We start from the raw sequence: 57,671 nt of genomic DNA on the forward strand, positions 1-57,671 counted from the left end.
GCGGCGGAAATCTCCGACAAGTCGTCGTAACCGCCAGCGCCACATGTCTTTTCGAAACAGTCCGGCCGGAAGCGTCGATGGGCCGTGAATAGCCTCGAGCAAGTATTCCAAAACCCCTCCCTAATTGTTTTGTCTCGAAATACCGCGTGGCATACGTTTTCCGCGTCGCGACCGCCGACCAGGACGTTGCCTTGCAGTTCGGCGCTCTCGAGGTCACCGCGTGCGAGAATTTCTTCGCGGGGAAGGCATCAGGGGCGAACGAGGACAAGCCCGAGCTTACTTGACTGCTCGACCAGGCCCGCAAGGTTGAGGTGTCGGTGGTGTGTAAGCTCGACCAGCCGGTCGGGTCGCTGGAACAACTTGTTCTGGCGCTGGAGGACCTCGGCAGGCGCGGCGTGGGGTTCCGGTGCCTCGGCCCGGCGATCCGGGTTGAAGGCCGCGTCGGCGCGTGACCGGAAGGGCGGCAGGCGCAAGGTCCTACCGTCCTACCCGACGACGATCTGGTTGAAGGTGCGCGTCATGCTGCGTGTTCTGCTGATTTCCGTGGCGTCGTTCGCCAAGGTGCTCGGCGTCGGGCGCGCGCCACCCTCTACCGGCACCTTCATGAGGCCCCCATGCGACGCTGGAGGACGCACGAGCACTATTGTCCGTCGCCGTATCGATTCAGACCCTCACTTGGCCCAGTTCATCGCGCGACGACAGCGCGGCTAAGGCGCCGCCTGCGGCGTCGTGTCGGCGGCTTCCGGGGATTCCTGCGATTGCCGCGCCCCGCGTCGACGCTGGCGCGAGGTCGTCGCCCGCCCATCGAGGATGTCGGCCATCTCGTCGGCGACGCGATCCGCCGCCATCCGCAGAGCTTCGTCGATATGAATATAGCGCTGGGTCACGCCCCGCGAGGCATGTCCCAACAGCGCGGCGATGGTCAGTTCGGAAAAACCGAGGTCGCCGGCGAGACTCGCGAATGTGTGGCGCAGCGTGTGCGGCGTGACGTCGACGAGGCGAGCACGATCGCAGATGCGGTCGAGCACTCGGACGACCCCGATGAAATGTCCCTCCCCCCAGTCGGCAGGAAAGAAGAACGGCGACTTTGTTTCCGGCCGAGCGAGGAGCAGGTCGATGGCGGCCTGTCCGATCACACGGGTCTGCGCGCCGCTCTTCGTGTCGGGAAATCGGATCGCGCCCTCTTCCTCGTCGAGCCAGCAGCGCTCGACTCCGAGTCCTTCCATGCGGCGGAAGCCTGTCATCAAAAGGAAGCGGATGGCGGCCAGTGCGGTCGGATGCTCGCCGTCCTCGGCGGCGGCGCGTAGCGTCTTGCCGAGACGCTCGATCTCGGCGCGGCTTAGCCGCCGTTCACGGGGCGCGCTGGCGAGCCGGCGAACGCCCTTGGCGGGATTGCTCGGGATTTTGCCGACGCGCACCGCATGTTCGAAGATCGCGTGCAGCGTCGACAGTGTTCGGGCGGCCACCCCTTCGCCCCCGGTGGTCGCGCCGCCGCGGCTGCCCTTGCGCGCCTTCGCGGTCTTCCCGGCGGCGATATCGGCCTGGGCGGCTTCGATATCTCCGAGCTTCAGCGCGCCGACCTGTCGTCGTCCGAGCAAGGGCTTGATGTGGGAGTCGATCCGGCTGCGGTCCATCGCCAAGGTGGAAGATTTGATCGGCCGCCGGCGCCGGCCGAGGATGCGGCCGGCTTCGGCCTCGGCGAGATACCAGTCACAGACCTCTGCGACGGTGATGCGTCCTTCGGCCTCCGCTTCTGCGGCGAAAGGGTCGAGTCCCTTGGACACCGCGACCAGTTTTTCGTGCGCGAGATCGCGGGCTTCCTCGACGGTCATCAAACCGAACCGGCCGATGACCGCGCGGCGCGGCCTGCCGTCGGGTGTGCGGTAATGGATGACGAAACTCTTGAGGCCCGACGGCATGACCTGGACACCGAAGCCGCGCAGCTCCCGATCCCAAACGAAATGCTCCCGAACCTTGACCCCAACCTTCGAAGGTTTAGGAGCCTTGAGAGCGTCGACGATCCGTTTTGTGAGCTTTTCGAAAGCCATATCAATCACCTGCTACAAATCTGCTTAGAATGATCGGATCATACCCCTGATCGGAGCCGATTCCAAGCAGTTCGGAGCAAGTCGGAGGCCCCTCGGGCGTAGACACGGCGGCCTAGCGTTCATACAATTGATTGTTTTATCGTTATATTTCGTAGACGGGCGAAGCGCGTCGTGGTGCAGCGAAGGCTCCGGGGCACCTTGCCAAGGTTGGGGTCGAGGGTTCGAATCCCTTCGCCCGCTCCAGTGAACTGGATAGTTTGTCCAAGATTTCAAGGACATACCTATCATTACAGTGCCTGACGCGGTGCTGTTGAGCGAAAATGTCCAACATTTCGTCCAACACCGCTCGCGCTCCATGCCTGAATTCCTCACCCGTCGTGGCTCCGTCTGGCACTTCGTCCGCCGCGTTCCCGCCGAGTTCGCGGCGCTCGATCGCCGTGGCATTATCCGTCATTCCACCCGCATCCGGATCGCCGACGACCGGGTCGGTCGACGAGCCGCCCGCGTCGCCGAAAGGCTGAACGCGGCGCTGGAACAGCACTGGAAGGCGCTGGCCGCGAACGGCGCGACATCCGGCTCGTCCCGCTACGACGAGGCCCGTCGCCGCGCCCGCGAGCTCGGCTTCGACTATGTGCCCAATGACCAACTGATCGTCTTGCCGATCGAGCGAATCCTCGAACGGCTGGAAGCGCTGGTCACAAAGGGAATGATGCAGGACGCAGGCGCCCGCGCCGCACTGCTCGGGACGGAAAAGCCGACGGCCTTCCGGCTGTCGCGGCTCTTCGAGGAATATGAGGCGGCAACCAAGGACGAGACTCGCGATATGTCGCCGGACCAGATGCGAATCTGGCGCAACAGCCGCATGCGCGCCGTCGCGCAATTCGTGCAGGTGGTCGGCGACAAGCCGGTGACGGAGGTCACGGAGAACGACGGCATCGCCTATGCCGAATGGTGGCGCGAGCGGGTGCTGGAAGACGACATCGTAGCAAAGAGCGCAAACAAGGATATCGGGCAACTGAGCCGCATGCTCAAGGATATGAGCACCCGGCGCAGGCTCAACCTTCCCGATATTTTCAAAGGGTTGCGGCTGCGCGGCGAGGTCGAGAAGTCGCGCCAGCCCTTCGATCCCGCCTTCATTCAGGATCGGCTGATCTCGGGCGGCGGGCTGGCCGAACTGAACGAGGACGCAAAGCTCGTGCTCTATGTGATGATGGAGACCGGCCTGCGTCCGTCGGAGGTCGTCAATCTGCGCGACGGCACGATCTTTCTCGACGCGCCCATTCCCTATGTGCGCGTTGCGGCCGATGGCCGCCGTCTCAAGACCGAGGATTCCGCCCGTGACATTCCGCTGGTCGGCGTCGCGCTGGCGGCGCTGCGCCTGCGACCGCAAGGCTTCCCGAAATACCGCGACAAGGCGACGGCGCTGTCGGCTACCGTCAACAAATATCTGACCGAGAACGGCCTGCGCCCGACGAAAGACCACACCGTCTATTCGCTGCGCCACAGCTTCAAGGATCGGCTCGTGGCGATCGAGGCGCCGGACAGCCTGATCGACAGCCTGATGGGCCATAAGACCTACAAGCCCAAATATGGTCGTGGCCCGTCGCTGGAACTCAAGCTCAAATTCCTGTCGCAAATCGCCTTCGAAGCGCCCGCCCGGCTGCTGTAATCGGCCAGAAGACGGCGGGCGCGTTCTTTCACGCCATCCTTGCGCTTCAATTCCAGCAGTTCGGCTTCGACGCGTTCGAAGAGTCCGATGTGAACGTCACCCTCGGTCTCGATGAGCCACGCGATCAGCACGAGCGCTCGCTCCATCCGCTCGGAAAGCGGCGGTTCCGCATCGGGGGGGTGAGATTGTTGGTCAGCCATGCGCAGATCGTCGTTCGGTTGCTCACACATTGAGCGGTATCCGCGACATTCGGGCAATGGGTAAGGCTGGGAGTGGTTGGAAAGGTTCCGGGCGAAAAGGGAGGCCGTTGCAACGAAACGGCGGACGAGGCCGGCGCGCCAGCGCAGGCCGGAGACGCGCCCCCTCGTCTCCGGCGTCTCAGCGCATCACGGATTGGGCGTCGGCTGCTTTGTCTGCCGCGTCTTCCTGGACGGCGTTCCGCGCCGTGTGGTCACGGGCGTGGCTGCCGGCGGCGACGCATCCCCCGTCACGGCCCCCGTCACGGCGACCTCGAGAACGGTTTCCGGCTCGCTAAGCAACAGGCGGCTCTGGTCATTGCCATCGAGGTCACGCCACAAAAGCCGCGTGGCATAAGCTTTGGCGGGCGTGAAGCCCTCGGCGGGCACGAAGGTCTCGACGCGGAAATGCACGGCGGGGTTGGTCGCCACCTTGTCGATGGGAAGCATGCGGAAGCCTTTCGCGTCGGCGAAGGCCTGCGGGGTCTCCTCGATCAGGATGCTGTCGCGGTTGACCATCACCACGCGGCTCTTGAAGTCCCGCGACGTCTGGAAGCGCGGATTGGCGTTCGGGTCGTAAGGCTCGATGAAAGCGATATGCTCGCGGGGAATGAGCCGTCTGCCGATAATGACGAAATTGGCCATGAAATCCTCCTTGCTGTTGTTGTTTTCGAGGATCGACAGTGAGCCAGGCGGACGCGAGGGCGCAATGTGAAGGGTTGGTAACGGCAGGCAATGGCCGGAAGGCCGGGGTGCGCCCGCATCATGCCCGACGGCAAAAAAGGAGCCTTCTTCCCTTCAAGGGCGGCTGCCGCGAAGGCGGCGAATACACCAGCATTATCCCGCCAGAGAAACGTGCCGGAACGCATCCGAGCGCGTCGGAACCATTTGCAATTAAGAATGAAATTCATTGACCGGGCGATGATCGCTCCGGCAGTTTCGCGGTTTCCTCGGCAGGGCTGAGCAGAAAAGGCGACGAAATCAAGAGCCGCGAAAGAACTTTTTTGCAGTGCGATAGCGTCATGTTCCGTCGGTTCTCCGAGACAACACGAACTCGAGGAGAGACGACATGCAACCCACTCCACCCCCACCGCACGAATTGTCCGGCGATCTGCTGCGCGGCGCCGACAGGATCGCGGAATTCCTGTTCGGCGACGCCAGCGAACGCCGCAAGGTCTACCATCTCGCCGAAACGTCACGCCTGCCGGTGTTCCGCCTCGGCTCGATGCTGTGCGCGAGACGCTCAGTCTTGCTCGAATGGATCAGGCATCAGGAAAATCGTGGCTGGACTCGGCCAAGGGCGTGAACTGAGAGGCGAACCATCTGGAGCCACGAATCGGGGATTCCCAACAACAGGTCTGGCAGCTATCTTATGCCATCCCTCAGGTTTTATCCTTTCAGGCTTTCATGTATGCGTTCGCCCTCTTAGCCCCCCCCCGCGTAGCGCCGTTCGCTTATCAGCGCGCATCCTGGGGCGATTGCTGGCCCTTTTGTGCGTGGTTGTCCTCATCGCGCCTTCGTCTGCCAAAGCAGCTTGCAGTAGCCCCGCCGTTTCGCAGACAAGCGACCCCGTGCTGCGCTTCAAGACAACGTCCGGCGCTGGTAATCTCTTCGCCTCGAACTTCACGACCTTTCAGGAAGGCGACCTTGCCTATGACAACACACAGAACAAACTTGTTCTGTGTAACGGCACGTCGTGGGACGCCGTTGGCTCTTCCGCCGCCGCAGGCTCAACCGGCTATGTGCAGTTCAACGGTTCAGGCAGTTTCACCGGTGACAGCAATTTTTATTGGGACAACACGAATAAGCGGCTGGGAATTGGCACCACAAGTCCGTCACAATCGCTAGATGTCACTCAATCGAGCAGCGCCACTTACGCCAGCTCATCAGCGTCAGTTGGTTATCCCTACACGTCGTCTGATCCTGTGATCCGCATAAGAAATTCAAATTCGACACTTGGATCAGCCGCTTATATCGGTCTTTCAAGTATATCTGGCGGCTCAACAAATGCCTTTACATACATTGCTTCTTTTGCCGAAAGTTCAGGCTCATCGTCTGGGGCAATCGCTTTCGGATCACGAACCGGAGGCACGGCTTATTCAGAATATATGCGTATCGACAGCATCGGCAACGTCGGGATCGGCACGACTTCGCCCACGCAAGCGCTTCATGTCGACGGGAATGCCCGTTTGTCTCGAACGGCGGCGCAGACGCGCTTTGAAATCGCAAGAGATGCCGGTCAATTCGGTCTCATTTCCTTAAATACAGGAACTTCCGAAAGATGGACGTTCGGGGTGAACGATACCGCTGAGTCTGGTTCGAATGCGGGCTCCAATTTTTTTATCGATAGGAAGGCTGATGATGCCAGCTCCATAGCACGTGCGTTTACTATCCTTCGGGATACGGGCTACGTCGGCATCGGGCAAGTAACGCCGGATCGCCAGTTGCATGCGCAGCTCGACAGCGCCGCGACGAGTACCGTCACTTATCTCGAACGCCTGACCAGCACGAGCACCGGCACGCCGGCGGCGGGCATCGGCGCAGGGTTGGAGTTTGAGGTTGAAACGGCGGCCTCCAACAACGAAGTCGGCGCGACGATTGAAGCGGTGACGACCGACGTGACTGCCGCTTCCGAAGATTTTGACCTTGTGTTCAAAACCATGAGGGCAGGTGCTGCGGCAAGCGAGCAATTCCGCGTTCGCAGCACTGGCAAGATCAAGGTCGGCGGCGGTTCAACCCCAACGGTTGGCACATGTGGCACCACGCCCAGCATCACCGGCAACGACACGCGAGGGGTGGTGACTTTCGGAACGGGAAGCCCTACCGCCTGCACTATCACCTTCAGCGCTGCCTTCGGCTCGGCCCCCTATTGCACCATCACGGCCTATGGCGGCGATGCGGGCAAACGCTACTGGATAACATCGACCAGCACGACAACACTGGTGATCGGCATCGAAGCCGCCGCCACCGCCTCGCAGAAGTTCCATTACACTTGCATCGAATAAGACTGAAAGCAAACTTTAAACTGATATAAGTCATATACTTATTGAAATTAATGCGGTATTAATATCGAATTGCTATCGTTACATGTATAATACTATAGCTATCAAGGTAGCAGGAGTCTAAATTATGCGTTTTATTTCCATATCTGCCTTGATCTTTTGCAGCATAATCGCGGCTTCCTCTGCCTTTGCAGCAAGTAATACAACAATTTTTCCGCCTGTTAAATGGGGCACGGACCAGTGGCCCGCCACCGGAGACCCCGAGTGCGCCATCACCTACGAGGCCGGGAAGTCCTCCACCATTTGCCGCACGGGGCAGCAGGTCATGAAGCTTGCCTTGCCAGATTGCGCGGTAGGGCAAGTTGTAACTTATACGGCGTCGGGTTTTGAATGCTCAACAGCTCCGGCGATCACTTTAAGCTGCCCTACAGGAAAGGTTCTTACCGGCATCGACAACAACAATCCCGTCTGTACGGATATGACAGCAGGCGGTGCATCATGCCAAACCCCCAATGGGGAAATGCTTAACGGACAGACATGGTATGAAGAAGCTCCTTGCTTCAACGGGTTTACACAAGCTTATGTATGGCAATGCCTCAATGGGAATGCAATTCAAGGAGGGCCAGTTACAACGGGCGGACAATGCAACACTAATTAATTGAACCGATATGGCACAATTGGAAAGCGGATGCACATGCCGCGCCCCCTTTGTTATCGCGAAAACGTTGGAGCATCGTCCGCGCATGGCGATTCAATAAAACGGTGCAGATTCCCATATCTGAAGCGGAGCGCTGAGCGGCGGGAGCGGATCATGGCGCGGTCGATGGTTCTTCACGAGAAGGTGATGAAGGCGATTCGGGGCGGGATGTCTCGCCGACAGGCTGGCGCACGGTTCGATATCGGACCGGCAACCGCCGCAAGGTCTACCATCTCGCCGAAACGTCACGCCTGCCGGTATTCCGCCTCGGCTCGATGCTGTGCGCGAGGCGCTCGGTCTTGCTCGAATGGATCAGGCATCAGGAAAATCGTGGCTGGATACGCCCGAAGCCATAGCCCGATGAGGGCGACGGCTGCGCAGCCTCCGATGTCGAACTCTCGGAAAGAATGTCAGGCGTTGGCCGCCGTTTTCTTCCTGGGCCGTCCGGCAATCGGTTTCTTCGCTACGACGGGCGCTTTGACACCCGGCTTGCGGCCGAGGCCGAGCGACTTGGCGAGGGCCGAGCGCTGCGCGGCATAGGCGGGCGCGACGAGCGGATAGTCCTTCTTCAGGTCGAAGGTGGCACGGTATTCGTCCGGCGCGAGCTTGTGCTCGGCCTGCAAATGTCGCTTGAGCGATTTGAACTTGTCACCGCAGCAGAGGCAGGTGATGGCGTCGTCGGCGACTGATTTCCTGATCGGCACGGCGGGCTGGCGCTTCTCCGCTCCCTCGCCCGCAGGCGGCGCGGCGAACGCATCTCCGTTCCCGCCGAAGGCTTTCTTCACGGTTTCGATCACCGAAGGCAGATCGGCTGGAGCGACACTATTGTTGGACAGGTACGAGGACAGGATTTGCGCGACAAGCGCCTTGTCGTCGGCATCGGCCATTGCTTTGTCCCTCGGCTATCGATTCGATGCCGATAGGACGTGATATTTGTCGGGAAAGCAATCAGTCCAGGCAGGAAAGCAGTATTTTTTCGAACGCCGCCGGCGTGCTGATCATGCCTTTTGAAAAAGGGGATAAGAGGATAGCGACGTCAAAAGTCACCATTTGGAAATTTTGTTCCTAATGCAGGCGACGATTATTCGCGCTTTCGATCCAGTCGGCGGCCGCATGCCAGATACCCTTGACCAAAGGCGATACATAAAGGAAGCGGCTATATTCTCCTTCACCTGCGGCCATCATACGCAGTTCTTCGACGAGCGTTTCCGCAGAGTTTGCTGTATCTTCCAGAGCATCCCTGAGCGGCCCGCTTTTTTTGTTGGTCATGTCTCTCTCCCTAATGCAAACGATCTCCAGAGAAGGATTCTCTGGAGATCGGGGAGCTTGAAACCGTACAGGACGGTGCAGCGTATTTACGCTCACGCGCTGTTGTATTCCGCCGCCTCCCCAACCGGTTGGTCGAGAGGCACATCGGATTTTCGAGCTGATGTGAACGGCTCGCCTGTAGAGGTTTCAAGACCTCCGAAACAGTCTTTTTCACTGCTTTGGCTGAAATATATAAAATATGCACTGTAATGGCAATAACGCACTGGCTTCATTGCAGCGCAATTAACTGTTTAATAAAACGTATCAGATAATTTTGTCGCAGAATATTCGACGGCTACCCATGCTCTTTGAGGTATATGTTTATGAAGGCAGCTTCAAACGACGATGCACAGCACTTCAGGCCGAGGGCTTTCGAGGTTATTCAGAATTACACCATGGAACTCGCGAAGCTGAAAAACGTGCCGCTTCATCCAAAAAGATGTGGGAACATAGCCAGTGTGATCATCGACGGACTGACCCCCGCGCAATTCCGATGCATGGGAAAAGCCGAGGGCGTTGTCATTCCCCGCGTAATTCACCTGAGCCTCGATAGCGGCCTCGACTATGATTACGCCTGGATCGTCGTACATTCATCAATTACCACTGTCGGGCTCGGCGCGTCTGTTGAAATGAAAGACAGGCTGGTCGAAACCTTCTACGACAGAGTGAGCGGCCATCGTGCGGCCGATCCTCAACGCCCAATGTTGCGCTGGCCGACAACGGAGGCGCTCAAGGATGTCCTGTTGGAACGCATCGGGCATTTGCCCGCGTCGTGCAGCCCTGACGATCTGTTGAAGGCTCTCCTGTATCCCACAATGGTCGAGCCGATCACAGGGCCGATGATGTATTGTGAAGCGTGAAAGACGGCCCGCCGTGTATGCGGGCTTATTCGGTGCGCGGAACGCTCGTCAGGCGGCGTTCGAGGTGAGCTTGCAAAACCCTGTCTCGGACATGCGCATAGAAGTTTGGCGGCAACATTCCATAGACAAAGCGCGAGAGCGCCTTACCCGAGACGGCAGGCCGTAGGTCGGCCCCCGGCCATAAGAAATCGTTGGTTTCCGTCACGACAATCCATGACCGCAGATCATCGAGGCCAAGGTGCTTCTTGATCGAGGCGGGAATCTCGATCGCCTCACCGGGGTCAGAGGGCGGACTGTGCGTGATCGGCAGCACGGTCACGACTTCGCGGCCTTCGATGATCTGCTTTGCTGCGATGATCGCGCAGGGCCGAGCCTTCGCGCCTTCCTCAGCCCCGTCGCTATGCTCCCGCGCCCAGAGATACGAATAGCCGATCACGAGTCCCGGCACCGGCGTCGGGAGGCTCATGGCGTCCAGTCTTTGAGGAGATCATTGAGCCCGTCGAACTCCGACGGCACCGCACTCTTGGCGATAGCTTTCAGCGTGTCGTTATCGAGGTCTTCGACCCGCCGCGCCACGCGCCCTTTCGTCAACACTTCAAACAACGCCGCCGACATCAGCACCGTGTGAGCGCGGGCGTTCTTGGTGATGACGACCGGCGCGTGTTGGGCTGCGTCCTGGTAACGCCCGACATTCTGCTGGAATTCGGTCGAGGTGACTTTCATGGCAATTCCTCCTCTATCTATTATAGATAAAGTAGATAATGATTGCAAGAGCGAAATTTCCACTCAAATTTGCAGAAACAGATAAAGATTCTAGCCTTGAACGTTCGTTGCTAACCCAAGATACCGGCATGCCCGCGATCAGGGCCGCACCCGTGCGTTTGCCTTTGAGGCGACGGAATTCTTACGGGGACGCCGAGCGAGCCTTGGCATCTTCCAGCAGCGAACTCCCCGACAGACGGGGCGGACTCATATCGTCAATGTCGTAAAATATGTAAATAAATAGATAAATAAAGCCTTCGTAAATGATCGCAATATATACTGCGGGAATATTTTACGAGAGCCCTTTTCAGGGGCCGGAATTTTGAGGGAATCTCGCTATTGTGCCCTATTGTGGATGTGCGGGATATATTTGAAGACGGGTTATTACCATGGCAGATATTTTGCCACGCTATTTTCTACGCGTTCTCGAAGGCCGCATGGCCTCCGCCGGGCGGAGGCTGTGACGCATGAATTACGGCGCCGCCCTCACCCGTCCCAAAAGCCAGGAGCAGATCGCTGTAACGACTTTCGCGCAGGCGATTTTCGCAGCGATGGACGCACGCGGCATTCCTTCGCCCCTGCCGGCCGATACGCTCGGCACCGTCATGAACGAGAGGATGAAGGCGATATCCCCGGAACAGTTGGCGTCGATCAGGCCGGGTGACAGCAACCTGACGGCCATCGTGAGCCGCAGCATGGATACGGCGTTGAGCGGCTTCTCCGACGCGCAGAAGAAAGCCATGCAGCCGAGCCGCGACCCGCAGAATGGTGGAGACCGAGCGGGCGCCAACGCCGATTTCTTCAAACAGGACGCGTTCGGCCGCATCGGCTGGGACAGGAAGATCGGCGCAGTCGGTGGCGCCTACGCCGCGAACAACGGCGGTTCGTCCTATGGCTATGCCGGTATGGTTTCGCGCTGGGATCCATCGACCGGCGGCGCGGGACTGAATGAAAAGAACTTCCCTGAAACGCCCTTCCAGCATGCGGGCCTCGACCTCGGCACGACGAGGTCACTGTTCGCCAAGGGCTTCAACCAACAGCAAATCCTCGCGGCGGCCAATGACACGAAAGCGCTCGGCTTCAGCCCGCACGACAAGGCGGCGGTGGAAGATCATGCAACCATCCGGAAGCTTGCCCACAACCCGGATGAAATCAACAACCACTTGCGCGGTCTGGATGCCTCGTTGCGAAACAACAAGGAATACCAGGGTTTGGTGGATCAACTTCATCATGCCAAAACAGAGGAGGAGCGCCGCCGCATCAGGGAGCAATTAAAGAAGATCGAACAGAAAGCTGCCGATGAAAATCATGTCACACATGATAAGCATGACACGAAGAACCCTCATAAGGTTCATGAGGCGGTTGGTAGGCGTGAGAAAGAGCTATATAAAAAGTGGCGCCATGAAGAGAAGCTCACTCTTCAACAAAATAAAGCCGAAACACAACAAGGTACAAACGAGCATCATGCGCGGAGGGCGGCGGATACAAAGGTTGAGAAAAATGAAGCACTCCTCGCTGCGCTCCAAAAGCAGCAGCAAGAGCAACACGCCGACGCCCCAGAAAGCACGCCGCCCACTCCGCAAAACAAGCAAGCCTCAGCGCAACCACCTGCACAAGGGAAACCGACACACAGCGCGGCGCTCAGGAAACCTACAAACCCTACAGTCTAGAAGGTCAGCCGCTGTTGCAGGCTGAGGGGTCACGCCGAACCTTGCAGGCGGTGGCCAAAGTAATTTTTGGAAGCATGCCGGGACAAACCTTGGAAATTTCAACAGCGCATTTCCCGGCCTCATCCGCCGCAGCGCCACGCGCCTGCTCCGCCTCCGTCCTCGCCTTCGAGGCTTCCGTCCTCGCCTTCGAGGCAGCCCTCTCCGCCCGCGTGGCGGCTATGTCCTTCTGCAACTGCTCGATACGGGCGCTATCCGCATAAGCAGGCGAAGCCGCCATCAGGGGGTAGGATGCGCCGCTTGCAGCAGCGAGAAATGTCATCGCTGCGGCGGCAACTGTTGATCGAGTGGTCGGTTGCATATAGCCCTCCATCCAGCATTGATCTCAGACTTCGTTACGGCCAAGTAATTAGTTTATATTTACTTGGTCGTTATTTGAGCGTTATATTTTATCGCATTTTTTACTTACTACTATCATATATGGATTCCACAAAAACGCCAAGATGTAAGTAAAACTCGCGTTAACCAAAAAAGACACCACAAAATCGACGTTAAGTCGATCTCTGATGCACCGATCAATCATTTTCTTGAAAGTAATGCGAATACTACATCGTTATTTGCAAGTAACGATTGTAATTACTTTGCCGTAACAGCTTTTTAGTGTCGGAAATACCCCTGAGGCATTCCGGGCGAACGCAGTGAGACCCGGAATCCAGTGTGGTCTGTAAAGCGAAACTGGTTCCCGGATAAATGCCTGCGGAAATTTCCGGGATGCCTTGTTCGCTTTGGTTATGCTGCAACATTATTGCTCATAATGTTGCGCTCCCTCTTGGAAGGACGGCGGATGTACGATATCGTCCTGACGAACATTGACGCTGGCCACGATCCGACGACCCTTGCATCGAAAGGGGAGAGCGAGAGAGGAGAACGGGAAGAGGGGCAAGCCTCTGATCTTTTGAGAGAAAGCTTCCCCTGCAACATTATGAGCAAAAAAGTCTCCTCCCGAACGCGGGAAAATTCGCCCTCGCCGCGCTGGCGGCGGGCGGCGCCTGTCTCCGCTTCCTGCGACGCCGCCGAGCTCTACGCGCAGGACGGCTCGCGCAAATATCTGAATGCCGACGAGAGACGGCGCGTGCTGGCGGCGCTGGACGCGCTGCCGGTCGATCAGGCGCTGTTCGTGCGCACGCTTTTGTGGAGCGGCGCCCGCGTCAGCGAAGTCCTCGCACTCACCGCCACATCATTTCAGATCGAGCGCGGCGTCGTCGCCATCCGCACCCTCAAGCGCCGCCGCCACGCCATGCGCGAGGTGCCCTTGCCCTTCCCGCTCCTCGCGGCGCTGGACGCCCGGTTCGGGCTGACGCAGGCAAACGCCGCCGGCGGGCTCCCGCTTCGGCCCGCGCCCTCGACCCCTCTTTGGGGTTGGTGCCGCCAGACCGCCTGGCGCATCGTCAGGCGGGTCATGGATCAGGCAGGCATTTCCGGTCGCGCAGGGACGCCCCGAGGCCTCCGCCACGCCTTCGGCATCGCCGCCGTGCAGGCGGACGTGCCGCTCGATCTCGTGTCACGCTGGATGGGCCATTCCCGCCTCGCCACCACGGCGATCTACACGGCGGCCTCCGGCCCCGAGGAACGCGCCCTCGCAGAGAGGTTTTGGCAGATGGCGGCGTGAGGGTCGTCGCCGTTAGCGCGTCGACGGCGTCACATGAAATTCGACACCCGCCTGCTTTTGCAGGTAGCTGATAATGCTGAAGAGATTTCGCGCTTGCGGATTGCCACGCGGACCGAGCATGCGGATCAGGCTCTTCGGGGGTGTGGCCGTCGCTTCGCCTAGTTTCTCGAAACCCACAGTCGCCTTGATGTAATCGCGTAGAATTGACTTCCCTGCGTCCACATCCCCGGAAAGCATCGCCTCGATGCCTTCGCGCAGCAGCCCTTCGGCGAAGGCGGGTTCCGCTGCTACGCGACGCTGCACCAGTTCCTTGAAGCTTTTCGATACTGCCATTCGATTATGGTAACATATACGTTACCAATGCGCAAGGCTCATTATGGGGCGCTTTCTTTCCCTATCCACCGAACGCTGCCGGGCGTTTCCGGCGTCACGTCCGATCGGACGGTTCCCACCTCGCCATCACGGCGATCTACACCGCCGCCTCCGGCCCCGAGGAACGCGCCCTCGCGGAGAGGTTTTGGCAGATGGCGGCGTGATGGCGCTGTTAAAATTGGTTATTTAGCTAGTCTTTTCGTCTGATATAAATATATTGCTTTAAATTAGAGGTTATTAAGTGATTGTGAACCACTGTGCTTTAGATATAAATGATTAATAGCATAGATGATTTTATGCAAATGAAGAAAAGCGTAGCCGTTTTCATATTCATTATTTTCGCCGCCCTGTCGGGAAACGCCTCCGCATCAGCGACAAATACGCAAGTGTTTCCACCAAAACAAAGTAATGAAGTCTCTGACTGTCCTAGTGGACAGGAGGCCATACTTAGCTGGAAAAATGGTGCGGCCTATACTCACTGTCTCGACAAGGATGAAGTGCGACGTTTCGCTATCCCCGGAAAGCCTGAGGGACAAGACGTTTTATCAACCGCGCTACCCGGTTGCGCGGCTGGACAAGTCGTGACTCATACGGCCTCTGGGTTTGAATGTTCAAATCCAAACACTCCGAATGTTTGTCCTAACGGCAAAGTACTGACATATACTCAACAGGGTTTCATCTGCGTAGATACCGGCAACCAGACCGTTCCAACCTGCGCGCCGGGGCAATTTCTCACATATAATGGTACGAATTTTGCCTGCTCTGGCACCCAGCCACCTGCGATCACTTTGAGCTGCCCGACCGGTAAGGTTCTTACTGGCATCAACAACAATCAGCCTGTTTGCGCCGACGCAGCCGCAGGAGGCGGCGGAGGAAACGTCTGCTATCAGTGGTCGCCACCGGAGCTGTATACCCCTACTTGTAGCAATCCGGACTACCAAGATTGTGGTTCTACATGGCGTGACCCGCGTTTCGTCGGCCCTGTGAAATGCCCGGCCGGTTGCAGCGCAGGACAAGTCGTGATTGCAAACGGCTTTGGCGGGGAAGGCCCGCCAATATCTGCTGGCCCGGCGGACTTTATATGCAAAAACCCACCGGCAGCGACAAAAATCGACCAAAATAATCCACTTTTTGGAAAGCCATCATACAACTGGGGACTTGTGTATGACTCCTATTGGCACTGGTAATAGATGGTGCCAGAAAAAATGGCACACTTGTTGTAGCTAGGGAAGATCACGCTGAAGTATCCACCGAACTCTGCCGGGCGCTTCCGGCATCACGTTGGATCTGACGGTTGCCGCCTCACCATCACGGCCAGCCGGTGCGCCGAGCGCGCCTCCTGCTCGGCGATCCAGGCGGTCAAGACCGACCGGCGGGCGCAGAGCTTGCTCCCCAGCCTGAACACCGGCAGGCGCGACGTCTCGGCGAGGTGGTAGACCCTGCGCCGATGCTTCCTGTCGCCGAACAGGAAGTCCGCGATGTCCTCCGCGCCGCACAGCAGGTCGGAAGCGAGATTGTCCCCGGTCGTTCTTTCTTCCATCGGTTCGTCCTGCCCATTTGACGACGCATCCGCTTTCGCTTTCGCGAGGCCGGCGGCGCGCCGACTCCCGTCTGCCCCCGTCTACCCTTCAACCCTAAGAGGGAAACGGCCCGGCGCCATCGGCAGGGAATTGCAGAAAATTGCACGCTCGCAGCGGGACGGCGCGCCAGTCTCGGCGATCGTGTCGGCGACCGTTCCCATCGCGCCAGAGTCGTGGCAACCTGCGCGTCATTTCACGGCTGCTCCGGCCCGCCACAGGATCGCGAGGCGACGATGTCTCAGTCCATGTATGCGAGCGTCCAACGGCTTTTGGCCTTTCAGACGCCGCTCGAGTTTCTCGTGTCGCTGGAGGAAGCTCCCGAGCAATTGGCCGCCGACAATCTCGAAACGCTGCGTCTTTATAGCGAGAGCCCCTTGTGGCCCCGGCAGCGGGCGCGGATCGCCAATATCCTGCACGTTGCCACGTCTTGCGCCGAATGCGGGGTCGGCGCCGTGCGCGACGAGCTTCTCCGGGAGAAAATCCGGTCGTGGCAGGACTATGCCGAGCATCATGCGACGGCAGGCGGCGACGAGGCCTGTTGCGTTCTCGATCCCGGCGCCGACATCGAGCCTTTGGAGAAAGCCGGTATTTTCTCCGACCTCGCGTCGCATATCGTCGCGAGCATCGGAAATTTCGATGGCGTCGTCGCCGCGAGCCTTCACGGGGCGGCGGGCGTCGCGATGGCCACGGCTGAGGAGCCGCCGGAACCGGAATGGTCTGAACGGACGATCATCCATCTCGAAACAGCGCTGCAAACGATCACGCGAGACGTGGACGAGACAGCCTGGGCGTATTTCCGTGGCGCGCTCGGCGTCGCGTATCGCATGTCGGATGGCGGCGATCGGGACGAAAACATCGAGACCGCTATCGCCTGCTTCGAAGACGCGCTCAGCGTACAGACGCCCGAAGCGGATATGCACAACTGGGCGGTCTCCACTTACCAACTTGGAATCGCGCATCTGGCGCAGGCGGACGCGGCTGGGGCGAGTGGTCGAAAAGCCATGGCCTGCTTCGAGGACGTCTTGAATCGCCTCGAGCCTGCGCGTGAATGGCCGCTGTGGGCGGACGTGCAGATCGCGCTCGGCAGAGCCTGGCTGGAACATGACGAGGGGGAGCCCGAAGAGAATCTCGCAAAGGCTCTGGAGGCGTTCGATGCGCTGCGCGAGAACGCAATCACATTCGGCAAGCCGCTCGGGGAGGCCCACGCATACAAGGAAACGGGCGCCGCGCTCGAGAAAGCCGGCATCGCCGACACCGACCGATTGATCGCCTGCTATCGCAAAGCGCTCGACATCTACAGCCCCGACAACGACTGGGAGTCGTGGACATGGTGCAGCGGCAATCTCGCTCGTGCGCTGATCGATCGGGCATATGTCGACAAGACGGATGACATCGAAGAAGCGATTTTGCTCTTGCGCGGCGTTATCGCCCGTGGGCGCGAGCGAGAGATCGAGGTTTCGGGATTCATTCACGCCTTTCTCGGCAACGCCTATCTCCTGCGGAAGAAAGGGACGCCGGAGCGAAATCAGGACCGGGCCGTATCCTTCTACGAGAAGGCGGCGGCAAGCGAGGACGCCGGCTCCATACCGCGCATCTGGTGCGATCTGGCGTTCGCTTTCAGAAACCGGACGCGTGGCGACCGCGCCGCGAATATCGAGCGGTCGCTCCAGTGTTTCGAAACATCGGTCGGGATGCTGGCGGAAAGTGGCGATGATCCTGACCTGAGGGCGTCGCTACAGGCCGAACTGGCGCAGACCTATCTGCGCCGTCTCTACCATGACGACGGCGAAAACATCGCCTCGGCGGTCAATCACGCCTCCGAGGCGCTGGCGGCGGCTCCTCGCGGCGAACATTGGCGTGGCCGCGTCGCCGCGCTGCAAGCGCTCGGCGACGCCTATGAGAAGCTTCAGGCATTGGCCTATGGTGAGGTCGACAAGGCCGTGGAATATCTGGAGGAGGCTCTCCAGCTGTGCACGGAAAGAGGCGATCCGCACGAGGCGGCCTCGATCGCGTCGAAACTCGGGCATGCTTTTCTTACGCGCAAGGCCGGCGACGTGGACGCCAATGTCGAGGCGGCGATCAAGCATTATACGATGGCGTTGTCCCTCGGCGAGGACGACGACAACACCCGGCAAGCCCACTGGATGCAAGGCCTGGGACTCGCCTATCTCGGGCGGCGGCGCGGCGATCCGTCGGAAAACCGCAGGATCGCGCTGGCGCATATTCGGCACGCAGGCGAGATCGGACGGGATGAATTCAGTGCGAGCGATCTCGTTGCGCAGAATCTCGCCGAGGCCAGGGCGCTGATGGCGATGGGCCGCGAGCACTGGGGCGAAGCTCTGCATGTCATCGACCGGGCCTTCGATGCGTCGGACGATTGCTGGCGCGAGGCCGTGACGCCGATGGCGCGAGCGGAACTCATCGACGCCATCGTCGACGCCGGCGGCTGGGCGGCGCTCGCCTATGCGGCGCAGGGCGATTGTGTGACGGCGCTCGAGCGCCTGGAGGCGGTTCGCGGCGTCACGCTGCGGGAAATGCTCACCTTCGAACGAATGGCGTCGTCGGAGGCCGACGACGACAGACGGGCCGCGATCCGAAACGCCACAAAGCGCGTCGCCACCCTGCGCGCCGAGGCGACCAGCTTCCTGACGATGACGCGACCGTTCCTGACGGTCGCTGACGAATTGGCCGCCGCGCAGGAGGAATTGTCCGACGCGCTGCGCAAGGCGCAGGGGCGAGCCATGGCAGCGCTCGGCCCGGTTCTGGCGTCTCTGCCGGAGGGAAGCGTGCTCATCACGCCCGTCGCCACGGAGTTCGGCGGGATCGTGTTCGTTGTGCCATCGGGCGTCGCCGCGCCAGACCACCGGCACGTCATCGAGATGCCGGAGCTCACTTTCGCCAACGTGCGCGAACGACGACAAAAATGGAGCGCGGCATATGGCGAAGCGTGCAACCCGGCTCCGCTCGATATGAGCGCCCGGAACGAAGAGGAGGCATGGCGCGTCGCGGCGCTTTCGCTTCAGGAAATTACCGAGTGGCTGGGCGCGAAGGTCATGGCCCCCGTTCTCGAAAAGATCAGGGAACTCGAGGAAGCCCATCGACCGCCAGACGGGAGCGACAGGTCGGCGCATCTCGTGATCATGCCCACAGGCGACTTTGGCGCGCTGCCGTTTCATGCCGCCCTTTGCGCATTCGACGACGCGAAGCGTCCTCTCATAAGGGAGCACATTGTTTCCTACACGCCGAGCCTCCAGGCTTTGAAGGCGGCGGTCGAACGGGCGCAGCGTACGGAGCAGGACGCATCGGGCGGCGCGCTGGCGCTGGTCAATCCCGGTCACGACCTGCGGTTTGGCGAAACGATCGAGGCGCCTGCCCTGCATCGCCTGTTCCCCGACGGCATGATCCTGGTCGGGGACGAGGCATCGAAGGAGGCGTTTCTGGAGCATGCGGCGTCACGGCGGTATCTTCATCTCTCGTGCCACGGACGGTTCGACATCATGCACCCGGAGCAATCCGGGATGAAGCTTGCCTCGAGCGAATGGCTGACGCTTCCGGAGATCACCGGCGGCCTCGGGATCGACAGGTGTCGTTGGCTGATGCTGGCGGCGTGCGAAACGGCGATGACCGGTCTCTTCCATACGGTCGAAGAATCGGTTGGGCCGATCACGGCCTTTCTGATGGCGGGCGCGGCCTGCGTGACCGGCGCGCTGTGGGCGATGCCCGATGTCAGCGCCGCCCTCGTCGCGTCAAGAGGCTATGAAGAACATTTGCATCGACAACTGCCGCCCGCGCAGGCGGTGCGCGCCGCCGTTCTCTGGTTGATGGATTTGTCGCGTGACGACTTGCGCAGGATCATCGGGTCGGAGGATGGCGGCGCGGCATGGCGCTATCGTCTCGCCGACATCGACGACGCCCCCGGCGCGGGCGGTAGCGCGCCGGACGCCGAGCGCCCCTTCGCGTCGCCATTGTTCTGGGCTCCGTTTACAGTCTGGGGAATGTGAACCGTTGCGCCTCTCGGCATGGCGACCGGATAGTCGGAACGGATATGAATGGCGTGCTGCCCGGATACGAACATGAGAAGCGATGACGAGCCCCATAGCGGAATCATTCCGGACCAAGGCAAGAAGCTCACCTATCTCATTACGGTCAGAGGTGACCAACGTCCGGTGGCCCGCGACAAACAGCATGCGCTCGGCGATATAGTGAATCGGGATGGCTTGTCCTATCCGTCTCCCGTCGTGACGAACCAGGCGCGGCTCGCCGAGGCGCTCGGCCTCGACGCGACAGCCGTGACGCGCTGGGTCAAGGAGCAGTTGCGCATCCCGGTGCCCCACATCAAGGAAATATGCCGCATCTTCCAGATCGACGAGCAGGTTTTTCGGGAGCGGGATTTCGACGCGCTCAGGCAATACTGCGCCGGCAGTTCGTTGCGGTCTCCGACAGACTGGCGCGACACCTTTCTCGGAAAGATCGACGTTCGAGGAAGCATCATGCTCACGGACCCGTTTTCCGGGCAGATCGGCCGCACGCGCTATGCGGGGATCGGTGAGGACGATACCGACGAATTGCCCGCGACCGAAGTTCCCGCCGGTGCGCCGTTCTGGATGGACTTCGTCAGCCCTCGCGGCCGCGACGGCAAGCCGCTCTGGGCCGATTGGCCCATGCTGCTGTTCAACCACGATGTGCGCATTCATGGATTCAAATGCTTCCTGCCCGCCTACCGCGAGCATGAAGCGTTCCGGCAGGAGGTGTTTCCGGCAAAAGGAGCGCTTGTCTTGCCGCGCAGGCCCGTGCTCAAGCATCCGGTCGAGGATGCGGGCGAGTTCGAGATGATCTTGATCGTCGCGCAGGATCGATTTCCGGACGATGTCACCGGACGACTGTCCGACAAGCGGGCGCATGGCGCGGCGATCGAGGACGCCTTGCGGATTCTTTCGGAATGGATCGGTGATCGCATGAAGCGCGGAACAGCCGACATGGGAAAGGCGCGCTACCGCGTCGTATTACCAACCGCCCGATGAACTGACTCATTGGGAGTTCGGCGACTTGGTATAAAAAGCTCAGGCAGCGCAGCGTAAGAAGCGGAAGGCTCCCGAACGCAAGTTTCTTGCAGATTCCGGTCAACGCGTTTCCCGGGCTTCGCAATTACCTCCTCCTTGTCACAAAGGAGGTTGGCATGGCCCGCACCAAAGATGGATCGATCACGCTCGGCTCGTCCTATATCCCCGTCGGCGACGACTCGTCGCGCCGCCGCATCGACGATGTCGTCTCAAAGTACAATATACTCTTGCGCGCTGCGGAAGCTGGGCGGAAGAACGAGCCGCCGACGAACGACGCGCAGCTCGACGAGACGCAGCGCGAGCTGATCGACGAGAGCCAGGGTTTCGTCGCCGGCGCCACGCGGCGCGCCGGGGCCGAGATCACCGATCGCTGCAACGACATCCGCACGATGCTGCCTGCACCGCTCGACACGGCGCTGGAACAGTCGACCATCCGGCGCGAGGTCGCCGAAACGAAAGACCGCTACCGCGACGATCTTGCTTACGCCTTCCATGAGCAGGAACGAACCAGGCGCGACCTGCGCGCCTTCGAGGAAGAGAACGGACTGCCGCCGCACTCGGCGGTCTATAAGTCGGATGGCGCGATGTTCGCCTCGCTGCTGCTCGCGCTGACGCTTTGCGAGGGGCTGCTGAACGCCTTCCTGTTTCAGGAACTCCAGGATCGTGGACTGATCGGCGGCCTGATGCTGGCCCTGTCGGTCGGCCTCGCCAATGTGCTGATGGGGCTCGGCGCGGGCTTTCTCGGCTGGCGGCTCGCCACCCATGTGCGGCCGCCGCTTCGGCTGCTGGGCATCCTGACGACGGCCTTGTTCATGGCGGCAGCGCTGGCGCTGCATCTGGCGTTGGGCGACTTGCGTGAAGCGATCGGGCGCGAGGCGATCGGGCGCGACGCGGCGGCGCAGATCGACTTTCTGGTGATCCTCAAGCCCTGGCGCTGGTTCGCCTACACCACGATTCCGCCCTTCGTGCTGTTCGTCGTCGGGGTGGCGACCTTCCTGATCGCGGCGATGAAGGGGCGCGGCGGGACGTGGGGGATCGTTGCACCCTATTGGGGTCACGACGGTTTCGACCGCCGCTTTCAGGCAGCGGACGAAGCTTCGCACGACGCCATCGCCAATCTGAAGGACGCCATGCAGAACGCGTTCGACGGGGAGCGCGCCAAGCTGCGGGCGCGCCACGCTGCCGAGCGTGAGCGCCTGAACGATATCCGCCGTCTCGTCGCCGAAGCGCAAGGGGTGATGCGCACGCTCAGCGACTCCATCGACGCGGAGATCGGCCGCCTGCATATCTGGCTGCGCATGTATCGCGACCGCAATCGCGCCGTGCGCAACACGCCCGCGCCGAAATATTTCGAGACCTATCCGGCGTTCGAAGAGTGGCGAAAAACGCGCCTCGATCTCACCGAGCTCATGGCGCTCGCCGAACAGGCGGAAAGCACGCTCGCGGAAAATGGCCGGCGTCTCGCGGCGCTCGAAGAGAAGACGTTGCAGGAACAGGTCACGGTGATCGACGGCATGATCGACACGATCATGGCGACCGAGCGCGGCGCCGCCGGGCAGGTCGACAAGGACGAGGCGTCGCGCCGTCCGCGTTCGCCGAAATGAGCGGAGGATGGACATGCGTGCGCATCCCCGCTCCTCCCGCAGCGGCGGCCAAGGCCGAAACATCCGGCTCGGCGCCTTGTGGCTCGGCATCCTCGTCCTCGGCGGCGGCTTCGGCGCCGCCGCCTGGACGACGCTGAACCGCCCGCCCGACGCTTTCGAACTCTGCCAAAGCGGTCATATCGGCGTGAGCAGTATCATCCTTATCGACGCAACCGACATGCTCACGGAGATTCAGAAGCGTCGCGTGAAGGCGTCGATCGACGCCGAGCGTGACCGGCTGCCCTATGGCGGGAAGCTCACGATCGTGACGCTCAACGCCGCCGACCCCGGACAGCCGGTCGAGGTGATGTCGGCCTGCAATCCCGGCAAGGCGTCGGACAGCAATCCTCTGTTCGTGACCGCGAGCAAGGCCCAGAAACGCTGGGCGGAGACATTCGACCACCCGATCACGGCGGCGATCCGGGAGGCGGGCGCGAGCGCCCAATCGTCGGACAGTCCGCTCATCGCCACGATCGCAGCGCTGCCGACGCGACCCGATTTCGATGGGCGGACGCCGACGCGCCGCCTCGTGATCATCTCGGACATGCTGGAGCATGTGCGCGGCGGCTATTCGCATCTTGGCGGCGGCAATTTCTGGAAGAGCTATCGGGCCTCTTCCTTGCCGCGTCTCGCGCCGCTCGAACTGCGCGGCGTCTCGGTGGCGATCGATTATCTCGCCCGGTCGCCTTACGCCGGGGTGCAAGGCCCGGCGCACCGGCAGTTCTGGCGCCGACTGCTCACGCAAGCCGGCGCGAGCGAGGTGACGTTCATCGGCCTTCCATCGGCGGACGATGACGAACTAGACGATATGCCGAAGCCCCGCAAATCGCCCAGCCCGAAAAAGAAGAAAGGGTGACGGACATGCTGAGATTCTTGCTGCTCCTCTTTCAGGCGATTTTCTCTATGGGCCTACTCGCCTGTCGGCTCGGCGCATTGCTGGGCGCGCTGCTGGGGCGGACGCTCGTCGCAGGGGTCATGGCCCTCCGGCGAAATGGCGCAACCCGCCGCAGTTCGCCTTCTCCCCCGGCGGCAGCGTTCGATCCGGTCACTCCCACCCGAGACGGAGCAAACAACGGCGCGTCCCGCGATCCCGCCTTCACGCCGCGCCCGCTTCGCGCCCGTCCACGCAGGCGGCGCTGATAGGAAAGGAGGACGGGGCAATGCGAGACGGATATTCGGGCGACACTTGGCTCATTCTCGCCTCGGGTCTCGGCCTTCCGGCGCTGATCGCTGGCGCAACAGCGACACCGAAGAACGCCGCCTATGCCGCGCCCGACCGCCTCGTTCTCACCGTTTTGGTGTTCGCCGTGACGCTGGCGGGCGTCGCCATCCTCGTCACCGCCACCCGCCGGCGGGCGGACAGGCGCATGGCCGAACGCTATGGCCCGGCTTCGTCCGCCGTGCGCGACACGCTGACCTATCTGCGCCACGAGCAAAGGCTGGCGCGACGCGGTCGGCTTGCCGCCCTTCTCGGCAGCATCGGCGCGTTCGGCCTTTATCTGCTCGCCCATTGGCCGCAGATGGGAGCGTTGGCGCCGTTCCGCGATGCGCTCGGCTCCATGAGCCTGTTGCTGTTCGCCGCCATTCCGGCGCTGGCCCTGAAAAATCGCGGCAATCACATCAACACCTGGTTCCTGAAGCGCTATCTCGCCCAGCAGATCGAGCATCTCGGCTACCGGCCCGGCGCGAGGCGTCCGATCAGCGCCATGCGCCCGGAGGAGATCGTGACGACGGAAGCGCCGGGGCGCTTCAGGATCGCGGGCTTTCCCTGGACGTTCGACGATTTCATGAAGAATGCGGCGGTGTTCGGCCAGGTCGGTTCGGGCAAGACCGTCTGCGTGCTGAATTCGCTGCTGGTCGCGTTGATCGCCTCGTCGTCGGACGCGCCCCTCTCCATTTCCGGGCTCGTGCTGGACGCCAAGGGCGACTTCTACGGCAAGCTGCAAAGGCTCTGCGAAAGGCTCGGGCGCGCCGATGATCTCTATGTCGTCGACCCCGGCGCGTGGGGCGCGGCGGCGCGGACGCGGCGCTCGATTGCCTGGAACCCCCTCGACAATGCCGACGACGCGCTCGAAGTGGCGACGCGGCTCGTGGCGGCCTTGCGCCTTCTCGGCCTCGAACAGGGCAATGACGGCTCCTATTTCCTCGACGCCGCAAAGGCGTTCCTGCGCCATGGCATCGTCCTGGTGCGGGCGGCGGCGGGAGGCGAAGCGCCGTCGCTCATCGACGTGTACCATCTCTCACAGGAAGGCGAGGCCGAGACGCCGCTCTATCACCGTCTTCTCGTCGCCATCGCCGGGCGGTTTCCGGGCGCGACGCCGCAGGAAGTCGATGACGCGATCGGTTATTTCGAGAAGAACTGGGCGGCGATGGCAGACCGCGAAAAATCGGGCGTGCGCGGCACCATCACGCAGCTTCTCGACGAATTCCTGGTGCCGCCTTTCCGCGAGATGTTCACCGGGCGCTCGACCATCAGCATCGCCGACGTGATCGACAAGGGCAAGATTCTCTATGTCCATATGCCCGCAGCCGACCGCGAGCGGATGAGCCGCGTCGTCAATACACTCGTCAAGCTGGAGTTCCAGCGCCAGATCCTGCGCCGGCCCGGCAAGGAGCGTCCGAGCTTCTTCCTCTGCGACGAATTCCAGACCTTCTACACGAGCGGCGAAGGACGGGGCGATTCCGATTTCTTTGAGCGCTCCCGCGAGAGCCGCCACGCCAATATCGTCGCGGCGCAGAACATCTCGGCCTTTCTGAAACGCACCCGGAATCCGCACGACGTGAAGAACTTTCTCGGCAACTGCGCGGTGAAGATTTTCCTGCGCAACACCGAGGAGGAGACGAATCGTTGGGCGTCGGGCCTGTTCGGCCAGCGCTCGGAGATCGTCATCACCACCAGCGAGCAGGCGGCGTTCGACGGCGGGCTGTCGCGCCGTCGCCACACGAATTACGGCCGCGCCACGCGCACCCTGCCACGCGTGCCGCCGGAAGCCTTCGCGCAACTGGCCGTGCCCATGCGCGGCGAGGCGGCGCGGCAATATGCGGACTCCATCATTCACCTCGGCTCTCGCGGCGAGGCAGAGCATCACGCGCCGCTCTGGCCCGTCAATCCGTTGCGGTGAACAAGAGACATGCGGCCCCCTCTTCTCCCCCTTCTGGCCTTCGCCGCCCTGATGCTGATCGCGTTCGCGTCGCTGCACGACCTCGCGATAATCGTGGGCCATGCGCTTGCGCCGTGGTTCGGCTGGATGCTGCCCTGACTTTTCAATACGGAGGATCGACCATGCTCGGCGAACTGTTTCGAACCGGCGTTCAACTGACCCAGGTGATCGGCCTCTGCTGCCTCCTCTGGGGCGCCTTCATCATCATCGCCGCCATCGGCGCGGGCCGCGGCCCCATCGACCTCGCCAAAGGCGCTCTCCTCATGGCCTTCGGCGTCTACCTCGCCGGACTCGGACAGGGGCTGTGAGACATCTATTTCTCCGTCCCGCCCGTCGAACGCGTCGGTTTCGCACGGATTTTATGCAACAAACCCGCAGATTCCGCTCGCGGGCTCCGTCCCGAGATGCAATGCTCAAGCCCTCTTAGGTCGTTATCACCAATAACAAATTTCTTTATCGACGCGTTCACGCTTATGTGAAAGTCTTGTTATGCACATATTGCCGCGTAGCCACTGCTTTTCAGTTCTGCGTTAATTCACATTACATTTGCTCTCGTCCACCCCAGCCTTGTGCAGGTATTCTTTTATCGCGGTGGACATAGGCTTTCCTAGAAACTGTCCAATTATCCTGCTTCCAAGCACTGCCATATTGACGCCGTTGTCAATGTTTTTTATGACGATAGTCTCTGTAAAGCCATGCGGACCACCCGGTAGATCGAACACAATTTGCAGCTCATCTTTTGACTCTGAGATGCTACGGCGCAAGGCAGATGGGACGCGAGACTGGTCCAGTTTTTCATGATAAGCATGCAGGTCCACATGTGGAACTCCGACACAGCTTACGGTGAACCACTCTCCTGTCGGCGGCTGTGCTATGGAAACGCTTTGTTGTGCCGGCAGAACTGGGAAACTCTCCTGATTCGTGCTTCTCACAAAGTCTATCAACTTCATTCGCCGCTGTTCGTCAGTGATCAGACCGGCTCTGACTAAAAATTCAAGATTATCTCTGGCCTTCTTCCGGTCGTTATTTGTTTTGATCGCCTCCAATAAAAGTGCCGCCTCATCCTTTCTGTCTTCTAGATCCCGTTGATAGATTCCGTTGATGGCTGCGGCTCCGGCGTTAGCCGTCGCGGCGATAGCCGCCGCGATTATCGCCGCACCGATCGGCGTTTGCCACAGAGTGCGCCGGGCTTCGGCCTCTTTCACGGCGACTTCACGTTCTTTTATTGCGATCTCGCTGGCGCGTGCGTCACGTTCACTCTCCCATTTCTCCCGTTCAAATGCCTCCTGCACGGCCGAAGGGGCTCCGCCTGCGGCATCGACTGCCTTGGGTTCTGATGAAGAATCCGATACGTTACGCGTAGTCACTTCTCGCTTGTCCCCATTTGGCTCGTCCGAGCCAGTATTCTACACTGGGGACGAGAGTCGCATAAACCGGTTATATGGAACCACCTGCCGTGAAGACGAGATTTTCAAGCGCTCCCGGCAGTCGACCCGGCACCCTTGACTCGTCGCTATCGTCACGGCTCGCGGCGGCGCTTTCCAAGACTTTTCATCTCCTCGCGGTGGCGGGCACGGATGGGCGCGAGGTGGCGGTGGATTCGACCGGGCGTCTCGCTCCTCGCCTTCTCCAGCGACTGCCGCAACGCCGCTTCCTGTTCGCGGGCGAGGCATTCGAGGGCTGCCGTGCGTCGAAGGGCGCAGACCTCCTGCATCGCCAGCAGGAAGCGATGCGCGAAGCCCTGCCGGATGGCGGCCTGCTCCTGTCGGCGCTCGGCGGCGATCGCGAGGCGGACGCTGAAACGCGCCGCGAGAATCTCGACCGCATGCGCCTCGCGCAGCGCCGCATAGTCGGACGCCGCCGAAGGCAGGGCTTGCCCGCTCCGGGCCCGGGATCGTGAAGGGAGCGGACGCCTGGGCCCATTTATCCGCTCCGTGACCGTTCCAGGTCTCTCTTTTCCTTCCAGACGTCCCAGGCCTCGCGTTCGGCCTTGTCGCGCCGGGCTTTCTCTTCCGCCGGGTCGGGCGGTCGCCCGCGCTTCACGCCGAAACGCTCGAGCGGGTCGATCTCCTGCGGCGGCGGGCGCGGCGGTTTGGTGTGTCCGCCGACCATGCTTTCGCCGAGCGCGCCAATGATGGACAGCAGGCCGCCCGCAAGACCGGAGGCGAGATCGCGGGACGGCGCTGAGGACGGCGCCGGGCTGGTCTGCGTGAATGACCGCTCCTTCGGCGGCGCGGCGCGCCCCGGCGCCATGCCTTGATTGCGCGCCGATACGGGCTCGCCCTCGATCACCCGACCGCGACGAATGCCGAAGCGGTCGAGAGGGGAAACGTCGGTGATGGCGGACTTCCCCGCTTCTTCCCTCTCAGGCGAAGGATAGGCGCGGTCGAGCAGATGCGGCGAACGAAGCCCACGCTCCTGCCGGTCGATCAGCTCGGCGCGCTCCTGCTTCTGCATATCGAGAAGAACGCGGTAGTCGCGGTCGCGTTGTTCGCGCAGTTCGGCAACCGGCTCCTTGCGGCGCTCCTCCAGCGCCTCCTTCTGGCGGGCGATGAGACCGGCGCGGATGTCGGCAAGCGCGGAGGGTTCGAGGCCGTCGCGCTTCGCAGCGTAATAGCTGGCCCATTGCGGCCGAAACTCCTCCCGCACCTCTCGATAGAGGGCGCGGTCGAGCGTCTTGTAGGCCTGCTTGCCCTCCGCAAAGAAAGCGAGGCGTTCGTCCTTCTGCTGCTGTTTCAGAATTTCCCATTCGTTCCGCTCAAGCCCCCGGCGGATGTCGATGCCGCTCATAAGGGCCGGGGCGAATTCGTTGCGGGCTTTTTCGGCGATGAGCTCCCTCTCCACCTGCTCGCGGATCGTGAGCCATGCCGGGCGCGGCTCGTTCGCCTCGCGCTCGGCAACCGGCTTCAGGCGCTGCTCGCAGAAAACTTTGCCTTGCTGCTGCTCATAGGCCAGCGCCCATGCCTGCGCCCGCCGCTTCTCCAGCCCGTCATCGAGCTTCAGGCCCGTGACGGGATGAATGGCGTTGACGATCAGATGGACGTGCCGGTGTTCCTTGTCGTCATGGGCGACGAGGATCGCCTGATGCTCCTTCCAGCCCATATGGTCGAGGAAGGATTCCGCCGCCCGAACCATGTCGGCGCGCTCGGGTTTCTCGCTCGGGTGCCAGTTGAGGGAGACGTGCTTGACCGGCTTCTCCACCTTTCGGCCAACGGTTCGCACTCCGGCTTCAGCCTTCAGGAGATCGGCGTCGAGGCAGGTCGTCAGCATCTCGTGGACGGAGCTCGGCACATGGTCGTGTGCGAGATTGAGGGTATGCGTCCAGGCCACACGTTCCGACGTCGACGCATGCTCGGGATCGTGGGTCAGATAAGCGGCGACACCCTTGAACGAGGCGCCCGGCCTGGCGAAACGCACGATCATCGGCGCGCCTCCGCAATGAGTTCGCGGATGTCGCGCAGAACCGCTTCCACTTCCGCCGCCGAGACGCTGCCGAAACGGTTGAGCTGCCTCGCCACCTGATTGAGGTTCTGGCCGACGCGAACCCATTGCTGATAGGTCAGCCGGTCGCATGTGGACATGGTGACGATCGCTTCGACCGTGACGCCTTCGTTGAGCAGAATGGCGCGAGCAAAAGGAACGAGCCGCAGGCCGACGGCGTCGGCGCGTCGTTGCAGCCGGACGAATTCGTCGCTTCGCAGCGCGATGTTCAATTGCCGGTCGCGTTTCGGTATGGCGTTGTCCTGCGTCATTGACATGGGGTCTCGAAAGCTGAGCGCATGCGTCCTGGGTTGTCAGGGGCCACCTTCCCGGCCCCTGACCGAGCGTGCAGCCTAGGCTGCACACATCTCGCTACCTGTTGGTTCGTTTTACCCTTCGCTCTGTGCCCCGAACATCGGAAGGAATTGCAATGCGCAACGATCGACGCCTGTTTCCGCCTGTTCACATCGATGTGCATTCATCGACACGCACGATCACGCGATGACAGTTTGCACAATGATGTACGATGAATTCCATTGATGCGCTGAATGCGTTCGACACAAGGGTGCTGCCGCCATATAGAATATGGTACGCGATGCGCGTGGCTGCTTTGTCGAGCCGAACGTCGCTGTGCAATCGCGCCCGGCGGTTTCGCGATCGAGGTACAGCACGAATTCGCCCGCCCATGACGGACGAGCGAATTGCGTGCGGTTCGCGATGTCACATGACGCCGTCGTCGTCTGGCTGATCCGTGGGCTCGCCGTCCGCCGGTTCGTCCGGTTTCGGTTCGACCAGCACGAGGCGGCCATCGACAGGGAAGGCTTCCAGTTCGATCGAGAAACCATTTCCGGTGCTGTGTGGCCAGGCTGCGCCGATGCGCGTCCAGATCGCCTTCTGGCCTCGGCCACGGTTCTTCACGGTGTAGGCGTAAAGCGTGGGTTTGTTGTTGCTCATGGTCTGTTCCTTTCGTCAGGTTCGAAGGCCACGCACCATTGCGCGGCTTCGTGGGGGCACATGGCCAGAGCGATCGAGCGGGGGCGTTCAAGGCTGCGTATGCACCGCGTTCGCGGCGCGACGCTGCACAAGCCCCTCGCGTGCGAGGGGCGCGGAAGCGAGCGGCCTTGAAGGCTCCTGCGCGCTCTGGCGTGATCCCCACGATTGAAGCCGCCGCATGGGTCGCGTGGCTGACGACGAAAGGACGGCCATGCCGCCACAGGCCCGTCGCTGGCGCTACCGTGCAAGATATTCCGGGGAGATGGCGGCAAGCATCAGCGTGGCCTCCGACCACGCACGGGAATGGTTGCGAATGGAATGCAGGGCGTGTTTGAGCGGATGTGACGAAACCAGAAGACGGAGGTCACGAAGCCGACGAACAGCAATCTATCGGCATTGCATCGTGCAGCGTCGACTGCGCGTCGTCGGCGGGTGATGCTGCGGGGCGATGATAGCGCGGCGGTCGGGCGCGACAAAATCCGTGCCTCGCGTCGCTCGATGAGCAACGCTTCAAAATGAACGGGCGAGCATGAAACGAACGGGCGAGCATGAAACGAACGGCGTACAGATCATGATCCCTTCAAATCGACATCGATTTGAAGGGATCATGATCGTGATGTTTCAGGCGCCGCTCGCCTCGCCGAAGCGCCAGACAGGAATGCCCATCTTGCGCGCCTTGTCGATCAGGTTCGATGAAATGCCCGAGCCGGGAAAGGCGATCACACCGACCGGCAGCGTCTCCAGCATCGCATCGTTCCGCTTGAAGGGAGCGGCATTGCGATGACGATTCCAGTCCGGCCGAAACACGACCTGCGCAACCTTGCGATTGTCGGCCCAGCGTGCGGCGATCAGCTCCGCGCCGCGTGGCGCGCCGCCGTGCATCAGCACCATGTCGGCATGCTTGGCCCGAACACGATCGAGCACGGCCCAGATTTTATGATGGTCATTGAAGTCGACTCCGCCGGTGAAAGCGATGCGAGTCCCGTCAGGAACAAATAGCTGCGTTTCCGCCCGTTGCCGCGCCGCGATGAATTCGCGGCTGTCGATTACCGCCGACGTCAGGCTGCGATAGCTCACCATCGAGCCGTTGCGCGGCCGCCAGGCCGAGCCGGTCACCGCCTCGTAGCACTCCGCCGCCGTGTCGCGACAGAATTCATAGGCGTTGCGTCGTTCGACGAGGCTGAGACCCTGATCCAGCAACCGCTCCAGCTCCACCGAGCGAATTTCGGAGCCGTCCTGCTCCAGCCGGGCGCGGCGCTGCGCCTGCTCATTGTCGTCGAGCTGAGCTTCAATGCGATTGATCTTGCGATGAAAGAGATTCACGAAAGACTACATCAAGTCCGCCATGTCGTCTTCCAGGCGGGTATCGGTCAGCATCGCCGCAAAGCTCTCCACGATCGCACCGAGCTCGGTGCGCACACGCTCGGCTTCGGGCAATGGGCGGGGATCAGGCTCGTCGCTGCCGGGCCGGTAACCGTAGAGCGCCAACTCGTCGAGCAGATGCGCGGTCGGCGAATTAGCCTGCGGCGCGTCGTCGGATTCATTGTCGGGAATGGAAAAGGGATAGCGTGTCATAGCGGTGTCTCCTGTTGCTGGTCTGGCCGCGCAGATGAGCGGCCTTCACAGCGATCGTCCGCCGGGGACGGAGACGGCCCGCACCCCGCAGCCGGCTTGCCGGCAAGGGGCCGTAGCGAAGCGGAGGATGGCGGGCGGTGGCTATTTTGGTTCGCGATGCAAAGCCGGGCGGCTTGCCGCCCGGCGGCGGAAAATAGCCGCCGAACGCCATTGCGGGGCGTCGCCGTCCCTGGCAGATCGCCGCTTGTGAAGGCCGCTCACGCGGCCTTTGACCAGCCGGGAGACAGCGCGGCACGCATGCCGTTTCGGTCACGCGATGGAAGCAAGAGGCCGACAAGAAATATCGTGAAGCACACACGGAACGTGCCGGTGCGATGGAAAGCATAAAATAGGCGCGACAGGTGCTCGCCAATCTCTGCTATCGCCCGCTACACCGTCACGCCGATGAACTGTTATGTTAATTGTTGAATCGATGCCCCTGAAGCAATGGCGATGGTGAGAAGGCATCGGTGAGCAGAAGAGTATGATGACGCGCTCTGGTTATGCCGACACGGAGCAGACGCCTGCTCTTTACATGGGGAGAAATTTCGCTATCCGGCGAAAAAGGCGAGAGCCGACCGAGGTGGAGTAGAATCACACCGTCGAACTCTTTCCCCTTTGATTTGTGCATGGTCATGACGTTGAGGCCTTCCAGGCCACCCTCGGCACCAACGATTTGGTCTTCCGTAATGGCAGCTTCGATAAGCGTACGGGCCTCCACATAGCTTCCATAACGCTGCCAAGTATCGACAAGGGTATCGGCGATACGCCTACCTCGGTTGAAGGCCATGAGATAGATTACGTTTTGGGCAATCAGTTTGAGTTCCTCGACGCCGCTGGCGGCAAAACGGCGACGAACAGAAAGCCAGTCGGCTCCCGGCTCGCCCGTATGGGATTCCATTGAAAGCGCTTCGAGAATGTTCTTCAACGCTGGAGGGCACCGCGCCCGTCGTCCCATCCGGCCTGCGCGAGCGTCATGCGCAGCGCGGCGCAAGGTACCGGCTTTCGTGGTGTTCCCACGGCTACGATAGACCTCCGCGATAAGATCCAGACCGATGGCGAGCGCTTGCCAGACGTCAGTGATCGGTTCGAGGCAAAGTGCGACGACGCGCGTGGCAAGCAAGACCTCTACCTCGTCCATAACAACGCGATGCGGGATCTCCCTAACTCCATTGCCGCCTTGCAGAGCCCTAGCAATAATAGTGACACCTTTCCCCCAGTTAGTGAGATAGCCGATACTAGTCGGCGGGCACCCAGTCTCTGCCTTGATATTACGATAGAGCATGCCGACAGCTTGGCGAATAGCGGTGTCTCGTACAGTGGCATCGGGTCGAAATGCACGTTGGCTGACGCCGCGATAAGGCGTGCCACGAGGGACATTGGCAAGAATGTCATTTCCACATTTGAGGATTTCGACCCCCGGACTGCGGTTATTCTGGGCACCGAGGTCTATCTCTAACGGCTTAAGTACCGCCATGATGTCGGCCAATCGGTGAGGGCTAACATCTCGGCGGAAGTCATAAATTTGCTGATCGAGGTCGGCCAGACACAGAAGTTGTGTATGATCCGCCAATGTAGCGATACAGTTCCATTGCTCCGTTCCCGTATCCTGCGCCTCATCGACGATGATAAGGGGGTATTGATCGGCCAGTAGGAGGCGCAAAGCTTTGCTACGAGAGAAAAGTTCAAACGCCTTTGGAGCGAAGAGATCGAACGCAATGCGCCCTTCCGCTAGAAAAAGCCGCTCACGCTCGGCATCCCAGATTGGATCATCGTCCTTAGCACCGTCACGGAGCGCCCTCTCGTCATGGGGAGCAAGAAGCGAGATGTGCTTTGGGGCACCCAGGAGATATCCGTGCCCGCGGACGAGCTGCCAGCAAAAAGAATGAAAGGTCTGGATATCGAGTGACTGGCGAGCGACACGTGGCAGATTGGCGCGCGCAGCTTGCATAATCCGTGCGACTGCGGCCCGGGAGAAACTTAGAAAGAGAACTTTCTGTGCAGGCTGAAGCCCAGCTTCGATACGAAGAAGCGCCTTTCGGAGTGCTACGGTCGTCTTGCCACTACCAGGCCCGCCTGTAACGACGACATGGCCCGTGGCCGAAAGTATCTGATCTCGATCAGGGCAGGACACGAAGGTCATGCAGAAAGCGCCTCGGACGCTGACGCGGTCGCAGAGGACGTTTGCTCGCTCCCTTCTCCGTTTTCATCGGCTGTCGACTTCGGCGGCAGCGGAACGACAATGGGACGTGGAAACGCGAGATAGATATTGGATAGGAAACCCGTGATAGATGGCGGCAACTCTTCTGGTTTGCAGAGGTCAAGGAGTTCGGCGACTCGCCCCCACCCTTTGCTGTCTCCGAGGACGTTTTTTGTGATGAGGCGTACCTTTTCGTCATCGGGGCGCACAGCAGGAATTCCGGCGTTTGGAGCGGTTCCAGCGTCGCGGACCGCTTCGAGGAAGGCCCACTGGTGGTCGACTAAGACCTCGGTGACCAGTAGCTCCTCCATTCCCGCATACGCAATTTCATTGAGGAGAGTAAACCCGGCCGCCGTTAAGGCAGATGCTTCCTTGGCGCTGCGCCTCTTCTTGTCAAGAAAAGCGAAGGCAGGCAGACCGAGGGAAACGAAAAACCGTCCAAACTCGGCGATCGCGCCATCCCCATCCGGGGTGATGATGGATACGCCTGCGAGATCCAGAGGATAGTTGTTTTGATCTGTCGTCTCCATTACGGCCGCGACAGCTTGGAGCGCGACGACTTCTGTAAAGCCCTCAGCAACGATGACGCCCTTGGCCAACATCGCTTCAGCGAAGCCGCGGCGTAGGTAGCGCCGGTAGGTCTTCGTCTTTACCTCGGCAGCAAGCGTTACACGTTGCCCGGTTATGCTGCCTGCATCGTTACGACGAAGGATTACTGTCCGTTCAGGCTCGAAGCTCTCGATCACATAAGGGGAATGTGACGTCACAAAGCATTGGGTGGTCTTCGTGAGCAGGTAATCAGCGATGCGACGCTGTGTATGGGGCGGCAGCGCAATTTCCGGCTCTTCCATTGCGAAAATGACGTTTTCGTCTTTCAATTCGGCAATGAAGCTTAGCAGAGCTAGAACCAGTGTATTGAGCGTGCCTGTACCAACTTCATGGAATGGAACAGGCTTCTGATCAGGTGAAATAGAGAGAAAGAAACTCAGCGTCTTACGAAGGTGTTCGCGTGTCAACTGAGAAACAAACAAACGGGTCGAATCTCCCGGTTTGGCCATCGGAATATAATCGGAAAGGCGTTGCTCAATACTGTGGAGAACGGGCGTTAATTTTTTAGCACCATCGTCGATAGGCGGCGTCAGGGCTTCTAGACGATTCCGGACGTGCTCCCATATACCTGTTTGCAAGCTCTGGATGCGAAGGATGACATCGAGCAGTGACCCACGTTCGAGACTGAGAGCACGCGAACCGGTGCGAAGCGCTCGAAGATATAGAAAGCCGAAGGTTCTCCGTACTGCCCGTGATACCTTACTTTCATCTTCATTGTCGGCATCATAGATTGTGGCATAGTGTGTCGACGCCTGAAATTCGTCCTCGTCTTCGTTGTACCGGGCAATCGTGATCAGTCGCAGCGCCCACTGTAGCCCGTCGGCATCGACGTCATCGATTTCGCCCTGCTCAAGCAACTTTCGTTCGGTGGGGTTCCACCGCTCTAGGTATGTTTTGCAGGATCGGCGAACGGTAGGTGTGACATCGGTCAGGAGGACTTCGATCCGAATGTCTATCGGCTTGCCTTCGGAATCCAGGTAGTCGGCGTTATAAAAGTCATACTCCTCGACGACAGGAAACCGACTTTGACGGTCTGGCCCAAGGGCGAGTTCGAGGGCTTCGCAGATAGTTGATTTTCCGACGTTATTTCCGCCAATAAGAAGGGTATGTCCATGAAATTCAAGTTGAGCATCTTTGATGCCTCGGAAATTTTTTATCGACAATTTGCTAAGCTGCACGATGCCCCCCTATGATCGGATCGTAGAAGGATAGACCGGATGCAAGCAAGCCGGCAACATTTCTCTGCTTCGTGGGAGTTGCCTCAGCACCTTCCGGAATGACAACGTGCTGCAATCTGGGCGGCGAACACGACGAAAAATGCACAAGTCGGTGGTCGGCGCAGGTCGCGGCGACGAATAAGCAACAGGGGCAAATCACGATGGTCATCAACGCGGTAAGCGTTGTCGGATGGCCAGCACGCTTCACGACATGTCATCAGAGGGAGGTCGATACAAATCTTCATTGAAATCCCCTCGCGTTGGCACAAGGTCGCGCACGTCGACGCCTGAAAGGCGACCGCGCTCGTGCAGGCGTGCGGCGGCGGCGAAGCCGGCTGCGTCGCGGTCGATCGCGACGTAGAGACGACGTAGCGTCGGCGGGAATTCCAGCGCCGCAAGGTGATTGGCGGAGAGCGCCGCCACCATCGGCAGTTCCGGCAGCATGGATTTGAGCGAGAGGATGGTCTCGATCCCTTCCCCGGCCACCAGAATGTCGCGGGCGCGGCCAAAGCGCACGCCATTGCCGAGCAGATGGCCGAGCGCCCGGCGCGGTTCGGGGAGCGGCGCCTTCTGCGGCTTCTCGCGATCGAGCCAGGTGCGATGCACGCCGGTCACACGGCCTTGCAGGTCGGTGACGGCGGCGAGAAGGCCGGGCCACGCGAAACGCCTACCGCTCGCCTCGTCCCGATACCAGAGCGACGGATGGAAGCGGAGCGAAGGCCAGTCGAGCGGCGCGGTGATGCCTCGGGCGCGCAGATAGGCTTCCGCATGAGTGCTCGCGACCGGTCGTCCGGCGCGAAACAGCCGTCGCGCCGCTTCCTGCGCATTCCCCCGCGCCGGAAATGGACGCAACGGCACCATGTCGGCTTGCGGCAGGCAGAGAAAGCGGCGCGCCTCCTCGCAGGCGTCCCGGAATTTGCCGTGGCGGCAATTTCCGGCGATGAGATCGAGCAGATCGCCATGCTCCCCCGTCGCGGCGTCGGTCCAACGGCCTGCCGCTCCCGGGCCGGACTCCGGCCCCGTCAGGCGAACATAGAGGCTGCGCCCCTGCGCATTGTGAATGTCGCCGACGAGCCAGTAGCGGCCCTGGCGACGGCCATTGGGGAGATAATGACGGCACACCGCCTCGGCATGGCGCGCAAGGCGGCGCGCCAGATCGCTGGCACGAACGGTCATGACCGCCTCCCCTCACGCGACGCCGAGATGAGCGACATGCAGAAGCGGATGGCGCTCCATGAGAGAGGCGAGAATATCCGCGCCCGCCGATCCCATCGGCACGAACAGACGCAGTTTCCAGGCGATGATTTCCGAGACGAGGCCTTGCGCTTTCAGGCGATCCACCATGCCGTCGGTGAAGCCGAACAGCTCGACGCGGTGCGCCCCCATGACCTTGACCCGGCGCAATTGCAGGCCGTCCTGAAGGTCGAGCACGACGGCGCTTTCCGTGAGCGCCGCCCAGGCCTCGGGCGCGGTCATCGGCTGCGTGTCGGCGGAGAATGCCTGCGCGACCCGGCCGGGCGGAACCACGCGACCGATGACGCGCTCGCCTTCGTCGGTCTGGAGCCGGTAGACCCGGCAGCTTTCGCTCGGCAGACGCTTCCAGATCGGCAGCAGCAGGCCGGTCACGATGTGCATCCGGCTCTCGGAAAACTCCGGCACGGCGGCGAGCTCGGCCTCCCAGGCGGCGACGAAACCGGCGCGGTCTGCCGCCTCCCAGTTGGTCTCGCCGAGCGCCTCGATCGACAGGGTCGTGCGTTCCATGGGCCGCAGCAGGCGAACGCGCCGCTCGACCGAGCCGTCATCGAGCATGAGGCTCGGCGCTGGAACCTGCACGGCGGCGCGGCCCGACTGCGTGTTGACGAGCAGCCTTGCGGCGGGCTCGTCAGCGCGATTCAAGGCCTCATGAAGCGCGAGCGGTTGGTTGCGATCACGGCGCTGAATGGTGAAAAGCTGTGTCTCCGCACCGCTTCCCGGATGCGTGTAGAGCGTTCGCCGTTCGATGACGCGCAGCGATTCCGCCTGAACCGTCTCGACGCCGAGATCATAGACGCCGCCCGCGATAGCGCCTTCGATCTGCACATGCAGCAAATCCTCGAAGGCGCCGAATAGCACGTTCTGAAGGTCGATGGGCAACGCCAGCAGCCGGTTGAGGAAGGTCGTGATCGGCGGCAGCTCGTCGCGCAGACCGCCGCCATGGTCGCCGAGATCGAGGCCCGTCGCGTCCTCGAAGGCCTCCAGCGAACAGCCCTCGACCTTGCCGGCATAGAGCTGCGCGTAAAGCTGGCGCAGCGCCGCACGGCCATAGATCGACTCCAGATTATCCTCGGCGCGGAACAGCCCTTGCCCGCCCGTCTGGCGCTGGCCCTTGGTGATCGCGCCGAGCGTGTCGAGACGCCGCGCAATGGTGGAGAGAAACCGCTTCTCCGCCTTCACATCCGTGGCGACGGGACGGAACAAGGGCGGCTGCGCCTGATTGGTGCGGTTCGAGCGCCCGAGCCCCTGAATGGCGGTATCGGCCTTCCACCCGGCTTCGAGGAGATAATGGACGCGCAGCCTCTGGTTCTTCGCATTGAGGTCGGCATGGTAGGATCGCCCCGTGCCGCCGGCGTCGCTGAACACCAGAATGCGCTTGGCGTCGTCCATGAAGGCCTGGGATTCCGCGAGATTGGCGGAAGGCGCCCGGTTCTCGACCGCGAGACGCTCGCTCCCTGAATCCGACTTGCGAACAATGCGGCGCGAACGTCCCGTCACCTCGGCGACCTGATCCACGCCGAAGCGCTGCACGATCTGGTCGAGCGCACCCTGCACCGGCGGCAACGCCGCGAGCTGTTCGATCAGCCGGTCGCGGCGCTCCACGGCTTCGCGGCATTGCACCGGCTGGCCGTCGCGCATGACGGGACGCGAGCAGAGATTGCCCTCGTCGTCGGTGAAGGGCTCGAAGAGCTGCGTCGGAAAGCTGTGCGCGAGATAATCCAGAACATATTCACGCGGCGTGATGTCGACCTGTACGTCGCCCCATTCCTCGGCGGGAATGTCGGCGAGGCGGCGCTCCATTAAAGCCTCGCCCGTCGAGACGATCTGCATGACCGCCGCATGGCCCGCCGCGAGATCACGCTCGACGGCGGCAATCAGCGTGGGCGTTTTCATCGCGGTGATGAGGTGATTGAAGAAGCGCTACTTGGCGCTTTCGAAGGCCGAGCGCGCCGCCGCTTTCGCCTGCGCGTTCAACGAGCCGCCTTGCGCGCCGGTAATGTTCGCCGCCTGCATTGCGGCAGCAAGATTGTTGTGAATGATCTTGAAGGCTCCGGCATAGGCGTCATAGATGCGGATCTGCTCCGGCGTCAGCTTGTGCTCGACGAGCTCATAGGCGACGCCCTCGTAGGAGAGCGAGCGCGCTGCATAGAGGCCGAGCGCTTTCAGGTCGCGGGCGAGCACCTCCATCGCGGCGACGCCACCCGCTTCGATGGCTTCGACGAATTCGGCGCGGGTGGCGAACGGGAAATCCGCGCCGCCCCAGAGGCCGAGGCGCTGCGCGTAGGCGAGATTGTGAACCGTGGTGGCGCCCGTCGCCGAGACATAGAGAATGCGGGCGTTCGGCAAGGCGTGCTGCAAGCGCAGGCCCGCACGGCCCTGCTGCGATGGCCCCTGATCGCCGCGCTCGCTCTTGCCGCCGCCGGCATTCTGCATGGCGTGGGATTCGTCGAAGACGATCGCGCCGTCGAAATCCCGCCCCAGCCAGTCGACGATCTGCTGGATGCGCGAGGCCTTGGCGTCGCGGGCCTCGGAGCGCAGCGTCGCATAGGTGGTGAAGAGAATGCCCTCGAGGAGCCGGATCGGCGTTCCCTGGGCAAAGCGCGAGAGCGGCGTCACCAACAGCCGCTCCTGTCCCAGCGCCGACCAGTCGCGCTGCGCGTCCTCGAGCAGCTTGTCGGATTTGGAGACCCACAGCGCCCGGCGGCGGCCCTTCAGCCAGTTGTCGAGCAGCACGCCCGCGACCTGACGGCCCTTGCCTGCGCCGGTGCCGTCACCGAGCATCCAGCCGCGCCGAAAGTGCACCGCGCCGTCAGCATCTTCCGGCGCGGCGGCAATCCTGTCGAACGTCTCATCGACCGTCCATGAGCCTGTGAGAAAGCCGCCATGGGCTTCACCCGCATAGATGACGCTTTCGAGCTGCGCTTCGGAGAGCAGCCCGTTCTCGATCACCGTCTTCGGAAGGTGCGGACGATAGGCCGGTTTGGGAGGCGCCACGGACGCCATCGCCGCCGATTGCACGAGTTTTGTCGGATGCGGCTTCGCGTCCACGATGCGGATGGATTGCAGCGCATAGCCTTCATACAATGCCTCGGTGATGTGACCGCCTGCGGCTGGCGCCCAATCGCAAGGTTCGTAAGAAAGCTCGATGATTTCGCCGGAATTGGCGGCAGGCGGCGGGGCTTTGCGCGGCGCGGCAGCACGGGCCGGTCGCGCCGGACGGGTGGCAATAGCCACCTTGGCTGACGAGGCAGGCGGGCAGACTGGCGCGATCGGCTTGCGTGGCGGCACGAGCCGCATCACCCAGTTGAGAAGCGTCGTGGCGTCGGGCGCGAGTCCGGGCGAAGCCGGAAAGACGGTTGGATTCTCCGCCGGGATGCCGTCGATGACGGTGAGGCGCGTATCGACATTGGTGCCGTGCCGGGCATAGACGCGCCCGTCGATGGCTGCCGAGAAGACGACGCGGCCCTTCTCCTGCAAGCGGGCGAACCCGTCGCGCCAGGCGGGGGCGTCGGGCGAGAGATTGGCCCCGGTGATGGCGACGAGACGCCCGCCCTCCGTCAGGCGCGCCAGCGCCGAGCCGATATGGCGCAGGGCGGCGTCGGCCATGCGTCCGTCGACATGCGCCGCCACGGAAAAAGGCGGGTTCATGAGCACGACGCTCGGTGCGACGCCGACATCGAGATGATCGTGAATATGGGCAGCGTCGTGCTGCGTTACGGTGGATTCCGGAAACAACCCTTCCAGCACTCCGGCGCGAATGTCGGCCAGTTCATTGAGAATGATCGACGCGCCGGACAGCTTTGCGAACACCGCGAGCAGGCCGGTGCCGGCCGAAGGCTCGAGCACGCGGTCGGCGCCTGTCATCGCCGCCGCCTGGCTGGCGACAAAGCCGAGCGAGATGGGCGTCGAGAATTGCTGCAACGCCTGGCTTTCCTGCGATCGGCGCGTCTGGGAGGGCGTGAGCGCAGAGAGCCGCGCCAGCATGCCGAGAAACGCCGCCTGTGTGGCGGCGCGCTTGCGCATCGTCGCACCGAACTTCTGGAGGAAGAGAACCTGCACGGCTTCACAGACGTCATAGGCCTGCTTCCAGTCCCACGCGCCCTCGGCGTCGGTCGCGCCGAAGGCCTGCTGCATGGCGGCGCGCAACGCCGGCGCGTCGATCGGGCTCCCACGTTCGAGAATGGGCAGGAGAAGTCGCGCCGCCGCCAGCAGCCGTGAGGCTGTTTCGGACGAGGTCGGCGTTAAAGCGTGCGTTGAATTTTCGGTGGCGAATGCAGGCCGGAGGGCGGGATTGGGAGGAGTCATGGAGAGGTCTTTCCGGAGAGCGAAACGGGAGAGACCGGCAGACGGCTCTCTCTCGCCCGTCCGGCTCACCCGCCTTCCCGGCCTCCTCTTCCTCTCGCCCGCCCGCCACCGAGGGATGACCGTTCAAAATGTATATTCGTACAATACCGATTGAATAACGCGCTCATTGTAAGCCAACGTGATGCTGCGCTTCGCGACGTCGAAAGTGAATTCGCCGAACGCTCCCTCATCACTCTGCCAGCCCCGATGCAGGTCTTCCAGTAGATCGCATGCGAGACATTCGAGCGCGTCATGAAGCGTAAGCGGCGAGCGTTCGAGCGCTGAACCGTCGCCCATCGGCCGCACGAGCTCGATTCCTGTATTGGCAAGAGAAATTACGCCGCCATCAGCATCACAGGCCCGAATATCATCAACCTGCCCGGAGCCGCTGTAACCATCGAAACGCACCGTGACGACCGCAATGCCTGCTGTGCCGAGCGCGTCGAATAGCATCTTCTTGTTGGTAGGCAACGCTTCGTTGCCGAACTTCCTTCGTGCGCGGGCTTGCGCGAAGCAGTCCCTATCAAATGAGAGTGTGGATGTTTCAATCGGTTCGGACGTGAAGAGTCTCCTGAAGGAATTGGTTGGAAAGAGGCAGATGGCATTCACGCGCTAATCGCGAACGGATCGACGTCACGATGAATTGGCTGCGCCCGGCCCATCCACGGCTCGGGCCGGATGCAGCGCACCCAGTCGGCGAAGCTCGGAATGAAGCCGAGGTCTTCGCGCACATGCTGCTCGCCGATGAGGCGCACCGGCACGACGCGCCCCGTCGAAATCGTGATTGTCGGCCCGAAGAACCGCTCCAGCATGAAGATACCTTCGGCATGGTGGCGCAGCGCCCGGTGACGAAAATCCGCAGTGATCGCCTTGGACTCGTCGAACCATTGGTGCAACGGCAGATAGTCCTCCGGCACGCCGCCCCATTTTTTGACCGAAGAGAGCGCGTGGTGATAGCAATGTCCCATGTTCGCCTCCTCAAAATCTGTGTTCGAAATATTCCGATCCGACAAAGCGCTCATTGTAGCCGAGCGTGATGCTGCGTTGTGCGACATCGAAGATGAATTCTCCAAAAGCGCCGTCGTTGTTCGGCCAGCCGGAGTATGTCTCGTCGAGGAAGCCATAGGCGAGCTCTTCGAGCGCTTCCCGGATCGTCATGTCGCAACCCTCGACGGCAGAGCCGTCGGCAAGCGGCAGCGCATCTCCCAACCTGGAGTCGAGCAGTTCGGCGTGAGGCTTCGAGGAGTCGATTTCGATGCTTTCGGTCTGCCCGGAATCGCCATAGCCGTCGAAATGCAACGTCACGGTTCTGACGTCATGCGCGGCGAGAGCGTCGAAGAGCGCAGCCTTGGTATCGGACAGCCTGCTATCGGTGGAGCCTTGATCCTGCCGCTCCGCCGCTCCGGCAGCGTCGCACGCGATGGTGGCAGGTTCGGTCGGTTTGTTCATGAGAGTTCTCCAGACGAGAGCGAGGAAGGAAAGGCCGTGGGGCCGCTCTCTCTGAAGCCCGCCCGGCTCGCCCACCTCCCAGCCTCCCTCTTCCTCTCCTCATGCCGCATGATTGCCGATGCTCGTCGCACCCATGACTTGCCGCACCTTGTCGGCCAGCGCCGGAATGTCGTCGAGCAGCGACAGTGACGCAAAGTGATTGGGTCCGCCAACATAGTCACGTCGCCCTTCGCAAGTGCGAATGAGAATGCCGGTGTCGGCGCCCATGGCGGGCTGACAGACCTGCACATAGACGCGCTCGTGATGCAGCGTGATTTCGCCGGACACGGCAATACCGGCGAGATTGGAGCGCAGATCGTAAGAGGGTGAAGAAAAGCCAAGCGCCGCTGCGAGGCGGCGCAGCCGGGCCCGCGCCTGTGAGTGAAAACGGCGTTTCTGTTCGGGCGCATAGGCGCAGGTCAAGTACCAGTTCATTGTCAGTCTCCATGAATGAAAAAGCCCGGCGCGGAGGCCGGGCTGTTGGTCGGAATTATGTGTGCTGTTTGCCGCTACGCGACACGGCGGGCCGCATTGGCGCGACAGCGTTCGCGCCACGCTCGGGCATAGTCGTTGTCGGTCGGCGTGAGCAGGTCGAGGATCGGCTCGGGGCAATCGGACTCGTACGGCCCCATAGTTTCGGTCATATCCTTATAACCGAACAGGTACCCGTCACTGGCGTGCGGATTGTAATCGACGAGGCAAACGACCGCGAACACCTCGCGTTCGCGCCCTGGCCGCTTCTGCTCGACGGCGGCATAATAGACACGCTGCGCGACGAGCGCCGATTTCAGCACCAGTGAGCGGACGCCGTCCTGGTCATAGGTCAGTTGGTCATCGAGATAGTGCGACGGGCCAACATGGCCCTTCAGGGATTTCATATAGAGCCAGCCCATGAGCGGCCTCCGTTGAACGAGGGTGAAAAACAAAGAGGCCCGGCGCGAGGCCGGGCCAGAGTTGCGTGAATGCGGAACGGCGCGTGACGAAACGCTATCCGGCGGGCTGTATGACGCCGGGCTCGCCCGGCGCTTCGGCCACGTCAGCCGAGAGAAAGTCCGGAAGCGCTTCGACTTCTTCTTCATCCGCCGCAGGGGCAGCCGCTTCGGGCATGCGCAGCGGCTCCGGAACCCATCCAGCGCCAGCGAGAAGGCGTTCCGCCTCCTTCGCCATGTCGCCTTTTTTCAGATGGGCGATGAGCTGCGTCGCGGCATCGCCTTTCGCCTCACGCACCGCTTCGAGAATGCGCGCCTTGGTGACGCGCCCAAGATAGTTCTCGACCGTGGGCGCCCATCCGGCCTCCGCCATATCGAGGCCGAGTTGCCGTGCAAGCTGATCGGCATGCAGATAGCGGCCCGGCGATCGATTCCCGCGTTCGTGTAGCGCATTGACGGACAGCGATGCACAATACGCAAACAGCGCGGCGCGCTGGTCGGCATCGAAGGCGAGCAGCGCATCCCACAATGCGTCCGGGCTTTTCGGAAGCTGCCGCTCCCAATGCGCATGCTTTTGATCCAGGGATTTGGTGACCGCGCTGTCCTTCAGGTCTGGCCCCTGAACCACAAGGCTCACGGTCTTGACGTTGATGTCGAGACACGTCTTCGCCGCATGATAGAAGGCGTCGAGGCAAAGAGTATGCAACACCGCGACAAAGGCGATGTCGGGCTCATTCGCCAACGCCTCGCGCAGCGCCACGGTGCGATAGGCGGTGAGCTCGGTGATCAACCGGTCAGGCAATGGCTTGATGCCGTCTTCCTCCTCAGGCTCGGCGTCCCCGTCCTCGACCTTTCCGCCGACCGTAATAATGGCGACACGCGATGCAGGATCGTCACAGACGCCTGCGTGCTTTACATCGCCCTTTACGTCGCATGCTTCGTCCTCGCGTCGGATGTAGCCGCGTTCGATCTTGACGTCGCCGTCATTATCGACGCTGAGAAAAGCGCCCGCCCGCACGACATCGGCGGGATCGTAGACGGCGGGACGCTCATCGAAGGCTTCGATCGCTTTCTCGACCTCCGCCATGCGGGCGTCGACCTCGTCCGGCACGTCCTCGCCGTCAGGGCATGAATCCGCAAGCTGTTCGAATTCCTCCTGAAGCGCATGATAGGTCTGCTGCTCCTCATCGGTCAGTTCGGGCTCTTTGCCGATGATGCGACGCAGCCGCGACGTGTGCCCATACGGAAAATCGACAGCGGCTTCGATCCATTTCCAGCCCTCGGCGTGAAGAGTCTCGGCTTCCTGACGGAGTTTGTCGGCGACGAGCCGATCGAGCAGCGCTGAATCCTGAAGCCAGCCTTCGCCATCTTCGTCGAAGAGATCGTGAACGACGGCGCCGCCAGAGGATTCGTATAACGCGAGTCCTACGAATAGTGCGCGCTTGTCCGATGTGTGAACGGCACCTTCTGTCAATTGCTGCCGGATAAGGTGCGGCGACTTATTGTAGGAGAGCGTCGCCCACACGCGTTCCTGCCGCGCATGGTCGTCCGTCACAGTGAACGCCATGAGCTGTTCGAGCGTCATCTCGTCCTCGGCGTAAAGCTCCAACAGTTTCGGCGAGACGGATGCGAGCTTGAGACGTTGCCGCACGACCGTCGCGCTGACGAAGAACCGGGTGGCGATTTCTTCCTCGCCGAGACCTTGTTCGCGCAACGTTTGAAAGGCGCGGAACTGATCGAGCGGATGCAACGCCACGCGCTGCACGTTCTCGGCCAGCGAGTCTTCCTCGGCGATACCGTCGGTGCGGATGATGCAGGGAATCGCCTGTGTCTTGCCGAGCCGCTTCTGCTTGACCAGCGATTGCAGGGCGCGGTAGCGGCGGCCTCCTGCGGGTATTTCATACATCCCGGTCGGCTCGCCGTCGGCGCCGCGAACCGGCCGCACGCTGAGGCTCTGAAGGAGCCCACGGCGTGCGATGTCCTCGGCCAGCTCCTCGACCGAAATTCCGGCCTTCACCTTCCGGACGTTCGCCTGGGAGAGAATAAGCTTGTTGAAGGGGATGTCCTGGGCCTGGTTCAGGACGATTTTCGTTTGAGCGCTTGTCATAAGAGGTCTCCTCGACGGGCCAGCCGAAAGACTCTCTCTCGACCTTCAACCCTGTCATCGAGACGCCTTCACCCTCTTACTCTTTTGGACCGCCACCTTCGGCCACGAAAACTCCCCAAATATTGCGTTGCCGTTCGTCGGTTCAGTCGCTTCCTGCCTCCTCAGCAAGATTTGGATTTTCTGTGTCGTCGTTAATCCCCCAAGCTTCCAGAACTCCAGTAAGAGGAAACCGCTCGTTCTTGATCCAATCTGCATACGGCGCAGCCGTCGTGCTCCACGGCTGTTGCTTCGGAATTTTGATCTGTACTCGCGACGGGACGTGAACGGCACTGCCAAACACGATGGCTTCACCGGAAGCCAGTACTGTAACCTGATCGAGCAGACGTTGCGCTTGTCTTGGAATGATGCGCTTAAAATGGTCGATGTCGTCGGGGTTTTGGAGTCGATGAGAGAAAAAGTTTGCGCATTGACTGATTATCGTCGGGCTTATTTCGCTTGGCCGCTGGCTGGCGACAATGAGGGACAAGCCGAACTTGCGCCCTTCCTTTGCCACCCGCTCAAACGCTTTTCTGGAAAGAGCTTGACCGCGATCCTCGCTTTGGCGGGAAGGTCGGGCATAATTGTGCGCCTCCTCCAATACGAGAACCCATGGGTTCGAATAACGCTGGCTTGCCTGCAACTTCTCCCTTGCTTCGAGCAAAATCCTGCCAATTGTCGAACAGATGAACGGCAAAGCCTCGTGCGAGAGCATAGACAGATCAAAAACAGTGATCTTCGAGGCTCCGGTTTCAAAGCCAAGGCTCCTGAACCATTTTCCCGTGCTGGTGATGCCCAACTCGTCGAAATTCGTGAAAACAGACCAGCGCCGGTCGGCCAGTCGTGTCTTTAACCGCATGCGCAGAGTCGTTAGATGCTGATCGATCTGTGAAGCCTCCTCCTGAGACGCTGCCGCTGCAAGAGTTGCCGTATTTCGAAGGGCGGCTGTCGAGAAATAAGTCGGTGTATCGCCGCTTCTGATTGATTCCGAAGAGGCTGGTGCCGTCGCAATCTTGTCCTCAACAGCGGCGATCAGCGGGACCAGCGCAGCATTGATCGCAACGCCGTTATCCACCGGTTCACCATAGAAGTTCTTGTATTCTTGTCCGGTCTTCACGAGATAAGGGGCAATCGTCGCCTTAAGCGGGCCGACGTCCAGATCGCTCCCTGAAAGGTAATTTTCGATAGCGAGGTAAATTGCCCTCGCTTGATTCTTCTTAAGGGCATTTAGCGGATACATCTGTTGGATCGAGGCCAACGCCTCCGCCATGAAGTCGGCCTCGACCTTGGCTTCGCCAGCGGATTTTCCCTTAAGAAAGGCCCACCACGCCTTTAGTACCGGTTGCTGTGTCTGTTCGGACGCACTGAGCCACTCGCAAATTTCCTCCGAGTTCATCAGCCAGATCGGGACCGACAGCTTCTTGCCATTGACGTAGGCCTGATTTGGTTCTGGCGTATATGTCCGATGCTCCTCCGACAGGAATGCGTTGGCATATTCGCCATTGATGTCGAGGATGAAAATGTGGGGATCGCGTGCCCCCGCAGCGTTTACTTTTTCATTTTCGAGCACGCCGCGTAGAAGGCTGGCGACGGTATAAGACTTGCCGGACCCTGTGTTACCGACAATCGCAAGCGGGCGCGAGAAGAGGTCATTAAACGAGGCTTTGACTCGCGTGTTTTCGTCGCCGGTCTGATGACCAAGCTCCAGGGCAAAATCGAAGTCGCCGTCCGTCCAGCCCTGAGGGCGGTTGCGTTTTGGAGGCTGGCCAAAAACGCAGGATAGTATCTCCGGGTTGGCGACCTCTGCAGGGGTGTCCAGTGTGGGCAGCATCGTGATTCCGGCATCGAATATCCATTGGCTCCTGCCCACCTGCCGGATGGTTCCAAGCAATTGCACGGACGCAATTCGCCGTGGTTTCGTCAACTCAAGAGATAGTTCGTCGTCCTGAGTAGGATCGTAGCTCTCGCGGGCTTCAAGATCCGAGAGGTTGCCGATGGCATGGGACCCGGCACCAAGGTCAAATGTTAAGAAGGAGTTGATGGCGACGGCCCGTTGGACGCCGTCCAGTGTTGCCCGCGATGAAGATTTGGCGTCCGGGGCAAGTTCGACCTTCAGGCGAAAGCCGCTGACGGAAACAACGTGCCCGATGACGCGCGACTGCTCCATCAAGCCTCCACCGGCCCGTCTTTGGCCTTCTTGAGCTGATCTTCGAAAGCCCGTAGGCGCTTATAGTCGTCAAGCCACTTCACATCGGGCATGACGTTTTGCGCGAAGTCGGCGAAGGTCGCGAGCTTGTAGGAGCATCCACGACCAGCTTCGACTCGCTCTGAAAGGACGAACGCTCGCTGACCGAGGCTCTGATATCTCTTCACTCGTTCGATGATGGGAGCCGATGGATTCGGTTCGACAATCAGCATGACCAACGAAGGATTCATCAGAGCGGTTTCAATGATGCGCGTGACGTGGTCGTCACCAAATCCGTACCCCGCGACAATCAAGAAGGTCTGCGGTTGATTCAAACGGGCGTGGAAGAGCCGGAACAAGTGAGCATACGGCATGTCCAGAGTTTGCGTAAACTTCTGGCAGGTCGGTAATATACCGAATGACTCGATGGTGTCGAACTCCGCGCTGACAAGCATTGCGGCCTTACCTTTGGGCTCCGCAGCACGATAGGCTTGGGCAAAGGCTAAATCCTGGTGCTGCGCCCTGAAGCGATCCGCCTCGTCCATTCGCCAGTGGATCGAGCCGTGCAACTTGTAGAACTGAAGAAACTTATCGAAGCGGCGCACCCGCCCTTCGGCGACATCTCCCGGATAGTATACATCAAGACCATACACGGCGGGATCGAAACGAGAGTTGGCTTTCCCAGAAAATCCATCGAAATATTGAATGCCTAACTCTTCCATAGCCTGCTCGAAAAGCGTGTCATAGTTGAGCGTGAAAAGGTGAGTTCGCCCGAGCGTAGCATCTCGTGCAATAAGCTTTGCAAGAAACGGAATGTGGCCTGACGATTCCCCTGCGGTATTGGCGCCAGATAGTTCGCCACGATCTAACTCAAGTGCGCATTCGGCAAATATTGCTTTTTCGATAAGCCGTCGAAGCTCCTTCTCGCCGGTAGCAGTGAGCAAAACATCATCTTTCCAATAAACGGCTTTAATGGGTGATTTATTGCTGCTTGATAAGCTGGATGCATTAAAGACATAGCCAAGCCACTCTTCGAAATTGCCCGAGCCGAAATGATTGGTCTTTTTCCAGGCAATAACGGCTTTGGCTTCGTCAGTTAGTGGACAGCTTTCGACCGCTTCAAGAACCAAGCATTCAAGATTATTTACACTTGGCCCCGTCATCAGTCGGCCACCGGCCCCCACGGAACATCCCGCAGCGGTGAGGACAACCACGTTCTCCATCCGCAGCCAGTCGGCGAGCAGCGCCTGAATGCGTCGCAGGCCATCTTCCTTGCTTTTACCAGCAAGGAGATCTGCGCTCTCTCCCGCCGATACAGGGGAGATCAACTGGTACGGACACAGCTCGATCAAAATATCACCTCCGCTAACGAAGTGACGACACTGAAATCCACCCCGATTGTTTCAAAATGCCTGCGACCACAGGCGATTTTCTGGTTTTCTTTCGTGCGCCGTTCCTCCGAATCCAGCGTGCTTTTGGTCTCACGCACGAAATAGAGCTTCTCTTCACGCTCGGTGACGAAGGCCCAATCGGGATTGTACGAACCGATGGGTGTGTCGATCTTGAACCATGATGGAAGCTTGACGAAGAGCTTGACCGCTTCGTTGTGGTCCAGATCGCGAGCAAATTGCTTCTCGACCTCGGATTCGTATTCGATGGCGTCGAACAGAGATTTTTCCCGGTTCTGCACCTCGTAGAGGTTACTCAAATACCGGATAATTCCTTCTTCGGCGTCTTGTTCGATACGGCTTTGCTCCCAGTAGGCCCCGGCCACTTTCTCATATTTGATACCTTCCAGCATCAGGTCGTGCAGCGCACGCGAAATTTCCTTCGCGACCGCCGCCATGAATGCCTGCGGATTGATCTTGAACTCAGGCAACCGCCCGGAGCGCTTCAATACCTCGGCGAGTGTGTGCCGAGTCAGCTCGGTTTCCTTCTGTAAGAAGGCGAGAATGTCGGGCAGCACCCTGACTGGTTCCGCGTCACGCATGCGCGTGGCAATCTGCTTGTCCGCCGACACGCCCGCGTCGGTAATATCCACCTCGGCCACAGTGGTTGCGATGCGCGGCGCCTTGATCGGCTCGATCTGCCTTATGCGAGCCAGTGCGCGGTCGATCAGGTCGGCGGTGTTAAAAGTCACGCGGTAGCGCGTGCGAGGTTTGATCTTCTCCCAAAGTTTCTGGAAATCCTCGCTCAATTGGACTTCCTTGCGGAATTTCACCTCTCGCCGATCCCGGGCGTTGACGATACGGTTCTTGAAGACCTTACTGTTGATCGCGTCCGTGATCGCGGCGCGAAGGTCTTCGTAGCCCTTGGGCACTTTCAGCTCGAAGTGCGGGTTCTTTGGGTCGAACTTATCCAGAATGTCACCATCGGCGCTGATGTATTCGCCCGCGACGAGGCTGGCCCATATCTTCCTCGACTCGTCCTGCCCGATCTCGGCTTCGGTTCCGTCCTCGGCGCGTCGAACGAGCTTGGCAAAAGCGATCTTTTCGATCTTGCCGAAGCGAATGCCGAAATCCTCCTCGAATTCGGTCTGGAGTGATCGTGCGAACTCTTCATAAGACTCGTTGGCTATGACGGTCAGGCGGTTGACGGTTTCATCATGCACGCGCTCCCCCGCCGCGTTGACAGGCAGGCGCAGGCCGCGCCCGATCTCCTGCCGCTTCTTGTCGGCGGACTGGGTCTCATTGAGGGTGCAAATCTGGAAGACGTTTGGATTGTCCCACCCCTCCCGCAATGCGGAATGGGAGAAGATGAAGCGCAGGGCCACGGCGGGGTCGAGCAGCCGCTCCTTGTCCCGCATGATGAGGTTGTAGGTATTCTCGTCGTCGGCGGTATTGCCACGCGTGTCCTTGGCGTGGCCCTGCTTATCCTGCGAGAAATAGCCGTTGTGAACCTCGGCAACGTCAAAGAGGATCAAGTCTTTGTAAATCGGCTTGGCGGTCAGCTCACGATAGGCTTCCTCGAACCATTGGCCGATCTTGCCCAGGCTGGTGGTACCGCCCTCGTTGTAGATTCGGTAATTGGCGACGCGGTCGATGAAAAAGAGCGAGAGAACCTTGATGCCCTTGCCCTTGAGTGCACGCTCCTTCTTGAGGTGCTGCTCTACGGTCTCATAGACCTGAGCCTTCATGATGTCGTCAGCCTGGCCTCCGGTTTCCTGTCCGAGCTCAAGGAACCGGCCCTGATTGAATTCGACATATTCCGCGCCTGGGGTGCAGTCGATGTTCTGCACGATGTAGCCGTTGCGGTACGCCTCGCGCTCACCGGACTTCACGAACAGGTCGTCGCCCTGCTTGACCCACATCTTGGTCGGCTTGGGTCCAGACTTGCCTTCCTTGTGAATCTCGACGCGGGCGCGGATGCCGTTGGTGTTGTCCGTGGCGATCAGCTTGACATAAGCATCGTTGAAGTTGTCGTCGGAGCGGACCGACGCGACCTCGATCCGCTTCACGAGGCGCAGGTCGTAGGCCCGAATAGGATCGAGCTTGTAGACGAGGTTGTAGGGGTTCTTGTGCGTTGCGCTGTAGCGCAGCGTCACCATCGGGTTGAGATTGCCGATGGCCTTGCGCGATTTTTCGGTCGTATCGACGCTCTGCGGCTCGTCGATGATGACGATGGGGCTGGCGGCCTGAATGAACTCGATGGGCCGCCGCCCGGACATGCGGTCGTTCTCGCGGTTGATGACGTTGAGCTTCTTCAGCTCGTCCTCCGTCATGTCCGCTAAATCCTTGTCGGCCACATCCTTCTGGAAAGATTGGATGTTGATGACCATGATCTGAATCTGGTTGCTGGTGGCGAACTGGCGCACCTTGCCGAGGCGCTTGCTGTCGTAAACGAAGTGGTCGAACGGCGCTTTGTCGTAGAGTGTCTGGAAATGCTCCTTCATCATGTCGATGCTTTTGAGCACGCCCTCGCGGATGGCGACGCTCGGCACGACGATGATGAATTTTTTGAAGCCGTAGGTCTTGTTCAGTTCGAAAATGCTGCGCAGGTACACATACGTCTTGCCGGTGCCGGTTTCCATTTCGACGGAGAACTCGCGCCCTGCAAATGCCGCGACCTTCTCGATCCCGTTGGTTTCCTGAAGCCGGTGAACGTTCTTAAGGATTTCATCGTCCGGCAGGTTGAGTCGGTTGCCCATGCCAAGCTCGTTCTGGAACAGCCCGCCGATCTGGATGGACTGCAATGCCATCGCACCGGTCTGCACGAAGGGCTGGCCATCGAACACGCCGACGACGGAATTGATCGCGTCTTGCTGATATTGAAGGGAGGGGTCGAATTTGAGCTTCACGCCATGCCCCCTCAAACCGTCTTGAAGACGATTTCGGATTCCTCGGCCTCGGCCCGCGCCCGGAAGGTCTGAACCGCGTTCGCCTTGAGCTGGTCGTTGCCCTTGAAGCCTTCGTCCAGACAGATGACCTGCAACGGGTTTGCCTCCGCCAGAGCATCGATCAGTTCCGACGTGATCTCCTTCTCAAGGCAAATGAGCATCGTACCGTCCTGGATAGAGAACACCTCCTTGCCCGCAAGCTTGATCGCTTTGACCTCGGTGGTCAGAGGGAAGCCGGCCTTGAGCAGCAATTCGTAGAGAACGTCTTCGCTAGTGCTGGCAGCCGAAAGGTGATCGACGTGGAACTCCAACTGTTGAGCAAGTTCGTCGGTATCGGCAGCACCGTTTCCGTTCCACAGCTTAAAATTGGAGCGGTCGAGGCTTAGCACCTTGAAGCCGAGGTCCGTGTGCCTTCTCCGCTCCAGGTCGAACATGCCAGCCGGCTGTTCCTGCCACTTCTTGATAACCCGACGAATCCTCTCCTTGCCAATTTCCGCTATGGTACGGAAACCTGCTTTCGCAGCGTTCGACGTTTCGTCGGTCGGCTCCGGAAGTTGCACGACGATGAACCTCCGGCTGCCGCCGTCCTCGACGTTCTGCTCGATCACCGCCTGCGCTGTGGCGCAGGAGCCTGCGAAAAAGTCCAGCACGATGTCGCCGGGGCCGTTGCAGGCGTGGTCGATCACCCTGCGGATCAGCTGAACGGGTTTGGGATTGTTGAACACCTTGCCGGGGATCAATGTGTCAAGGTCTCGCGTCCCCTCGTCGGTGTGGCCGGCATAGTCATGCGCCCAGAAGTTGACGGGTGTGAGCCCCCTTGCTTCTGAAAGGAACATCTTGATCGACGGGACGGCCGCCCTCCCGTCCGGTCCCCAGTAGAGCCGATTGTCGGCCAATAGCTCATGAAAGGCTTCTTCCGAGCGTCGCCAGGCATTTGTGGTTGGAAGCACGACGCCGCCGGTGTTCGGATTCTTGAGCGGATAGCAGAGGTTCGGACGGTCCTGCGGGGATGCAGGATTGAGGAATGAAGCGCCCTTCCAAACGCCCCGCGGATCGTTGTCGGGATTTGTATAGCGCGCATCGGCCTCCTCGGTGCGCGGCAGCAGACTGACCTCAAATGCCTCTGATTTAGCGTAGACTAATAGATGTTCAACGACAGTCGTGAAATCGACCGTGTTGTTGCTGCGCGTGTACCGCTTCTGCCAAGCAATGTCGGCCTTGAAATTCTCCTCGCCGAAAATCTGATCGCACAACTCCCGCAAGCGACTCAATTCGTGGTCGTCGATGGAGATGAAGATAACGCCGTCGTCGCGAAGAAGATTCCGCGCAAGATAGATGCGCGGGTACATCATATTGAGCCAGTTGGAATGGTATCGCCCAACCGTATCCGTGTTAGTGGAGAAGCGGCGTCCCTCGGCATCGGCCTGACTGGTGTAGGCGAGATAAGTCTCTAGTGTTTCCGCATATTTGTCTGGATAGATAAACTCTTGGCCAGTATTGTATGGCGGATCAATATAGATCAGCTTAATCTTGTCAAAGTACGCCTTCTGCAAAAGTTTCAGGACTTCCAGGTTGTCTCCCTCGATGAAGACATTGCCGGTGACCTCGAACCCCACCGAGTCGGTGCGCTTTGGTTTTAGAGTCGCTACGCTCGGCTGCTGAATGATTTTCATGCACTGGGCTTTGCCAGGCCATGACAGACCAAATCGCTCCTGGCCGGCCTCAACTCTATCGCCCAACGCTCGCTTCAATTGCTCAAAGTCGATCTGTCCCTCGGCGAGGCACTCTGGCAGCGTCTGCGCGAGGAAATTGCGCAAGAGGGCGCGTTTGCGGTCCGCGACATCGTCGGATGTCAAAGCGAGCCTTGCCGGGCTGCCCGATTCCATGCCGGCGAGCGGCACTTCTTTATCTTCTACAATCATCAGTACCAGCCATACAATCTCGTGGGCGTGCGGCCCCACGTGCCAAGCGCGAGCGAACGATCTACAACGTCCATGAGAGGCTGCCCGGGCTTCAATATCTCGAACGACAGGACGCCCGCCTCGTCGTGCTCGACGTAGGCAATGCCTGTCTTGTTTGCGCGAGCCCAATCGACCATTGGCGCTGCATTGGGGACGTTCAGGCGAAACATACCGTTGTCTTCGTAGAACCTGAACTTGAAGGTGCGGGTGATCCCGTCAGCGCAAAGTATGTCGATGGAGCCATCTTTGGATGGCTTTCCAAAAACTCTGCGGAGCACAAGCCCGGCCTCTTTGGGAAACTCAACCTGCAAGTTATATTCGCCCGTGAATGACTGAAGCCCCGCCCAGGCAACGGAAGCAGCCGTCTCCGATATGGCTTTCTCGGCAGTCTTGGGCGGTGTCGCGGTCTTTGGCGGGGTGCCGGCGGCGGTGGTCTTGAGAGACCTGTCCACAACTCCGAGCGTCACAAGGTCTTCAGGTCTGCGGTGACGATTCCGAAGCGCGAAATATTTCTCGTAGTCTTTCAGTTTCGCCTTAGTCAGGGGCACACCGAGTTGCCAACAATCAAGCCAAGCCCGAGCGGCGGAGTCTCGGCTGTGAGGCGCAACGCTCCAAAACGCGCATTCGCCATTCCTGGAGAACGCGCCGAGGCTGAGATTCTGTGATCCTGCAATGACAAGCGAGAGACCATCGACGCCCTTTGTCTCATCGAAGCTGTTGGCGCCAACGTACAGTTTGGGATGGAAGGTGCCGGGCAGACTGTCAACGACTCTAACCCCCCATCCGCTATCCATGGCAGTCTGAAGCGCCTTCGGATGAGTCACACCGTCTTTCGTGTCGGCAACGAGCCTGACTTCGTCGACACCTCCTTCATCAAGAATGCTCTTCACGAGATTGAATCCCGACGCGGACACATATGCCACGGCGAGGCCCACGACGGACGGCTTGGTGTGCAGGATGTGCTTCCTAAGAAGCGCCTTGTATGTATTGCCACTAATGCCCGTTGTGACGACTGAACTTGTCATTGCGTGTGCGCCCCCATCACACTATCTTAAACCTAATGGCGAATAGCTCCTCGTCGGACACGCTCTGTCCGAGGCGCTCTTCCACCTGATCCAGAAGACCGTCCTTCTGAACCTCAATATCCTTCGCGGCGGCGTCATAGGCGCGCCATGCTTCATCGCGCCTGGCTTCCAGTGCACGGGCCTGCCGTTGCAAGGCCAGCTTATCCGGCAGATTGCCGGTCTGGCGGATCGCCTTCTTGAGCGCCTTGATCTGCTCGTCCAGCTCTTTCATGTCCGCCTTCAGCCCAGCGCGCTTGTCCTCCGCCCAGTTGTCGAGCTTATCCATTTCCTCGTCGAACCATGCGGATTGCCGCGCGGCCATGTCGTCCAGGATGGTCTTACGCGCGCTTTCGACGCTCTGCTTGACCGGATCGGACAGGGTCAACTCTGCGGCGCCGTTGATACGGGCTGGAAGCTCGAAGAGGCGCATGGCATCCTTCGGATCGAGCCGTCCACCGTCATCCGTAATCGCCGCCAGAATGATGTGATCCTGATCGTCGGTCCCGCGTACCGAAACCTTGTGCGCGACGAGCGTACCGCCCCTGCCGACAAATCGCTCGATAGCAACGGCCGTCTGCGGCCATGCCGCGTAATCGAACACGACGGACGCGCCGTTGAGCTTGCGCGTCGCGGCCATAGATAAAAGGTGCTGCGCCAGAGGATGGCCGAGCCGATAGCGGTGTCCGTCGATACCGTGACGGGCCATGAAATAGATGCCCGGCGCGACGTTGATCCCGGCAGGCGAGCCTTTGAGGGTGAAGGTGAAATAGTCGTCGTCGAACTTGGCCTGCTTTCCGAGTTCGTGCTTTGTCACTGCCCAGAGCATCCGTGCGTAGCGGTCGAGATATTCCTTGCTCTGGCTCATATTGATCTTGAGGCGGTCATGAACCTCGGCATCGAAGTTTTCGAGGAGCTTACGGCGCGTGTCCTCCATGGTGACGGTAATGTTGGAGTCCATTTCGGTACGCAGCCGTTCGAACTCCGCCTCGATGTCCTCGGTCGAACGGCAATTCTGATAGATGGAGACGATGCGCTTCTCGAACTCGACGCCGGATTCGATAGCGCCAAGCACTTCGTCGCTCGCGCCAAACACGCCTGAAAAGAGCTTGAATTTCTCGGCAAGCAATTCGTACACGCGCTGGTCTGCTGCATTGTTTTTATTGAGGAAATTGACCACTACCACGTCGTAGCGCTGGCCATAGCGGTGGCAACGCCCGATACGCTGTTCGATACGCTGCGGATTCCAGGGCAGATCATAGTTGACCGCCATGGAGCAGAACTGGAGGTTGATGCCCTCGGCGGCAGCCTCGGTCGCGATCATGATCGAGGCTTTTTCGCGGAAGTAGTCGACGAGCGCCGCCCGCATGTCGGCGGTACGCAAGCCGGTCACACGGTCGGTTCCTTTATGGCGTTCGACCCACGCCCCGTAGATCGCCTTGGACTGCGCGTCGGAATTCGAGCCGTTGAACAGGACGAGCTTGCCGTCGTAGCCGTTCGCGCCAAGCAGGCGTACAAGATATTCCTGGGTGCGCCGGGACTCGGTGAAGATGATGGTCTTTTCGGCCCCGCCCAGTTCCAGCGCCTTGGCGAACCCGGCGCGCAGCGCGCTGAGGAGCGCTTGCCCCTTGGCGTTTTCGGAAATTGAAACCGCAAGGTCGCGGAAGGCCCGCAGATCGGCGATCTCCCGCTCGATGTTGGCGATGTCGTCGGGCGTCAGAAGTTCGGATTCTTCGCCTTCTTCTTCCCATTCGTCCGCGACGTCCTCATATTGTTCGTAGTCCTCGGCGATTTCCTCTTCGAGCTTGTGGCGTAGGTGTTTGTCGTCCCGAAGCTGGCGCTCCAGCTTACGTGCAAGGGAATCGAGCGCACCGGCAATGGCGAAGGTCGAAGACGCCAGCAGCTTACGCATGATGAGGGTCATCAGCGAACGCTGGCTCGACGGCAGGGCTTGCAACGAGGGCCGCCGCAGATAATCGGACACCATGTCGTAAAGCTTCTGCTCCGCCTCGGTCGGCATGAACTCCTGCGGTATGGGGATGCGGTTGGTGTAGCGGATATATTCAAGCACCTGCCGCCGCAAGGTGCGGTGGCAGACGGGCTTGAGGCGGCCTTTCAGCTCG

47 protein-coding genes and 3 pseudogenes (1 of these 50 running past the window's edge) are annotated in these 57,671 nt (G+C 60.5%); 18 read left to right on the forward strand and 32 right to left on the reverse strand.

The genetic code is table 11. The features are described 5' to 3' along the window. Positions 1-707: 707 nt before the first annotated feature. Positions 708-2,048 (reverse strand): site-specific integrase, encoded by a 1,341-nt coding sequence (locus K3F48_RS02370; protein WP_222573800.1) that lies wholly within the window; start codon positions 2,046-2,048, stop codon positions 708-710. Between the two features lie 355 nt (positions 2,049-2,403). On the opposite strand from K3F48_RS02370, the gene K3F48_RS02375 reads away from it, so the two are divergent. Further along, positions 2,404-3,717 carry a tyrosine-type recombinase/integrase gene (locus tag K3F48_RS02375; RefSeq protein WP_222573801.1) on the forward strand — a complete coding sequence of 438 codons (1,314 nt, stop codon included), beginning with the start codon at positions 2,404-2,406 and terminating at the stop codon, positions 3,715-3,717. Between the two features lie 386 nt (positions 3,718-4,103). Here the strand turns inward: K3F48_RS02375 and K3F48_RS02380 are convergent, their stop codons facing one another. Next, the gene (locus tag K3F48_RS02380) at positions 4,104-4,598 is read right to left on the reverse strand and encodes a hypothetical protein (RefSeq protein WP_222573802.1); all 495 of its coding nucleotides are present in this window, start codon (positions 4,596-4,598) and stop codon (positions 4,104-4,106) included. A gap of 38 nt (positions 4,599-4,636) precedes the next feature. On the opposite strand from K3F48_RS02380, the gene K3F48_RS02385 reads away from it, so the two are divergent. The 5 genes and pseudogenes from K3F48_RS02385 to K3F48_RS02405 form a co-directional block, all read left to right on the forward strand. Then, complete coding sequence (locus tag K3F48_RS02385) at positions 4,637-4,867, forward strand: hypothetical protein (RefSeq protein WP_222573803.1); 231 nt, start codon at positions 4,637-4,639, stop codon at positions 4,865-4,867. 155 nt (positions 4,868-5,022) lie between these two features. Further along, the gene (locus tag K3F48_RS02390; RefSeq protein WP_222573804.1) at positions 5,023-5,259 is read left to right on the forward strand and encodes a DNA-binding protein; all 237 of its coding nucleotides are present in this window, start codon (positions 5,023-5,025) and stop codon (positions 5,257-5,259) included. Positions 5,260-5,524: 265 nt separating this feature from the next. Continuing rightward, entirely contained in the window at positions 5,525-6,958 is a 1,434-nt protein-coding gene (locus tag K3F48_RS02395; protein WP_222573805.1) for a hypothetical protein, read from the forward strand. A 124-nt stretch (positions 6,959-7,082) separates the two neighbouring features. After that, positions 7,083-7,613: a hypothetical protein gene (locus tag K3F48_RS02400; RefSeq protein WP_222573806.1), complete on the forward strand. Its 531-nt coding sequence runs from the start codon at positions 7,083-7,085 to the stop codon at positions 7,611-7,613. Positions 7,614-7,766: 153 nt separating this feature from the next. Then, positions 7,767-7,877: pseudogene (locus K3F48_RS02405) on the forward strand (IS630 family transposase); the annotation flags it as partial. A 185-nt stretch (positions 7,878-8,062) separates the two neighbouring features. On the opposite strand, the gene K3F48_RS02410 reads toward K3F48_RS02405, so the two are convergent. Further along, positions 8,063-8,539: a MucR family transcriptional regulator gene (locus K3F48_RS02410; protein WP_222573807.1), complete on the reverse strand. Its 477-nt coding sequence runs from the start codon at positions 8,537-8,539 to the stop codon at positions 8,063-8,065. Positions 8,540-8,717: 178 nt separating this feature from the next. Further along, the gene (locus K3F48_RS02415; protein WP_222573808.1) at positions 8,718-8,921 is read right to left on the reverse strand and encodes a hypothetical protein; all 204 of its coding nucleotides are present in this window, start codon (positions 8,919-8,921) and stop codon (positions 8,718-8,720) included. 434 nt (positions 8,922-9,355) lie between these two features. On the opposite strand from K3F48_RS02415, the gene K3F48_RS02420 reads away from it, so the two are divergent. Beyond that, the gene (locus tag K3F48_RS02420; RefSeq protein WP_222573809.1) at positions 9,356-9,820 is read left to right on the forward strand and encodes a hypothetical protein; all 465 of its coding nucleotides are present in this window, start codon (positions 9,356-9,358) and stop codon (positions 9,818-9,820) included. Between the two features lie 25 nt (positions 9,821-9,845). Here K3F48_RS02420 and K3F48_RS02425 read toward each other — a convergent pair whose 3' ends face one another. After that, positions 9,846-10,286 carry a hypothetical protein gene (locus K3F48_RS02425; protein WP_222573810.1) on the reverse strand — a complete coding sequence of 147 codons (441 nt, stop codon included), beginning with the start codon at positions 10,284-10,286 and terminating at the stop codon, positions 9,846-9,848. Next, complete coding sequence (locus K3F48_RS02430; RefSeq protein WP_222573811.1) at positions 10,283-10,543, reverse strand: type II toxin-antitoxin system prevent-host-death family antitoxin; 261 nt, start codon at positions 10,541-10,543, stop codon at positions 10,283-10,285. The genes K3F48_RS02425 and K3F48_RS02430 overlap by 4 nt, the downstream gene beginning before the upstream one ends. Positions 10,544-11,049: 506 nt before the next feature. Here K3F48_RS02430 and K3F48_RS02435 point away from each other — a divergent pair. Beyond that, entirely contained in the window at positions 11,050-12,252 is a 1,203-nt protein-coding gene (locus tag K3F48_RS02435; RefSeq protein WP_222573812.1) for a hypothetical protein, read from the forward strand. Between the two features lie 4 nt (positions 12,253-12,256). Here K3F48_RS02435 and K3F48_RS02440 read toward each other — a convergent pair whose 3' ends face one another. Continuing rightward, on the reverse strand, positions 12,257-12,610 hold the full coding sequence (locus tag K3F48_RS02440; RefSeq protein WP_222573813.1) for a hypothetical protein: 354 nt from the start codon (positions 12,608-12,610) through the stop codon (positions 12,257-12,259). Between the two features lie 621 nt (positions 12,611-13,231). Here K3F48_RS02440 and K3F48_RS02445 point away from each other — a divergent pair. Beyond that, positions 13,232-13,918, forward strand: a complete 687-nt coding sequence (locus tag K3F48_RS02445; RefSeq protein ID WP_222573814.1) for a site-specific integrase — start codon at positions 13,232-13,234, stop codon at positions 13,916-13,918. 12 nt (positions 13,919-13,930) lie between these two features. Here the strand turns inward: K3F48_RS02445 and K3F48_RS02450 are convergent, their stop codons facing one another. After that, a complete protein-coding gene (locus K3F48_RS02450) occupies positions 13,931-14,251 on the reverse strand; it encodes a DNA-binding protein (protein ID WP_222573815.1) in 321 nt (106 codons plus the stop codon). Positions 14,252-14,562: 311 nt separating this feature from the next. On the opposite strand from K3F48_RS02450, the gene K3F48_RS02455 reads away from it, so the two are divergent. Continuing rightward, positions 14,563-15,477: a hypothetical protein gene (locus K3F48_RS02455; RefSeq protein WP_222573816.1), complete on the forward strand. Its 915-nt coding sequence runs from the start codon at positions 14,563-14,565 to the stop codon at positions 15,475-15,477. 89 nt (positions 15,478-15,566) lie between these two features. Here K3F48_RS02455 and K3F48_RS02460 read toward each other — a convergent pair whose 3' ends face one another. From K3F48_RS02460 to K3F48_RS02470, 3 genes are all read right to left on the reverse strand, one after another. Beyond that, on the reverse strand, positions 15,567-15,830 hold the full coding sequence (locus K3F48_RS02460) for a DNA-binding protein (RefSeq protein ID WP_222573817.1): 264 nt from the start codon (positions 15,828-15,830) through the stop codon (positions 15,567-15,569). A 228-nt stretch (positions 15,831-16,058) separates the two neighbouring features. Then, positions 16,059-17,342 (reverse strand): hypothetical protein, encoded by a 1,284-nt coding sequence (locus tag K3F48_RS02465; protein WP_222573818.1) that lies wholly within the window; start codon positions 17,340-17,342, stop codon positions 16,059-16,061. Positions 17,343-17,603: 261 nt separating this feature from the next. Then, positions 17,604-18,215 (reverse strand): hypothetical protein, encoded by a 612-nt coding sequence (locus K3F48_RS02470; protein WP_222573819.1) that lies wholly within the window; start codon positions 18,213-18,215, stop codon positions 17,604-17,606. Positions 18,216-18,353: 138 nt separating this feature from the next. Between K3F48_RS02470 and K3F48_RS02475 the strand changes: the two genes are divergently transcribed. From K3F48_RS02475 to K3F48_RS02500, 7 genes are all read left to right on the forward strand, one after another. After that, entirely contained in the window at positions 18,354-19,871 is a 1,518-nt protein-coding gene (locus tag K3F48_RS02475; protein WP_222573820.1) for a CHAT domain-containing protein, read from the forward strand. Between the two features lie 72 nt (positions 19,872-19,943). Further along, positions 19,944-20,891, forward strand: coding sequence for a helix-turn-helix domain-containing protein (locus K3F48_RS02480; protein WP_222573821.1), 948 nt, complete (start codon positions 19,944-19,946; stop codon positions 20,889-20,891). Positions 20,892-21,046: 155 nt separating this feature from the next. Further along, positions 21,047-22,534: a hypothetical protein gene (locus K3F48_RS02485; RefSeq protein WP_222573822.1), complete on the forward strand. Its 1,488-nt coding sequence runs from the start codon at positions 21,047-21,049 to the stop codon at positions 22,532-22,534. Between the two features lie 13 nt (positions 22,535-22,547). Continuing rightward, positions 22,548-23,429, forward strand: coding sequence for a hypothetical protein (locus K3F48_RS02490; RefSeq protein WP_222573823.1), 882 nt, complete (start codon positions 22,548-22,550; stop codon positions 23,427-23,429). Between the two features lie 304 nt (positions 23,430-23,733). Next, entirely contained in the window at positions 23,734-25,695 is a 1,962-nt protein-coding gene (locus tag K3F48_RS02495) for a type IV secretory system conjugative DNA transfer family protein (RefSeq protein ID WP_222573824.1), read from the forward strand. A gap of 9 nt (positions 25,696-25,704) precedes the next feature. Next, positions 25,705-25,833 carry a hypothetical protein gene (locus tag K3F48_RS24130; protein WP_255608037.1) on the forward strand — a complete coding sequence of 43 codons (129 nt, stop codon included), beginning with the start codon at positions 25,705-25,707 and terminating at the stop codon, positions 25,831-25,833. A 23-nt stretch (positions 25,834-25,856) separates the two neighbouring features. Further along, positions 25,857-26,042, forward strand: coding sequence for a hypothetical protein (locus K3F48_RS02500; RefSeq protein WP_222573825.1), 186 nt, complete (start codon positions 25,857-25,859; stop codon positions 26,040-26,042). Positions 26,043-26,264: 222 nt separating this feature from the next. On the opposite strand, the gene K3F48_RS02505 is transcribed toward K3F48_RS02500, so the two are convergent. Then, complete coding sequence (locus K3F48_RS02505; protein ID WP_222573826.1) at positions 26,265-27,026, reverse strand: hypothetical protein; 762 nt, start codon at positions 27,024-27,026, stop codon at positions 26,265-26,267. A gap of 296 nt (positions 27,027-27,322) precedes the next feature. On the opposite strand from K3F48_RS02505, the gene K3F48_RS02510 reads away from it, so the two are divergent. Beyond that, on the forward strand, positions 27,323-27,634 hold the full coding sequence (locus K3F48_RS02510; protein WP_222573827.1) for a hypothetical protein: 312 nt from the start codon (positions 27,323-27,325) through the stop codon (positions 27,632-27,634). Positions 27,635-27,657: 23 nt separating this feature from the next. Here the strand turns inward: K3F48_RS02510 and K3F48_RS02515 are convergent, their stop codons facing one another. The 20 genes and pseudogenes from K3F48_RS02515 to K3F48_RS02610 form a co-directional block, all read right to left on the reverse strand. After that, positions 27,658-29,157: a relaxase/mobilization nuclease domain-containing protein gene (locus tag K3F48_RS02515; RefSeq protein ID WP_222573828.1), complete on the reverse strand. Its 1,500-nt coding sequence runs from the start codon at positions 29,155-29,157 to the stop codon at positions 27,658-27,660. Next, positions 29,154-29,492 carry a plasmid mobilization relaxosome protein MobC gene (gene mobC / locus K3F48_RS02520; protein ID WP_222573829.1) on the reverse strand — a complete coding sequence of 113 codons (339 nt, stop codon included), beginning with the start codon at positions 29,490-29,492 and terminating at the stop codon, positions 29,154-29,156. Before mobC ends, K3F48_RS02515 begins: the two co-directional genes overlap by 4 nt. 442 nt (positions 29,493-29,934) lie before the next feature. Next, on the reverse strand, positions 29,935-30,168 hold the full coding sequence (locus tag K3F48_RS02525) for a hypothetical protein (protein ID WP_222573830.1): 234 nt from the start codon (positions 30,166-30,168) through the stop codon (positions 29,935-29,937). Positions 30,169-30,828: 660 nt separating this feature from the next. Next, positions 30,829-31,782, reverse strand: a pseudogene (locus tag K3F48_RS02530) (DUF2493 domain-containing protein). A gap of 457 nt (positions 31,783-32,239) precedes the next feature. Continuing rightward, the gene (locus tag K3F48_RS02535) at positions 32,240-33,964 is read right to left on the reverse strand and encodes a UvrD-helicase domain-containing protein (protein WP_222573831.1); all 1,725 of its coding nucleotides are present in this window, start codon (positions 33,962-33,964) and stop codon (positions 32,240-32,242) included. Continuing rightward, positions 33,961-35,808 carry an AAA family ATPase gene (locus K3F48_RS02540; protein ID WP_222573832.1) on the reverse strand — a complete coding sequence of 616 codons (1,848 nt, stop codon included), beginning with the start codon at positions 35,806-35,808 and terminating at the stop codon, positions 33,961-33,963. The genes K3F48_RS02535 and K3F48_RS02540 overlap by 4 nt, the downstream gene beginning before the upstream one ends. A gap of 243 nt (positions 35,809-36,051) precedes the next feature. Then, positions 36,052-37,023, reverse strand: a complete 972-nt coding sequence (locus K3F48_RS02545; protein WP_222573833.1) for a toprim domain-containing protein — start codon at positions 37,021-37,023, stop codon at positions 36,052-36,054. Positions 37,024-37,035: 12 nt separating this feature from the next. After that, positions 37,036-41,406, reverse strand: a pseudogene (locus tag K3F48_RS02550) (strawberry notch-like NTP hydrolase domain-containing protein). A gap of 123 nt (positions 41,407-41,529) precedes the next feature. Beyond that, entirely contained in the window at positions 41,530-42,054 is a 525-nt protein-coding gene (locus K3F48_RS02555) for a DUF6878 family protein (RefSeq protein ID WP_222573834.1), read from the reverse strand. Continuing rightward, positions 42,051-42,413, reverse strand: coding sequence for a hypothetical protein (locus K3F48_RS02560; protein WP_222573835.1), 363 nt, complete (start codon positions 42,411-42,413; stop codon positions 42,051-42,053). Before K3F48_RS02560 ends, K3F48_RS02555 begins: the two co-directional genes overlap by 4 nt. Before the next feature lie 10 nt (positions 42,414-42,423). Further along, entirely contained in the window at positions 42,424-42,894 is a 471-nt protein-coding gene (locus tag K3F48_RS02565; RefSeq protein ID WP_222573836.1) for a DUF6878 family protein, read from the reverse strand. Between the two features lie 99 nt (positions 42,895-42,993). Beyond that, positions 42,994-43,368 carry a hypothetical protein gene (locus K3F48_RS02570; protein ID WP_222573837.1) on the reverse strand — a complete coding sequence of 125 codons (375 nt, stop codon included), beginning with the start codon at positions 43,366-43,368 and terminating at the stop codon, positions 42,994-42,996. A 74-nt stretch (positions 43,369-43,442) separates the two neighbouring features. Then, positions 43,443-43,826: a hypothetical protein gene (locus K3F48_RS02575; RefSeq protein ID WP_222573838.1), complete on the reverse strand. Its 384-nt coding sequence runs from the start codon at positions 43,824-43,826 to the stop codon at positions 43,443-43,445. 94 nt (positions 43,827-43,920) lie between these two features. After that, positions 43,921-45,969, reverse strand: a complete 2,049-nt coding sequence (locus K3F48_RS02580) for a ParB/RepB/Spo0J family partition protein (RefSeq protein WP_222573839.1) — start codon at positions 45,967-45,969, stop codon at positions 43,921-43,923. A 142-nt stretch (positions 45,970-46,111) separates the two neighbouring features. Next, a complete protein-coding gene (locus K3F48_RS02585; protein ID WP_222573840.1) occupies positions 46,112-48,172 on the reverse strand; it encodes an ATP-binding protein in 2,061 nt (686 codons plus the stop codon). After that, positions 48,172-49,542: an SIR2 family protein gene (locus K3F48_RS02590; protein ID WP_222573841.1), complete on the reverse strand. Its 1,371-nt coding sequence runs from the start codon at positions 49,540-49,542 to the stop codon at positions 48,172-48,174. Before K3F48_RS02590 ends, K3F48_RS02585 begins: the two co-directional genes overlap by 1 nt. Beyond that, positions 49,539-52,487, reverse strand: coding sequence for a DEAD/DEAH box helicase family protein (locus tag K3F48_RS02595; protein ID WP_222573842.1), 2,949 nt, complete (start codon positions 52,485-52,487; stop codon positions 49,539-49,541). The genes K3F48_RS02590 and K3F48_RS02595 overlap by 4 nt, the downstream gene beginning before the upstream one ends. 11 nt (positions 52,488-52,498) lie before the next feature. Beyond that, the gene (locus tag K3F48_RS02600) at positions 52,499-54,448 is read right to left on the reverse strand and encodes a site-specific DNA-methyltransferase (RefSeq protein WP_255608038.1); all 1,950 of its coding nucleotides are present in this window, start codon (positions 54,446-54,448) and stop codon (positions 52,499-52,501) included. Then, positions 54,448-55,512 carry a phospholipase D family protein gene (locus K3F48_RS02605; protein ID WP_222573843.1) on the reverse strand — a complete coding sequence of 355 codons (1,065 nt, stop codon included), beginning with the start codon at positions 55,510-55,512 and terminating at the stop codon, positions 54,448-54,450. The genes K3F48_RS02600 and K3F48_RS02605 overlap by 1 nt, the downstream gene beginning before the upstream one ends. A gap of 16 nt (positions 55,513-55,528) precedes the next feature. Then, on the reverse strand, positions 55,529-57,671 hold the 3' portion of the coding sequence (locus K3F48_RS02610; RefSeq protein ID WP_255608039.1) for an SNF2-related protein. The gene runs 617 nt beyond the window's last position; the window shows 2,143 of its 2,760 coding nt (coding positions 618-2,760); its start codon lies beyond the right edge, outside the window; its stop codon occupies positions 55,529-55,531.

Origin of the sequence: Methylosinus sp. Sm6, from assembly GCF_019802345.1 — a bacterium.
Classification (GTDB): domain Bacteria; phylum Pseudomonadota; class Alphaproteobacteria; order Rhizobiales; family Beijerinckiaceae; genus Methylosinus.

Bases quoted from the DNA above. Each gene is read 5' to 3' on its own strand.
- K3F48_RS24130 (WP_255608037.1), top strand. From the start codon at position 25,705: ATGCGGCCCCCTCTTCTCCCCCTTCTGGCCTTCGCCGCCCTGATGCTG.
- K3F48_RS02480 (WP_222573821.1), top strand. From the start codon at position 19,944: ATGAGAAGCGATGACGAGCCCCATAGCGGAATCATTCCGGACCAAGGC.
- K3F48_RS02375 (WP_222573801.1), top strand. From the start codon at position 2,404: ATGCCTGAATTCCTCACCCGTCGTGGCTCCGTCTGGCACTTCGTCCGC.
- K3F48_RS02460 (WP_222573817.1), bottom strand. From the start codon at position 15,830: ATGGAAGAAAGAACGACCGGGGACAATCTCGCTTCCGACCTGCTGTGC.
- K3F48_RS02570 (WP_222573837.1), bottom strand. From the start codon at position 43,368: ATGAACTGGTACTTGACCTGCGCCTATGCGCCCGAACAGAAACGCCGT.
- K3F48_RS02430 (WP_222573811.1), bottom strand. From the start codon at position 10,543: ATGAAAGTCACCTCGACCGAATTCCAGCAGAATGTCGGGCGTTACCAG.
- K3F48_RS02440 (WP_222573813.1), bottom strand. From the start codon at position 12,610: ATGCAACCGACCACTCGATCAACAGTTGCCGCCGCAGCGATGACATTT.
- K3F48_RS02560 (WP_222573835.1), bottom strand. From the start codon at position 42,413: ATGGGACATTGCTATCACCACGCGCTCTCTTCGGTCAAAAAATGGGGC.
- K3F48_RS02525 (WP_222573830.1), bottom strand. From the start codon at position 30,168: ATGAGCAACAACAAACCCACGCTTTACGCCTACACCGTGAAGAACCGT.
- K3F48_RS02535 (WP_222573831.1), bottom strand. From the start codon at position 33,964: ATGACCTTCGTGTCCTGCCCTGATCGAGATCAGATACTTTCGGCCACG.
- K3F48_RS02605 (WP_222573843.1), bottom strand. From the start codon at position 55,512: ATGACAAGTTCAGTCGTCACAACGGGCATTAGTGGCAATACATACAAG.
- K3F48_RS02400 (WP_222573806.1), top strand. From the start codon at position 7,083: ATGCGTTTTATTTCCATATCTGCCTTGATCTTTTGCAGCATAATCGCG.
- K3F48_RS02445 (WP_222573814.1), top strand. From the start codon at position 13,232: ATGAGCAAAAAAGTCTCCTCCCGAACGCGGGAAAATTCGCCCTCGCCG.
- K3F48_RS02575 (WP_222573838.1), bottom strand. From the start codon at position 43,826: ATGGGCTGGCTCTATATGAAATCCCTGAAGGGCCATGTTGGCCCGTCG.
- K3F48_RS02390 (WP_222573804.1), top strand. From the start codon at position 5,023: ATGCAACCCACTCCACCCCCACCGCACGAATTGTCCGGCGATCTGCTG.
- K3F48_RS02545 (WP_222573833.1), bottom strand. From the start codon at position 37,023: ATGACCGTTCGTGCCAGCGATCTGGCGCGCCGCCTTGCGCGCCATGCC.
- K3F48_RS02425 (WP_222573810.1), bottom strand. From the start codon at position 10,286: ATGAGCCTCCCGACGCCGGTGCCGGGACTCGTGATCGGCTATTCGTAT.
- K3F48_RS02370 (WP_222573800.1), bottom strand. From the start codon at position 2,048: ATGGCTTTCGAAAAGCTCACAAAACGGATCGTCGACGCTCTCAAGGCT.
- K3F48_RS02500 (WP_222573825.1), top strand. From the start codon at position 25,857: ATGCTCGGCGAACTGTTTCGAACCGGCGTTCAACTGACCCAGGTGATC.
- K3F48_RS02455 (WP_222573816.1), top strand. From the start codon at position 14,563: ATGATTAATAGCATAGATGATTTTATGCAAATGAAGAAAAGCGTAGCC.
- K3F48_RS02495 (WP_222573824.1), top strand. From the start codon at position 23,734: ATGCGAGACGGATATTCGGGCGACACTTGGCTCATTCTCGCCTCGGGT.
- K3F48_RS02420 (WP_222573809.1), top strand. From the start codon at position 9,356: ATGGAACTCGCGAAGCTGAAAAACGTGCCGCTTCATCCAAAAAGATGT.
- K3F48_RS02600 (WP_255608038.1), bottom strand. From the start codon at position 54,448: ATGATTGTAGAAGATAAAGAAGTGCCGCTCGCCGGCATGGAATCGGGC.
- mobC (WP_222573829.1), bottom strand. From the start codon at position 29,492: ATGTCAATGACGCAGGACAACGCCATACCGAAACGCGACCGGCAATTG.
- K3F48_RS02410 (WP_222573807.1), bottom strand. From the start codon at position 8,539: ATGGCCGATGCCGACGACAAGGCGCTTGTCGCGCAAATCCTGTCCTCG.
- K3F48_RS02580 (WP_222573839.1), bottom strand. From the start codon at position 45,969: ATGACAAGCGCTCAAACGAAAATCGTCCTGAACCAGGCCCAGGACATC.
- K3F48_RS02435 (WP_222573812.1), top strand. From the start codon at position 11,050: ATGAATTACGGCGCCGCCCTCACCCGTCCCAAAAGCCAGGAGCAGATC.
- K3F48_RS02515 (WP_222573828.1), bottom strand. From the start codon at position 29,157: ATGATCGTGCGTTTCGCCAGGCCGGGCGCCTCGTTCAAGGGTGTCGCC.
- K3F48_RS02380 (WP_222573802.1), bottom strand. From the start codon at position 4,598: ATGGCCAATTTCGTCATTATCGGCAGACGGCTCATTCCCCGCGAGCAT.
- K3F48_RS02415 (WP_222573808.1), bottom strand. From the start codon at position 8,921: ATGACCAACAAAAAAAGCGGGCCGCTCAGGGATGCTCTGGAAGATACA.
- K3F48_RS02565 (WP_222573836.1), bottom strand. From the start codon at position 42,894: ATGAACAAACCGACCGAACCTGCCACCATCGCGTGCGACGCTGCCGGA.
- K3F48_RS02470 (WP_222573819.1), bottom strand. From the start codon at position 18,215: ATGCAGAGCTTCGCCCCAGTGCTCGCGGCCCATCGCCATCAGCGCCCT.
- K3F48_RS02585 (WP_222573840.1), bottom strand. From the start codon at position 48,172: ATGGAGCAGTCGCGCGTCATCGGGCACGTTGTTTCCGTCAGCGGCTTT.
- K3F48_RS02485 (WP_222573822.1), top strand. From the start codon at position 21,047: ATGGCCCGCACCAAAGATGGATCGATCACGCTCGGCTCGTCCTATATC.
- K3F48_RS02490 (WP_222573823.1), top strand. From the start codon at position 22,548: ATGCGTGCGCATCCCCGCTCCTCCCGCAGCGGCGGCCAAGGCCGAAAC.
- K3F48_RS02450 (WP_222573815.1), bottom strand. From the start codon at position 14,251: ATGGCAGTATCGAAAAGCTTCAAGGAACTGGTGCAGCGTCGCGTAGCA.